The organism is Pseudoxanthomonas sp. 3HH-4, from assembly GCF_006716465.1.
Classification (GTDB): domain Bacteria; phylum Pseudomonadota; class Gammaproteobacteria; order Xanthomonadales; family Xanthomonadaceae; genus Pseudoxanthomonas_A.
Genome location: NZ_VFPB01000004.1, coordinates 55,645 through 112,891, shown reverse-complemented (window position 1 = coordinate 112,891; position 57,247 = coordinate 55,645). Strand labels below are relative to the sequence as shown.

General features: G+C 66.0%; 50 protein-coding genes and 1 tRNA gene (2 of these 51 running past the window's edge). 26 read left to right on the top strand and 25 right to left on the bottom strand.

Features of this window, described 5'->3' with window-relative positions:
- The 8 genes from FB548_RS12685 to FB548_RS12650 form a co-directional block, all read left to right on the top strand.
- Positions 1-825 carry the 3' portion of an STM4014 family protein gene (locus tag FB548_RS12685; protein WP_142125466.1) on the top strand. Its footprint begins 234 nt before the window's first position, so only the last 825 of its 1,059 coding nucleotides appear in the window; its start codon lies beyond the left edge, outside the window; its stop codon occupies positions 823-825.
- Complete coding sequence (locus FB548_RS12680; RefSeq protein WP_221625959.1) at positions 818-1,633, top strand: STM4013/SEN3800 family hydrolase; 816 nt, start codon at positions 818-820, stop codon at positions 1,631-1,633. Before FB548_RS12685 ends, FB548_RS12680 begins: the two co-directional genes overlap by 8 nt.
- Positions 1,630-2,982: an STM4012 family radical SAM protein gene (locus tag FB548_RS12675; protein ID WP_142125153.1), complete on the top strand. Its 1,353-nt coding sequence runs from the start codon at positions 1,630-1,632 to the stop codon at positions 2,980-2,982. Before FB548_RS12680 ends, FB548_RS12675 begins: the two co-directional genes overlap by 4 nt.
- On the top strand, positions 2,979-3,842 hold the full coding sequence (locus tag FB548_RS12670; RefSeq protein ID WP_142125152.1) for an STM4011 family radical SAM protein: 864 nt from the start codon (positions 2,979-2,981) through the stop codon (positions 3,840-3,842). Before FB548_RS12675 ends, FB548_RS12670 begins: the two co-directional genes overlap by 4 nt.
- A 1,604-nt stretch (positions 3,843-5,446) precedes the next feature.
- Positions 5,447-5,827, top strand: coding sequence for a helix-turn-helix transcriptional regulator (locus tag FB548_RS12665; RefSeq protein ID WP_142125151.1), 381 nt, complete (start codon positions 5,447-5,449; stop codon positions 5,825-5,827).
- A complete protein-coding gene (locus FB548_RS12660; protein ID WP_221625958.1) occupies positions 5,824-6,381 on the top strand; it encodes a hypothetical protein in 558 nt (185 codons plus the stop codon). The genes FB548_RS12665 and FB548_RS12660 overlap by 4 nt, the downstream gene beginning before the upstream one ends.
- 111 nt (positions 6,382-6,492) lie before the next feature.
- On the top strand, positions 6,493-7,659 hold the full coding sequence (locus FB548_RS12655; protein WP_142125149.1) for a metallophosphoesterase: 1,167 nt from the start codon (positions 6,493-6,495) through the stop codon (positions 7,657-7,659).
- 189 nt (positions 7,660-7,848) lie between these two features.
- On the top strand, positions 7,849-8,766 hold the full coding sequence (locus tag FB548_RS12650) for a S41 family peptidase (RefSeq protein WP_185742102.1): 918 nt from the start codon (positions 7,849-7,851) through the stop codon (positions 8,764-8,766).
- Positions 8,767-9,066: 300 nt separating this feature from the next.
- Here the strand turns inward: FB548_RS12650 and FB548_RS12645 are convergent, their stop codons facing one another.
- The 4 genes from FB548_RS12645 to FB548_RS12630 all read right to left on the bottom strand — a co-directional run bounded on the left by FB548_RS12645 (position 9,067) and on the right by FB548_RS12630 (position 12,311).
- Positions 9,067-9,426, bottom strand: coding sequence for a nuclear transport factor 2 family protein (locus tag FB548_RS12645; RefSeq protein ID WP_142125147.1), 360 nt, complete (start codon positions 9,424-9,426; stop codon positions 9,067-9,069).
- Positions 9,427-9,575: 149 nt separating this feature from the next.
- Positions 9,576-10,511, bottom strand: a complete 936-nt coding sequence (locus FB548_RS12640; protein WP_142125146.1) for a DUF2268 domain-containing putative Zn-dependent protease — start codon at positions 10,509-10,511, stop codon at positions 9,576-9,578.
- Between the two features lie 127 nt (positions 10,512-10,638).
- Entirely contained in the window at positions 10,639-11,703 is a 1,065-nt protein-coding gene (locus FB548_RS12635) for a pyridoxal-phosphate dependent enzyme (protein ID WP_142125145.1), read from the bottom strand.
- A gap of 131 nt (positions 11,704-11,834) precedes the next feature.
- A complete protein-coding gene (locus FB548_RS12630) occupies positions 11,835-12,311 on the bottom strand; it encodes an Lrp/AsnC family transcriptional regulator (RefSeq protein ID WP_142125144.1) in 477 nt (158 codons plus the stop codon).
- Between the two features lie 113 nt (positions 12,312-12,424).
- Between FB548_RS12630 and FB548_RS12625 the strand changes: the two genes are divergently transcribed.
- Both FB548_RS12625 and FB548_RS12620 read left to right on the top strand, forming a co-directional pair.
- Complete coding sequence (locus FB548_RS12625; protein ID WP_142125464.1) at positions 12,425-13,882, top strand: M20/M25/M40 family metallo-hydrolase; 1,458 nt, start codon at positions 12,425-12,427, stop codon at positions 13,880-13,882.
- 2 nt (positions 13,883-13,884) lie between these two features.
- Complete coding sequence (locus FB548_RS12620; RefSeq protein WP_142125143.1) at positions 13,885-14,502, top strand: glutathione S-transferase family protein; 618 nt, start codon at positions 13,885-13,887, stop codon at positions 14,500-14,502.
- A 54-nt stretch (positions 14,503-14,556) separates the two neighbouring features.
- On the opposite strand, the gene FB548_RS12615 is transcribed toward FB548_RS12620, so the two are convergent.
- A complete protein-coding gene (locus tag FB548_RS12615) occupies positions 14,557-15,450 on the bottom strand; it encodes a LysR substrate-binding domain-containing protein (protein WP_142125142.1) in 894 nt (297 codons plus the stop codon).
- A gap of 133 nt (positions 15,451-15,583) precedes the next feature.
- On the opposite strand from FB548_RS12615, the gene FB548_RS12610 reads away from it, so the two are divergent.
- Positions 15,584-16,312, top strand: a complete 729-nt coding sequence (locus FB548_RS12610; protein WP_142125141.1) for a glutathione S-transferase family protein — start codon at positions 15,584-15,586, stop codon at positions 16,310-16,312.
- A gap of 195 nt (positions 16,313-16,507) precedes the next feature.
- Here FB548_RS12610 and FB548_RS12605 read toward each other — a convergent pair whose 3' ends face one another.
- The 5 genes from FB548_RS12605 to FB548_RS12585 all read right to left on the bottom strand — a co-directional run bounded on the left by FB548_RS12605 (position 16,508) and on the right by FB548_RS12585 (position 23,771).
- Entirely contained in the window at positions 16,508-17,011 is a 504-nt protein-coding gene (locus tag FB548_RS12605; RefSeq protein ID WP_142125140.1) for a hypothetical protein, read from the bottom strand.
- Positions 17,012-17,146: 135 nt separating this feature from the next.
- The gene (locus FB548_RS12600) at positions 17,147-17,464 is read right to left on the bottom strand and encodes a hypothetical protein (RefSeq protein ID WP_142125139.1); all 318 of its coding nucleotides are present in this window, start codon (positions 17,462-17,464) and stop codon (positions 17,147-17,149) included.
- A gap of 659 nt (positions 17,465-18,123) precedes the next feature.
- Positions 18,124-20,892, bottom strand: coding sequence for a TonB-dependent receptor (locus FB548_RS12595; protein WP_142125138.1), 2,769 nt, complete (start codon positions 20,890-20,892; stop codon positions 18,124-18,126).
- Positions 20,893-21,210: 318 nt separating this feature from the next.
- Entirely contained in the window at positions 21,211-22,137 is a 927-nt protein-coding gene (locus tag FB548_RS12590; protein WP_221625957.1) for an alpha/beta hydrolase-fold protein, read from the bottom strand.
- Between the two features lie 17 nt (positions 22,138-22,154).
- Complete coding sequence (locus FB548_RS12585; RefSeq protein WP_142125137.1) at positions 22,155-23,771, bottom strand: alpha-glucosidase family protein; 1,617 nt, start codon at positions 23,769-23,771, stop codon at positions 22,155-22,157.
- A gap of 374 nt (positions 23,772-24,145) precedes the next feature.
- Here FB548_RS12585 and FB548_RS12580 point away from each other — a divergent pair, with 374 nt between their 5' ends.
- On the top strand, positions 24,146-25,531 hold the full coding sequence (locus FB548_RS12580) for an MFS transporter (RefSeq protein ID WP_142125136.1): 1,386 nt from the start codon (positions 24,146-24,148) through the stop codon (positions 25,529-25,531).
- A 50-nt stretch (positions 25,532-25,581) separates the two neighbouring features.
- Entirely contained in the window at positions 25,582-27,207 is a 1,626-nt protein-coding gene (locus FB548_RS12575) for an alpha-amylase family glycosyl hydrolase (RefSeq protein ID WP_221625969.1), read from the top strand.
- Positions 27,208-27,373: 166 nt separating this feature from the next.
- On the opposite strand, the gene FB548_RS12570 is transcribed toward FB548_RS12575, so the two are convergent.
- The 7 genes from FB548_RS12570 to FB548_RS12540 all read right to left on the bottom strand — a co-directional run bounded on the left by FB548_RS12570 (position 27,374) and on the right by FB548_RS12540 (position 35,605).
- Positions 27,374-28,411 (bottom strand): LacI family DNA-binding transcriptional regulator, encoded by a 1,038-nt coding sequence (locus FB548_RS12570; RefSeq protein ID WP_255470542.1) that lies wholly within the window; start codon positions 28,409-28,411, stop codon positions 27,374-27,376.
- A gap of 183 nt (positions 28,412-28,594) precedes the next feature.
- Entirely contained in the window at positions 28,595-29,077 is a 483-nt protein-coding gene (locus tag FB548_RS12565) for an OsmC family protein (RefSeq protein ID WP_142125134.1), read from the bottom strand.
- A complete protein-coding gene (locus FB548_RS12560) occupies positions 29,074-29,757 on the bottom strand; it encodes a DUF3365 domain-containing protein (RefSeq protein WP_142125133.1) in 684 nt (227 codons plus the stop codon). Before FB548_RS12560 ends, FB548_RS12565 begins: the two co-directional genes overlap by 4 nt.
- Positions 29,754-33,005, bottom strand: a complete 3,252-nt coding sequence (locus tag FB548_RS12555; protein WP_142125132.1) for an efflux RND transporter permease subunit — start codon at positions 33,003-33,005, stop codon at positions 29,754-29,756. The genes FB548_RS12560 and FB548_RS12555 overlap by 4 nt, the downstream gene beginning before the upstream one ends.
- Position 33,006: 1 nt before the next feature.
- Positions 33,007-34,080, bottom strand: coding sequence for an efflux RND transporter periplasmic adaptor subunit (locus FB548_RS12550; protein WP_255470541.1), 1,074 nt, complete (start codon positions 34,078-34,080; stop codon positions 33,007-33,009).
- A gap of 14 nt (positions 34,081-34,094) precedes the next feature.
- Entirely contained in the window at positions 34,095-34,298 is a 204-nt protein-coding gene (locus FB548_RS12545) for a DUF2892 domain-containing protein (protein WP_142125131.1), read from the bottom strand.
- A gap of 35 nt (positions 34,299-34,333) precedes the next feature.
- Positions 34,334-35,605, bottom strand: a complete 1,272-nt coding sequence (locus tag FB548_RS12540) for an FAD-dependent oxidoreductase (protein WP_142125130.1) — start codon at positions 35,603-35,605, stop codon at positions 34,334-34,336.
- Between the two features lie 107 nt (positions 35,606-35,712).
- On the opposite strand from FB548_RS12540, the gene FB548_RS12535 reads away from it, so the two are divergent.
- The 5 genes from FB548_RS12535 (at position 35,713) to FB548_RS12515 (ending at position 38,135) form a co-directional block, all read left to right on the top strand.
- Entirely contained in the window at positions 35,713-36,102 is a 390-nt protein-coding gene (locus FB548_RS12535) for a rhodanese-like domain-containing protein (protein WP_142125129.1), read from the top strand.
- A complete protein-coding gene (locus FB548_RS12530; protein WP_142125128.1) occupies positions 36,099-36,458 on the top strand; it encodes a metalloregulator ArsR/SmtB family transcription factor in 360 nt (119 codons plus the stop codon). The genes FB548_RS12535 and FB548_RS12530 overlap by 4 nt, the downstream gene beginning before the upstream one ends.
- A complete protein-coding gene (locus tag FB548_RS12525; RefSeq protein ID WP_221625956.1) occupies positions 36,455-36,820 on the top strand; it encodes a rhodanese-like domain-containing protein in 366 nt (121 codons plus the stop codon). The genes FB548_RS12530 and FB548_RS12525 overlap by 4 nt, the downstream gene beginning before the upstream one ends.
- A gap of 20 nt (positions 36,821-36,840) precedes the next feature.
- Positions 36,841-37,194 (top strand): carboxymuconolactone decarboxylase family protein, encoded by a 354-nt coding sequence (locus FB548_RS12520; protein WP_142125127.1) that lies wholly within the window; start codon positions 36,841-36,843, stop codon positions 37,192-37,194.
- Between the two features lie 80 nt (positions 37,195-37,274).
- Positions 37,275-38,135: an MBL fold metallo-hydrolase gene (locus FB548_RS12515; protein ID WP_142125126.1), complete on the top strand. Its 861-nt coding sequence runs from the start codon at positions 37,275-37,277 to the stop codon at positions 38,133-38,135.
- Positions 38,136-38,141: 6 nt separating this feature from the next.
- Here FB548_RS12515 and FB548_RS12510 read toward each other — a convergent pair whose 3' ends face one another.
- From FB548_RS12510 to FB548_RS12485, 6 genes are all read right to left on the bottom strand, one after another.
- Entirely contained in the window at positions 38,142-38,837 is a 696-nt protein-coding gene (locus FB548_RS12510) for a murein L,D-transpeptidase catalytic domain family protein (protein WP_255470568.1), read from the bottom strand.
- A 98-nt stretch (positions 38,838-38,935) separates the two neighbouring features.
- Positions 38,936-39,976, bottom strand: a complete 1,041-nt coding sequence (locus tag FB548_RS12505) for a L,D-transpeptidase (protein ID WP_142125124.1) — start codon at positions 39,974-39,976, stop codon at positions 38,936-38,938.
- A gap of 201 nt (positions 39,977-40,177) precedes the next feature.
- Positions 40,178-41,467, bottom strand: a complete 1,290-nt coding sequence (gene thrC / locus FB548_RS12500) for a threonine synthase (RefSeq protein ID WP_142125123.1) — start codon at positions 41,465-41,467, stop codon at positions 40,178-40,180.
- Positions 41,468-41,520: 53 nt separating this feature from the next.
- Positions 41,521-42,450: a homoserine kinase gene (locus FB548_RS12495; RefSeq protein ID WP_142125122.1), complete on the bottom strand. Its 930-nt coding sequence runs from the start codon at positions 42,448-42,450 to the stop codon at positions 41,521-41,523.
- Between the two features lie 31 nt (positions 42,451-42,481).
- Complete coding sequence (gene thrA / locus FB548_RS12490) at positions 42,482-44,974, bottom strand: bifunctional aspartate kinase/homoserine dehydrogenase I (protein WP_142125121.1); 2,493 nt, start codon at positions 44,972-44,974, stop codon at positions 42,482-42,484.
- Positions 44,975-45,297: 323 nt separating this feature from the next.
- Entirely contained in the window at positions 45,298-45,753 is a 456-nt protein-coding gene (locus FB548_RS12485; protein ID WP_142125120.1) for a GNAT family N-acetyltransferase, read from the bottom strand.
- A 117-nt stretch (positions 45,754-45,870) separates the two neighbouring features.
- Between FB548_RS12485 and FB548_RS12480 the strand changes: the two genes are divergently transcribed.
- From FB548_RS12480 to FB548_RS12455, 6 genes are all read left to right on the top strand, one after another.
- Positions 45,871-45,947, top strand: a tRNA-Arg gene (locus tag FB548_RS12480).
- A 258-nt stretch (positions 45,948-46,205) separates the two neighbouring features.
- Positions 46,206-47,738, top strand: coding sequence for an aldehyde dehydrogenase family protein (locus tag FB548_RS12475; protein WP_142125119.1), 1,533 nt, complete (start codon positions 46,206-46,208; stop codon positions 47,736-47,738).
- A 146-nt stretch (positions 47,739-47,884) separates the two neighbouring features.
- Entirely contained in the window at positions 47,885-48,163 is a 279-nt protein-coding gene (locus FB548_RS12470; protein ID WP_142125118.1) for a DUF4190 domain-containing protein, read from the top strand.
- A gap of 14 nt (positions 48,164-48,177) precedes the next feature.
- Entirely contained in the window at positions 48,178-49,233 is a 1,056-nt protein-coding gene (locus FB548_RS12465) for a quinone-dependent dihydroorotate dehydrogenase (protein WP_142125117.1), read from the top strand.
- Entirely contained in the window at positions 49,230-50,270 is a 1,041-nt protein-coding gene (gene murB, locus FB548_RS12460) for a UDP-N-acetylmuramate dehydrogenase (protein ID WP_142125116.1), read from the top strand. Before FB548_RS12465 ends, murB begins: the two co-directional genes overlap by 4 nt.
- A gap of 231 nt (positions 50,271-50,501) precedes the next feature.
- Entirely contained in the window at positions 50,502-51,410 is a 909-nt protein-coding gene (locus tag FB548_RS12455) for a DMT family transporter (RefSeq protein WP_142125115.1), read from the top strand.
- A gap of 12 nt (positions 51,411-51,422) precedes the next feature.
- Here the strand turns inward: FB548_RS12455 and FB548_RS12450 are convergent, their stop codons facing one another.
- Complete coding sequence (locus FB548_RS12450; protein ID WP_185742101.1) at positions 51,423-54,143, bottom strand: serine/threonine-protein kinase; 2,721 nt, start codon at positions 54,141-54,143, stop codon at positions 51,423-51,425.
- Between the two features lie 95 nt (positions 54,144-54,238).
- On the opposite strand from FB548_RS12450, the gene FB548_RS12445 reads away from it, so the two are divergent.
- Positions 54,239-55,135 carry a GGDEF domain-containing protein gene (locus FB548_RS12445; RefSeq protein WP_142125113.1) on the top strand — a complete coding sequence of 299 codons (897 nt, stop codon included), beginning with the start codon at positions 54,239-54,241 and terminating at the stop codon, positions 55,133-55,135.
- 15 nt (positions 55,136-55,150) lie between these two features.
- Here the strand turns inward: FB548_RS12445 and FB548_RS12440 are convergent, their stop codons facing one another.
- Entirely contained in the window at positions 55,151-56,092 is a 942-nt protein-coding gene (locus tag FB548_RS12440; protein ID WP_142125459.1) for a DedA family protein/thiosulfate sulfurtransferase GlpE, read from the bottom strand.
- A 378-nt stretch (positions 56,093-56,470) separates the two neighbouring features.
- Here FB548_RS12440 and FB548_RS12435 point away from each other — a divergent pair, with 378 nt between their 5' ends.
- On the top strand, positions 56,471-57,247 hold the 5' portion of the coding sequence (locus FB548_RS12435) for a pectin acetylesterase-family hydrolase (protein WP_142125112.1). 639 nt of this gene lie beyond the right edge of the window; only the first 777 of its 1,416 coding nucleotides appear in the window; it begins with the start codon at positions 56,471-56,473; the stop codon falls past the right edge of the window.

The following is a 57,247-nucleotide window of genomic DNA, read 5'->3' as shown; positions in this document are numbered from 1 at the left end:
CCGCCTGGCGTGGTCGTCCACGGCGAGCTGGCCTGGCAACACTACTGGTTCGCGGGTTTCGCGCGGCTGCTCGAAGCGGTGCCGTCGCGCCTGCCCTACCTCAATGCACCGCGGGATCTACTGGCGATGTCCGACAAGTTCGATTGCCAGCAGCGGCTCCTACGCGCCGGCGCGAACATTCCCGCCTTGTTCGGTACGGTGGAGAGCTACGACGCATTGCGCGGGCGCATACGCGAGTCCGGTTGCGAGCGCGTGTTCCTGAAATCGCGCTACGGCTCCTGCGGGGCCGGCGTACTCGCCTACGCTCGCCATGCGGACGGCCGGGAGGTCGCCTACGGCTCCGCGCAGCTCGAAGGTGGACGGGTGTTCAATTCACTGCGGCAGCGCCGGTATTCGCGCAACGACGAGATCGCCCGGCTGGTGGATGCGCTTGCCGCCCAAGGCGCCTACGCTGAACAATGGATCCCGAAACCGCGCACGCCGGGCTTGTCCGGAGAACGCTTCGATGCGCGCATCGTCGCGTTCGACGGGCGTGCGCGGCAACGCGTGGCGCGCTCGAGCGCCGGCGCTCTCAGCAACCTGCACCTCGGCAATCGCCGGGGCCCGCTGCACGACTGGCTTGGCGACGCCAGCATGGCCGCCGCAACGGACATCGTCGAGCGCGCGGCGCGCGCCTTCACGCGCAGCCGGATGATCGGCTTCGACCTAATCGTGCGCGGCACGCGTTGCTGGTTGCTGGAAGCGAACGGCTTCGGCGACCTGCTGCCCGGCCTGCTCCACGAGGGCCGCACCACCTACGAAGACCAGGCCGCCTCGCATGCCTGAGTCCCACCTGCCCGACATGCACGCGATGGTCGGCAGCCACGACGTCGTGCTGCTCAGCTTCGATACGCTGCGCTACGACGCCGCGCAGCGCTGCTTCGAGCGCGGCGAGCTGCCCAATCTCGCACCGCTGCTGCCGGCCACCGGCTGGGAGCGCCGGCACGCGCCAGGCACCTTTACCTTCGCCTCGCACGCAGCCTTCTTCGCCGGCTTCCTGCCCACGCCAGCCTCGCCGGGCCCGCATCCGCGCCTGTTCGCGCTCGAGTTCGAGGGCAGCGAGACGATCGCTCCGCAGACCTTCGTGTTCAGCGGCCGGTCCGACATCGTCGGCGGCTTCCGCGACCAGGGTTATCGCAGTATCTGTATCGGCGGCGTCGGCTTCTTCAACCTGCGCAACGCCCTCGGCTCGCAGTTGCCCTCGCTGTTCGAGGAGCGCTACTGGGATGCGGCTTACGGCGTCACGGCGCCGGACTCGACCGAGCGCCAATTCGCGCTCGCGGCCGAACGCCTTGGCGTCGCGGGCGATCGGCGCTGCTTCCTGTTCGTGAACCTGTCCGCGATCCACCAGCCCAACCGCCACTACCTGCCTGGCTGCGATCGCGACTCGCTCGACAGCCACTGCGCCGCGCTGCGCTACGTGGATTCGCAGCTGCCAACGCTCTTCGCGGCGCTGCGCGCGCGGGGTCCCGCCTTCGTCATCGCCTGTTCCGACCACGGCACCGCTTACGGCGAGGATGGCTTCCATGGCCATCGCATCGCGCACCCGACGGTCACGGACGTTCCCTACGCCCACTTCTTCCTGAAGCCATGAGTATCCCGCTGTCCGACCTGCTTCGCGTCGCGCCCTATCAGGCCTACTCGTACTCCTACCCGCACAAGAGCGCCTACCGGCCGCTGTCGCCGCCGCGCTCGCTTGCGGAGGCCTGGGCCGGCGAACGTCGCGATGCGTTGTTCTTGTACCTGCACGTGCCTTTCTGCAGCTATCGCTGCGGCTTCTGCAACCTGTTCGCGATGGCTCGGCCGGCGCCGCAACTGGTCGAGGACTATCTCGCGCAGATGGAGCGACAGCTGCGCGTCACCACGGATTCGCTGGGCGCGCATCGCTTCGTGCGCTTCGCCGTCGGCGGCGGCACGCCCAGCTACCTGGACGCCACGCAGCTCGAGCGCCTGTTCGGTTTCGTCCGCCGGAACGCGAACATCGACCTGCACGCCATTCCCGCCGGCATCGAGGTATCGCCGGAAACCGTGGACGCGGCCAAGATGCACGTGTGCCGCGAAGCGGGCATCGACCGGGTGAGCATGGGCATCCAGAGCTTCAGCGCGGCGGAAGTGCGCACGCTGGTGCGGCCGCAGCAGAGCGACGTCGTGGAAAACGCCATCGCGACGATCCGCGCGGCGGGTTTCCCCACCTTGAACCTGGACCTGATCTACGGCATCGCGGGCCAGACCGTTTCCAGCTTCCTCGCTTCGATCGATTGCGCGCTCGCCTTCCGTCCGGAGGAGCTGTACCTGTATCCGCTCTACGTGCGCGAGCACACAGGCCTGGGTCGCATCGAGGAAAAGGGACGGCGCAGGTTCGTGCTGCAACCCGAACCGGTGGACGAACGCCTGGACATGTACGAAGCCGGGCGCGCGCACCTGCTCGCCGCCGGCTACGAGCAGGTGTCCATGCGGATGTTCCGCGCACCGCACGCAACCGACGGCGGCGGCCCCCTGTACTGCTGCCAGACCGACGGCATGGTCGGCATCGGCTGCGGTGCGCGGTCGTACACGGCGGGCCTGCACTACTCCAGCGAGTTCGGAGTCAGCCGCCGTTCGGTGGTGGAGATCCTGGAGCACTACATGCAGCTCGACGAGGCCTCCTTCGCCAGCGCCGACTACGGCGTGCTGCTCGACGAGAGTGAGCGGCGCCGGCGCCACGTGATCCAGTCGTTGCTGCAACGTGAAGGCCTGGACCTGGCGCAGTACCGTGAACGGTTCGGTTCCGATTGCCTGGACGACCTGCCGCAGCTGGGCGAGTTACTGCTGCATGCGCTGGCCGAGCGCAACGGCCCGGCGCTGACGCTGACCCAGGCCGGCATGGCGCGCGCCGACACGATCGGACCGTGGCTGGTATCCGACGGTGTCGCCGAGCGCATGCGGGAATTCCACTGCGCATGACCGCCGCGCACCTGTCGCTGCTCTACCGTGGCCAGCTGAGCAGCTGCAATTACGACTGCCCGTATTGCCCCTTCGCCAAGACCTACGACAGCCGCGCCGCACTGCGCCGCGACGCGCAGGACCTGCAGCGTTTCGTCGACTGGGTGTCGGCGCAGTCGCGGCCGATCTCCATCCTGTTCACGCCCTGGGGAGAGGGCCTGGTACGCAGGCACTACCGCGAAGCGATGATCGCGCTGAGCAACATGCCGCAGATCCGCCGCGTGGCGATCCAGACCAACCTTTGCGTGGGCACGCGCTGGCTGGACGAAGCGAACCTGCAGTCGCTCGCGCTGTGGTGCACCTACCATCCAGGCCAGGTGAAGCGCGCCGCTTTCCTCGCACGCTGCCACGAACTGGCACGCCGCGGCGTGCGCTTCAGCGTGGGCATGGTGGCGATGCTCGAGCATGTGGACGAGATCGAGGCGATGCGCTCCGAGCTTCCTGAGGGCGTGCCGCTGTGGCTCAATGCCTACGATGAGCGGCCGGCGGACTACTACACGCCCGAGCAGGTTCGCAGCCTCGAGGACGTCGATCCGCACTTCGGGTTCAACCTTGATCCGCGACCCAGCCTCGGCGCGCCTTGCTTGACGGGCGAAAGTGTCCTGTCGGTGGATGGCAGTGGCCATGTCAGGCGCTGCCACTTCGTCGCCACCCCGCTGGGCAATCTCTACGACGGCAGCTTCGAGGCACAGCTTCGTCCGCGCACCTGCCCCAACACGCGCTGCGACTGCTACATCGGTTACAGCCACCGCCCGGATTTGCCCTTCCAACGCGACTACGCCGACGGCGTCCTGGAACGGATCCCACGGAAAGTAGGTTGATGTCCGCTTAGGGTCGGAAGCTGACGTCCATGGTCCAACTTTGCGTAGCGCCAACCTTCGTCCTCGACTGAGGACCGTCACGTGGTCGGAAAGTTTGAAAAAAGTCGACATCACGTTATCAAAACTGACCGCGAGCAAGGGCGTTCTCTTTTGCCAGGACTTCGTCAGTATCTCTATGGCGGATCACTTCCTTCTCGGGACGACTAGATGTTCCGCACGGCGGCGCCATTAGAGGGGTTGTGGACTTGATCGAGAGACCATCATGAAGCGTAGCTGCGATGGCTGCAGCGCTGGACCCGATGTTGGTCAGCGAGCGTGCTGTCGTCTGGTTGCAGGGAATTTCGCAAATTGACCTTGCCATCCATTCGCCAACCCTGACCTCCAGCGCTCGCGCCAACACCACAGGGTTTACCGCTCGTATGTACATACCTTTACTAAGATTGGTGGGCAGGTAACCACATCGAGCACGGTCCTATGCGACTGGATGATTAGCACACCCCGGTCGGAGTGCTGGGCTAGTCCTGCGTCGCGCAAGTCGGTTTTTAATCGCGCATATACCAGTCTTCCGACAGACGGTGTCCCCCTTCGCCGAGGCTCTCCGTCGACTTTGTTACAGGGGGTGAAAAAAAGGAGGAGGGTGTTATGAAATCCCTATTGATTGCCACAGTACTCTTGATGAGTGGGTTCTTCTGCGGTAGCGCAGTGGCGATAGATGGCAGGAACGCAGTGGGCGTGTGCATAGACGCCGGGCCAAAATGTGCGTGGTCTGTTAACGATAAGGGTGAAGTTGATGTCTGCACCGCGAACGGATGTTGGTACTGTCCATCCGCAACCAGTGAATGCGTGTCGGCGAGAACGACCCGACCCAAGCCATCGAATCCAGTGCGCGGTACGATTGTGAGTACGAAGATCGGATGGTATGAGGTCGGCAAAAATCCAGGAATCGATAAACTAACTCCCCCGGCCAAAAAGCCTTAACGCTTGAACTAAGCCGCGCCGCGAAGCGGCGTCGGCTTGAATGAATTGTTAGGCTTTGAGCGCGCCATACATCAGCCCTGAAAGCACGAGAACAAGGAAGATTGCCGCCGCTACGTAAAGTGGCCGAAAGCACTGATCACCGAGGACGATGAGGCGAGCATCGCCAATCTCTCTATAGGCCCGCTGGGTGACAAATCTAGTGACCGGCGCGGACAGGGACGGCTCCGCAAGGGAATCTGGCGCGCTCTTGGCCCAAATGCTTGGGTGGGCTGGGAGGCGCGGGAAGCATACTCCAGCCCTTTTGACCCTGATGTCAGCTATCGGCCAGAAGCGGACATCTACCACCGTCTGAACTAGCCGCGCCGCGAAGCGGCTTCGGCTTAAATGAATTGTTAGCCGCCACCCATGATGAATGGCTTCCAGCGTGGGTTGGCGCGTCGGATCTGACGTCCAGTCGTTGTTCAACTGAAGCCGCTGCCCGTGGGGTGGCGGCTTGTTTTATTGGTGTCGTGGACTGCGCGGCGGCACGCCATTTAACGGCCTTCGGGCAAAGGCTTGACAGGCTGGAAGGATGTAAAGCACGATACTATGCAATACATAGTAATTATGCTTTACAAGGAAAGTAGATGGAAAACGACGAACTGCAGGAGAAGTGGCAGATTCAGTTGCGCAAGGGCGCGCTGGAACTGGTGATCCTTGCGGCTCTACAGGGCGGGCCGGTCTATGGCCTGGCCCTGTTGCGCCATCTGCAGCGCTTCCCGACCATGGCCATCACCGAAGGCACGCTGTATCCGTTGCTGGATCGGCTCAAGCGCGATGAACTGTTGAGGGCCGACTGGGTGCAGGAGGGCGAAAGTCGGCCGCGCAAGTACTACCGACTGACCGCCAGGGGCGAGCAAAAGCTCGCCGCCCTCGTGCAGGCGTGGCGGCAGTCGGCCGCGGACATCGATGCCTTGCTGACCATTCCGGCCGGCGCAGAACTCCCCAAACCAAGGAAGCTGACATGACGTCTCGTCATCAGATTCATGCGTACATGCGCACGCTCCGCTCGCAGCTTGGCCGGTTGGACAAGGCTGAGGCCGATGAGGTCATCCGCGAAATCGAAAGCCATCTCCACGATGTCGTGGAGCAGGCCGAGGTGCGTGGCGAAGACCTGGAAATCGATGCGCTGCTGCAAGGCTTCGGGCCGCCGGAACTGCTGGCCGCGCAATACGTGGCCCACGTCCGTACCGGTACGCCGCCACCGGCCGGGTTCCGCGTCATCCAGCGCGTCAGGCAGACGGTGACGCATGGCTTGTACTACTCGATGGCGGCGTTCGGATACTCCATCGCGATCGCCTGCCTGCTGCTAGCGGTGGCGAAGGTGTTGCAACCGTCCCTGGTGGGCGCATGGTCAGCCAATGGTGGCAATTCGGTGGCGGTGACCTGGTCGGGATCGCCGTATCCGCAAGCAAAGGAAGTGCTGGGGTATTGGCTGGTGCCGATCGCGCTGCTGGCCTCGCTGTGGTGTGCAGTGTTGACGCGCCGGGTGCTGCGCGTGCTGCGGCGCGGATTGTCCTGACCCGATCCAATCCTTGAGGGCGGCGCGCCGCCCTTTCCCCTGATCGCGAGTGATGAATGGCGGCCTGCACGGCTGTCTGGGCCCCCTCGTCCCGAAAAAAGAGAACTGACCATGAAAACCGCGTGGACGTTCATTTGGCATTTCCTCGTCGTGCTGCTGGTGTTGGCGATCGTTGCCGCCGGCTTCGGCCTCACGCAGGGTGCCAATTTCTACTATGGAGAAACCGAAGCCGCTTACAAGGCGGGCGGCGAAGGCCCGCACGTATTCCGGCAGGGCGACCAGTGGGTGTCGCAAACGCTGCGCGGTACCGGCAAGCAGGGCTTCCGGGTGGAAGAACGACGCCACGCGCTGGCCGAACCTTTCCCGCTGATGGTGAACTTCCCGCTGGACCAGAGCCGGTTCAGCGTGCAGGCCACGCCGCAATTCGACACGCCGCCGTCCCGGTATCGGGATGCCCAGCCGATCCTGGCGATTTCCGACATCGAAGGCAATTACAAGGCGTTCCGCGATTTCCTGATCAAGTCCAAGGTGATCGATGCCGACCTGAACTGGACATTCGGGAAGCGGCACCTGGTGCTAGTCGGCGATTTCGTCGATCGCGGTTCCTCGGTGACCCAGGTGCTGTGGCTGATCTACAAGCTGGAGCAGAGCGCCGCGCAGGCAGGCGGGCAGGTGCATTACATCCTTGGCAATCACGAGATCAAGAGCCTGCAAGGTGACTTCCAGTCGGCGCACAAGAAATACTCCGGCGTCGCCGCGATCCTAGGCAGGCAGCAATCCGAACTGTTCGGCGAAGACGCGTTCCTGGGCCGCTGGCTGGCCAGCAAGAACACCGTTGAAGTCGTCAACGGCATCCTGTTCGTGCACGGCGGCTTGCATCCCGGCCTCGCGCAACGCCCCTGGTCGCTGGACGACCTCAACCGCATCGTCCGTTCGCAGTACCGCATGGTCTGGTATCCGAAACAAGCGCCCGGTAGCGAGGATTTCCTGATCGATCCCAAGACCGGACCATCGTGGTACCGCGGCTATTTCAAGGAAGATTTGAGTCAGGCGCAGGTGGAAAAAACGCTTGCGAAGTTCGATGCCAAGGCCGTCGTCGTCGGCCACACGTTGAATTGGTCGGTGAAGAAGCTGTTCGACGGCAAGGTGTTCGCCATCGACGTCAAGCATCCTTCTGACTATCGCTCCAGTATTCCGCCGCGCAGTTCCGAAGGGCTGTGGCTGGAAGGCGGCAAGGCATGGCGCGTGCTGGAAGACGGCAGCCGCGAGGCGTTGTAAGGGCCGGAGGCGGACATCTGTGCGAATCGTGAGAGTCCGGCAATTGAACTATCCGACGTGAACAAGGTCGGAGGTCGACTGGACCAACCATTCACAAGCGAGGCGGAGCGAATGCGAGGAACAGCGGTAGCGAAAATAGTTCTGGCTGCCTCGATGGCGACAGCGACAGCGACAGCGACGGCGGAGGACATGACAGCAGACCAGAAGCAGCGAGTAGTGGATCGACTCGCAGCGGAAGTGAGCCAACGCTATGTTGAAGTCGATAAGGTTCCAGACATCGAGCACGCCATTTCCGCCATCGCCAGGAGTCGGGAGCTGCGGGATGCTGCCTCCCCGGAGGCCGTTGCCGAGCTACTCACTCGCGAACTGCACCGTTTCGATCACCACTTCGGAGTCCAGTGGCGAGCTCCCGACGCGGAGACGCGCTCACCTGCGGGCGAGAGCTGGTTCGCGAAGCTGGATCGTCAGAACTCGGGGTTCAGGCGCGTAGAGATAATGGATGGGAATGTCGGCTATATCGAGTTTTGGGGATTCGACGAGGTGAACGAGCGCTCCACGGCCCGGGTGGCGCAGGCCATGGCGATGGTCGCGAGTACCGACGCATTGATCTTCGACCTACGCCAGAATGGAGGAGGAAGCGGAGATATGGTCAGGCTGATCAGCAGCTACTTGCTTCCCGGCAGAATCCATCTCAACAGCTTCTATTGGCGATCATCGGACTCGACGACGGAGTTCTGGACGCTGGATCGAATCGCCGGCGAGAAGCGGCCCAGCGTTCCTGTGTATGTGCTCACCAGCAAGGACACCTTCTCGGCAGCCGAAGAGTTCGCGTACAACCTCAAGCACCTCAATCGCGCGGAAATCGTCGGCGAAGCCACCAAGGGCGGAGCCAATCCATGGCAGTTCTACGAGCTCGGAGATGGCTTCCGGGCCGGCATACCGATTGCGAAGGCCATCAATCCGGCCACGCTCCACAACTGGGAGCACGTCGGTGTGCAGCCGGACCAGCCGGTCCCCGCAGAGGACGCGCTTGAGGTCGCGTATCGGTCGGCGCTGACTGTGCTTCAGAAGGACCAAGGACGAGCGGACCCCGCTCAGCAACGTTGATCAACCGCCATCGTTTGACGTTCCCGTCGCGCCCTACGGCCGGAGCCTGCATCAAGCGGGGCTCCGGCGACAGAATGACCGCGCAGTGACTCCGAATCTGACGACACGATTGGGCGTGAAGCCGGCAAAGACTGGTCGCAGGTGGCAGTGATGGAGGCAGTCGTGGGGAGTCGGGCCCAAGCTTGTCCGCTTCCGGCCACGAGCGGACATAAGCTTCCGATTCGCGTTATTGCGAAAGGGGATCGACACGCTACGGGCTCAAGACAGGCACTGACCGGCGGCTTCCAACCCAGCGGCCAATCACTGAGCCAAAACCGACCCTCCGACCACCCTCCAACCGGCATCAGTCTTCGCCCAGAAGCGGCAGTACCGAAAGTGGCCCGCGAACTCGGCGCCGTCGAACGTTCCAGCGAGGTCGGCAGTCACCAGCGCTACTGCTGATTGGCCGTGCGTGACCACTTCGACGGATCGCCACTCAGCCTTCGTCAACTTCTGTCGCCCAGACCTGTGAAGATCAAGATCATCGTCCTTGCCGAACACGTCACCGGAGGGACCTACAAAAATAAGCCCGTCCGCGAGCAGTGAATCCAGAGCAACCACATCGCTTGCAAGCATCGCGTCGCGCAACGCCTCCTCAAGCTTTCTAACCGTAGATTCCATGCCAACTCCTCAGGAGGCTGCTGCGCATATGGATGCGCAGGCGGAGACTACCGAATCAGTTGCAAAAGCCGCGCGATCCACATCTTAGTCAAGGAGTGCGACGAGGGCTTGCATCGCAGCATGTGCTACCGAGAATCCAAACGCCATGGTCAGCGGGTTTCCGGCAGGGTCATGCCCGGTGTCCATCCACTCGCCTCAAGGATCGCCTTCGGATCCTCCAGTTCGATGAGCTGCTTCAAAGCAGCCTTAGGATCATCCGATCCCAAATAGTATGCCTTTGCGATGCGATAGCCGACCCAGTAGCCTAGATCGTAGGGCTCAGCCGAACCAGGAAGGTAGTTGTAGACCCACTTCGACAGGTCGGTGCTGTCCATATCACGGACGAATGCCGATTCGATGTCCGTCTCCTTGCCGTTCGTCCAGCGTGTCAGACCCGGATTTCCCACGCTGCCTGACGTCAACTCCGCAATCAACTCAGCCACGCCTTCCAGCAATGACACTCTAAGTACTGTGGCATTCGGGCTCCCCTCTTCGAAGTCTGAGCCGGGTTGCTGGACATGTCCGTATTCGTGCGCGATGACGTGGACAAAACGATCCTCGAGATCGGGGTTCATGAAGTCCGCAGCGCAGAGGGCTTCCAACCCAATGTACAGGCCGTTGCGATTAGCGGTGCCAACGGGCTTCCCATGTCCTACTACGATGGCAACGGGCGGAAACCGCGCCTCCGGATAGAGATCAGCGAATGCCTTGAACGACGCAGCTAGTCGTGTCTTAACGTCAGGAAGCACTTGCATGCAGGCTCTTGCCTTTTCATAGATTGCGGGATCCTTCGCAATGCGGCCGGCAATGCTCCGCGCAGTGACGCGGCGCAGCTTGGCGAACTCGACCAAGCTGGGCGTGGCTTTGGCCATATAGTCACGCTCGAGTTGCTCGGCCGTCGGTTTTCCGGCAGTGGTGGCGTAAAGCTCATAGAAGCGAGTGACATCGTCGATGAGGATTTCCGGTCCCCTCGGTGGCTGGGCATGGGCACCGGCACTGATGAAGGCGACTGCCAAGACGGAAAGAAAACGAATCTGTCGACTCATGGAGTGGTGTTCCTCAGAATTCGGCCACGATAGTGCCAACGCATACGGCGAGGCGGTAGCACCAAAAGTCATGCGCACGAGATGCACCGCCACCCCATGCCCGCGCCGGCAGCAGCACCAATGCCCTCTAGTCCAATGTGGGATTCTGATCCTCGACTTCACCTTCGGTGTTGCAAAGCAACACAACGCTGTCCGGGTTGAGACCATACTCTCGGCGCTTTTCTGGATTTGCAGATGCCGCCAGAAATCCGGCCAGACCTGCGGCGCCCGACGGGGTCGATGCCAGTCCGGCGGTGGCGAGCGATGCGCTCGGACCCGCTTCGAGCTGCACTTCGTCGACGAGCAGCGATTGCGCGCGATGTTCCAGCAGCACGTCCAAGGCCGGTGCAGAGGCAAGTCCGCAGGACAGCATCTCGGCCGTCGTTGCAAGCGAGCCCGCTATGCGTACTGGCCGTCCTTGCTGCAATGCCTGTGCAACGCAGGCCGCATTGCGTGGCTCGACGACGACGATGCGGATGGGCGTCGGCCCGTTGATGCGAAAACCTGAGGCGACGGCCGCCGCCAGCCCCCCCACGCCCGCCTGAATGAACGCATGGGTCGGACGGATATCGCCCCGCAACGCGAACTGCGCGGTGAGTTCGTCCGTCATCCGTCCGTAACCCGTCATCACGTCCTGCACCACGGGATCTAGCGGGTCCGAAGTGGTGTCCGGAATCAGCAAGCCATCTTCATGGCTTGCCGCCGTTCGGGCGGCGAGTACCGCTTCGTCGTACGTACCTTCGACCAGGACGACACGCCCACCGACAGCCCGGATTCGCTCGACACGTACCGGACTCGCGCATGCCGGTAGATAGACCGTGGCCGACACGCCCATACGCTGCGCGGCCGAGGCAACGGCCAAGCCATGATTGCCGTCACTCGCACACACAAGGTGCGGCAAGGGCACGGAACCATCGTTTGAAGCGAGGTAGGCGTCTGCGCGCCGCTTCATTGCCTTGAACGCTGCGACCATGCCGCCGAGCACCTTGAAGTTGCCCAGCGGACGCTCCGCTTCGTTTTTGATGAAGACCTTGGAGACGCCAGTGGCTTGTGCCAACTCAGGAACTTCAAGTAGCGAAGTGGCTTGGTAGCCCTCCCAGAGATCGCCGGGATTCCAGTCGCGCTGCAGTACTGAAGAGGATGTCGTTGTCATGCCGCCAGTATGTCGACGCCTCCCGATCGGTTCCGGGCGAAAACACAGCGCGCAGCGCGGTTTCTCGGCAATTGCGTGAGCAGGGTCGGGAAAATTCCGCGAAAGACCTACGCGCGCTCCGGCAGCGCCCGCTAGTCTTCTGGTTCGGCAGGAACCGGAATGGCCAGGCCACGCTTGACCAAGCTCAGGGCGACATTGGTGGTGAAGCGCTTGACGTTGGCATTCTCACCGACCATGCGCGCCATCAGCGCGTCGTAGGTTTCAGTGTCGGGCGCGGTGATCACCAGGATGAAGTCGGCCTCGCCCGTCACGTAGAACGCTTGCTGGACGTGCGCTTGCCCGGCCAGCCAGGTCCTGAACTGCGCCAACAGTTCGGGGCGCTCGCGCTCGACCTGGACGGCGACGATGAATGACGTCGGCCGTCCCACATGCTTCGGATCGACGATCGAAATGTCGCGGATGATGGCGCCGGACTCGCGCAGCCGGCGAACGCGGCGCTGGACGGCCGACGGCGACAGGGCCACTTGCTCGGCAAGACGCTCGGCCGTCTGTGCCGCGTCCTCCTGGAGCAGATTGAGAATCTGGCGATCGAAGCGATCCAGCGTCATCGCATGATGATACGCCTTGCACTGCGCCGAAAAAAAGCGCACGAGTGCCCGCAATCGCTGCGTAACGACGCACGTCGGCACCTAGCATTCTCGCCTCCGATCAAGAGGTGATGATGGATCTCTCCGCCCTGCAAGATTTTATCGAGGACCTATGGTCCTCGCACGTCATGCCCACGCTCATGTCCTACATCGCGATTCCCTGCGAATCGCCGGCTTTCGACCCCGCCTGGGAGGCAAACGGCTACATGGAGCGGGCTGTCGAACTCATGGCGGCCTGGTCGCGAGACCAATTGACGGCGATACCCGGCGCGAGCATCGAAGTCGTGCGACTGGATTCGCGCACGCCCGTAATCTTCATCGAGATCCCTGGCGATGAGTGCGTACCGGTGCTCCTCTATGGCCACCTGGACAAGCAGCCGCCGATGGAGGGCTGGACCCATGGCCGTTCGGCATGGGTGCCGTCACTGGAAGGCGATCGACTGTATGGACGCGGCGGCGCCGATGATGGCTATGCCCTATTCAGCGCCATCACTGCCTTGCGCGCACTGCATGCGCAGGGGATCGCACTGCCACGCTGCACGATCCTGATCGAAGCATGCGAGGAGTCCGGCAGTGGGGATCTCCCTTTCCATGTCGCGCATCTGGCCGATCGCATCGGTACGCCCGCGTTGGTCGTTGCGCTCGACGCCGGCTGCGGCAATTACGACCAACTCTGGCTCACGACGTCCTTGCGTGGGCAGGTGGGCGGCACCTTGACGGTCCTCGTCTTGGACGAAGGCATCCACTCGGGCGACGGGTCCGGCGTGGTGCCGTCGAGCTTCCGCGTCGCCCGCCGGTTGCTGTCCCGGCTCGAATGCGAGGACAGCGGAGAGGTGACCGAGCAATTCCACGCACCCATCCCGGCCCCAAGCCGTCTGCAGGCCGAGAGCGCCGCCCAGGCGCTCGGGACCGGCTTCTACGAGCAACTGCCCTTGGCGCACGGCGTCAGTCCGGTCTCGCAGGACGTTGCCGAGCTGATCCTCAATCGTGCTTGGCGTCCCCAACTGGCCGTCCTTGGGATCGACGGCCTGCCAGCAGTTGCGCAGGCCCCTGCTGTCACCCAGCCCAGCACGAGCCTGAAGATCGCCTTGCGCCTGCCGCCCACCGTGGATCCGCTGGCCGCAACCGCCGTACTCAAGACGCTGCTTGAAACGGATCCCCCGTACGGCGCACATGTGGTTTTCCAGCCTCAACTGCAGTCCAAAGGCTGGCTGGCGCCCACCCTGTCGGTTTGGCTGGAACGCAGCGTGCAAGAAGCATCGATGGCGGCTTTCGGGGCACCGTCGGCGTCGATAGGGGGAGGAGGCGGCATTCCGTTTCTCTCCATGCTGGGCGAGCGCTTTCCGGACGCGCAGTTCGTCGTGACCGGCGTGCTGGGTCCCCAGTCCAATGCCCACGGGCCGAATGAATTCCTGCATGTCCCGACCGCGATCCGGCTGACCGTCGCGATGGCGCTCATATTGCGCGATACGCAGCGGCACGCTGCATCGTCAGCCAACACGATTCCTCACCAACCAGACCATCAGCCATGACAATGAAACTGCTCTACCAGACTCACTCACCGTATGCCCGCAAGACGCTCGTGTTCGCTCACGAGGCCGGCATTGCCGCCGCGCTCGAGGTCATTCACCAGGAAACCAGCCCGACGGTGAAGAACCCGGAGGTCTTTGCACGCAATCCCTTGGGCAAGGTGCCGGTGTTGTTGCGAACCGGTGCCGACGCGATCTTCGATTCGGACGTGATCTGCGCCTACTTCGACACGCTGCATGCGGGACCGCGTCTGTTCCCACAGGAGGGAGAGCCCCGCTGGCGCGCACTCCGCCTCCAGGCTGCCGCCCAAGGGTTGTGCGACGCCGGCATCGCGCTGCGCTGGGAGACGGTGCGACGCCCCGCGGAGTTGCGATACCCACCGCTACGCGACGGCTACACGGAGAAGCTCAGGGCCACCTACGACTGGCTTGAGCAGGAAATCGACGGGAACGAATCCATCCATGTGGGACATATCGCGTTGGCGACCGCCTTGAGCTGGATCGCGTTTCGCGACCTTCCGGATTTCCGCGAAGGGCATCCCCGGCTGGCCGCCTGGTTCGACGCTTTCGAGACACGCGAGTCTATGCGGAAAACGCTGCTGTCCGGCGAGACCCATGACTAGCTTCACCATCTTCCGCACGCGCAGACCTTCTAGCCGCGTTGGACGAGGCCTCGGCTAGGCCACATCCCTGAAGCACTCGACGAGAAACTCCACCGTCGCACGCACGGCGGGCAGCTGGCCCCGCCGATGCGGCATCAGCAACGTGGTCGTCACGGTGCCGGCGTTCCACTCCGGCAGCACGTGCACCAATCGCGAGGCCGCTAGCGCGTCACGACACATCCGCTCGGGCAGGCAGACGATGCCGAGCCCCGCGAGCGCGGCGGCGATGAGGACCACGGACTCGTTCGCCACCATCGCCGGTTGCGGGGAGACCTCCGCGCGTTGGCCAGGGGCGCTGGACAGCTGCCATGCACTCGCCAAAGGCGCCGTGAGCAGGCCCAGATGGTCCTGCAGCCCGGTCGGCGTCTCCGGCATCCCATGCAGTTCGATGTACCCGGGTGCTGCGACCAGGATGATCGGTTCGACCAACAACTGCCGCTGTACCAACCCCGAATCCGGAAGCGGCGCAAAATGGCTGCGCACGGCGATGTCCACGCCCTCCTGCAGGACGTCGACGAAGCGGTCGGTGACGTCGAGCTCCACCCGCACCTTCGGATACGCGCGCGCCAGGTGGGGCAAGTGCGCAGCGAGATCCAGCTGTGCGACCGGCACCGATGCGCTGATGCGCACGGTGCCGCTGGGTTCGGCCTGGCGCCGGCGAACGATGGCCTCGGCGGCCTCGGCTTCGATCAGCGCGGCGCGCGCATGCTCGTAGAAGTCCCGCCCCAGCTCGGTAAGAGTGAAGCTGCGCGAGGTACGGTGGATCAGACGCGTCGACAGCGCGTCTTCGAGCTCGGCCACGCGCTTGCTGATCGTCGACCTGGGAAGGCCAAGACGGCGCGAAGCGGCGGCAAAGCCGCCGTGTTCGACCGCCGCGGCGAAGAGCACTAGGTCGTTGAGGTTGATCATGCCCGTCGATCAAAGGCCACAGATGTGGACGATAAGTCCATTATTCGACCACTACACAGCCAAAGTCCATGAAATTACCTTGTTCGGGATGGCCACGGTTGCCGATCAATCTCCCTCTACAAGGATCCATGCGATGAAGATTCCCCGTGATAACGACCTTCCCCTGCTCTTCTACGGCGTGCCCTCGGGTTGCTCGTTCGGTTCCATTGTTGCTCTCGAATGGCTCGGCCGGCCCTACCGGCTCTGCCGCATCGAGCTGCCCGAGGTCGTCAGCAGCGACGCCTACAAGCGCATCAATCCCGTCGGCGAGACGCCGGCGATGCGGACCGCGGCAGGCGACTTCATTAGGGAGAGCCTCGCCATCCTTCACTACATCGGAGCCCAGGATCTGGATCGCGGGCTCACCTTCGCGCAGGGAACGCCGGCGTTCGATCGGCTCAACCAGGTCCTGGCGTACCTCAACACCAGTCTCTTCGATGCATACTCGCCCTTCTGGTACGCCGTCGAGCACGATCTTGAGGTCACGGAGAAGAAGGTGCTGACAGACTACGGTCGTGCCAAGGTGCGCAAGGCGCATGCCGACCTTGAAGCCATGATGGGCGATCAGCCTTGGCTGCTGGGTGAACACCGCACGCTAGCCGATGCCTACTTCATCGGGATTGCGCGCTGGAACGAGTATCAGCAGGTCGTCGATCGCCGCGACTATCCGAACCTTCAGCGCCTGTACGACCAACTGGAAGCCGACGCGGCTGTCGTCTTCGCTCACGCGATCGAACGATGTGAACCCGCGACAAGTGCGGGCGGTTTCATGGGAGAAATCGCACTCGAGAAGGTACTGGAGGAGCTTTCATGCATGGCGTGATGCACGATAGGCACTAGCTTCGCGGACTCGTCAACGTGCGTGATTGTCCTGACGACTTGATCGTGTCCGGGACCTAGCAACAGATTCTCGCGCATGATCGACTGGCGAGTGCTCTCGGCTTACCGCTTTGAAGCCGAGAGCTTAGAGAGATGATGTCCGCTTCGGGTCGGAAGCGGACGGGCCGGCGGGATACCGTCAGGGCGTGGAGCCCGTCTGCCTCGGTGTGGATGAGCGGAACGTCGGCCGCGGCGGATCGGGATGGAAGTACTGGATCGATTTTCCGTCGTAGCGGAACTGGACGCCGCTGAAGTCCACCAGGCCCATCAGCAGCTCCTCGACGACGATCCTCAGCTCCGCTTCCAGGTCTTCAAGTTGGCCTCCGGCGTACCTGGGGACATATCCGCGGCTCAGATCCACGATCACTCGCTTGCTGGAGTGGTCGAATCTGACGTGCGCGGATACGTCCTTGCTCTGTCCTTCGATCCGCTTCTGCCGGTTGACCCGCGCCTGCACCTCTTCGGTCAGCTGCCGCTCGATCTCGAGGCGATCGGCCGCCGGAATCATGGCGGCGATAGGCGCTGGCGCTGCTGTCGGCGTCGGTGTCGCAGCGACTGCGACTGCGAATGCGGTGCAGAGCAGAAGGCCCAACGCACTCTGGCAGACCGCTTTTGCCGATGACGTTTTGGAGATGCTTTCCACGCCGCTCACCTTCGATGGTCCGCATGCGGAGCAAGCAGCCTGTAGAGGTAAACGTGCTTAGTCAAACCATAAGACTGGCGTGTCGGCTGTCGGCCAGAAGCGGACATCTCGGAGTCCGCTTTAGAGAAATCCAACCTAGGCCTCCTCTTCGATAGCACCGGTCGTAGGGCCCCCAACTACCGAGCTCTTCTGAGAATCCAGTACGGCTTGCGCTATCAACTGCACGCGACCGGGAAGCCGGGAAAGAAGCTCGTGATTAACACTACCTCTCTTCAACCAAATACTTGCCAAAGCCTCGCCACAGTCTTCGACCAGATCCTCGTCCTCTGCTGAATCACATGCGACATGGAACAGCGCGCGCTCAGCATCATCATCGAAGTACTCACCCAGATACTTGGCGCAGTCAAGACGGTCGCCATACGGTGCCGAGCCATCCAGCAAAATGCCGATCATGGCGACCCTGTCCCCAACTACTTTTCCAAATACACCCATAGGAATTCGTCCTGATGCCAGCCCGTAGCACGATGGGCTAGCCCCTTGATATGACTTGATCTTAGGGCGATCGGTGCGGGCAAACAAGCCGCCTCGGCGACGTGAAGCGAGCGTACGATGTCCTCGCTCGATCTCCTCTTGGGCAAACCTCATGGGGCGAACTGACTGCAACCAGTTCTACTGCAGGATGCCCGCTATGGGTCGGTAACAGACATCAGACACCCTCTCTACCAACGAACCCGAAAAGGGACGACGGACGTCAGCCATCAACTGGATACGGGCCTCACGACCACCTTCATGCCAAATCCCCATCACGCTCGCATGCGTCCGCCAAGTTCTACCTTAGCTTCCCTGCCGCTCAGATCGGTACCCCAAACCGACTAAGAGCAGTCATCGCTGATGATTTGAAAGGACTTAGCCTTACACGGCTCAATGGTTGGGCGTCGTTTGCAATGCCAAGGTCGCGAGTTCGATCCTCCCAGGCTCCACCAAGCATCCTAAAGGCCAAGCGTATGCCTGGCCTTTATTTGTCGGTCCTGCAGCGCCGGTCTTGCCCCCGCCCAAATAAAAAGCCCGCCGGCACGGGGCCGACGGGCTGGGAGAGCAAAGTATCGCGTGAATCAGAACTTGTAGCTGACGCCCAGCAGGTAGCTGCGGCCCCACTCGACGTATTCCAGCGGACGGTCCTTGGTGCCGGCGTAGGTCTGGTAGGCCTCGTCGGTCAGGTTGCTGGCCTGGAACAGCACGCTCAGGCCGCCGAGCGCATGCCCGTCCGGGAACGAGTAGCTGACCTGCGCGTCGGTGATGTTCTCGCCGACCACGTAGCGCAGCGTGCGGTTACCGTTGAAGTTGCCGATCTCACCGATGAAGTCCGAACGCCGACGCTGGTTGATGCGCGCCTCGAAGCCGTTCTTCTCGAAGTACACCGTCAGGTTGTAGACCCGCTTGGACAGGCCCGGCAGATCGATGTCGCCCGCGCCCACGCTGGACGCACTCTCCGGGTCGCGGATCTGGATGTTGCTGTCGTTGAACGTGGCGCTGGCCACCGCACCGAAGCCCTCCAGCGCATCACTGAACATGTCGAACGGCAGCGACGCCGACAGCTCCAGCCCCTGCAGCGTGCCACCATCGCCGTTCACCGGCCGCGAGTAACTGCCTGTCGGGTTGACGCCGACGCCCGGGAAGTTCGGGTGCGGCGGGATGTCGGACGTGTAAGCGGACAGATCGTAGAACGGATCGGTCTGGGTATAGATGTAGGTCTGCAGGTCCTTGTAGAAATAGGCCGCCGCGACATACGCCTTGGTGCCGAAGTACTTCTCGTAGGACACGTCGAACGCATACGCCCGCCACGGATCCAGCAGCGGATTGCCGCCGCTGGCGAAGCTGTTGCGCAGGCCGGTGCCGTTGTTCTGGTCCGGACCGTCGGACGCCGTGACTTCCAGCGAGGCGCGCAGCTGGTCCACGCGCGGGCGCGCCACCTGCTTGGCCAACGCGACACGCAGGGTCTGGTCGTTGTCGAAACCGAACGCCAGGTTCATGCTCGGCAGCACGTCGGTGAAGGTCTTGCCCATGTGGATGGGCTGCGGATTGCTGCCACCACTGAGCCTGATCGCGTCGGAAGCCTGGTCGACGTGCTGGACCTGCACACCGGCGTTGCCGCGCACGCTGACGCCGCCCCACTCGGTGTCGATGTTGCCGCGCACGTAGGCTGTGGTGGTCTTCTCACGCACATCCCAGGCCTTGGCGACGAGATACGGGAACGCGCTGTCGCTCGGCTCGAAGGTCATATAGCGCGCCACGGCTGCGGGCACGTTCCAGGACGGGATGTAGCCGATGCCCGCGAAGCTGAGGTCGACCGGGCGGTACTGCAGGTCTGACCCGATCGTCGTGATGCCCTGCGCGCCGAGGTTGATGTTGGCCTCGGGCTGACGCTTGTTCTTCTCGCGGTCGGCGTAGTTCAGGCCGACATCGATGTCGGTCATCCAGGACAGGAACCCGGGTGCCGGCAGGGACGCGGCCAGCTTGCCCGTGCGGAGTTCATCGACCACGCTCGGCACCTTGCCGTAGCCCGAGCCGTAGATCGTGCCGGTCAGGTACAGCGACTCCGGATTCGAATAGTCGCGCCCGGGATTGATCTGCGAGAACCCGTTGTTCCTGAGCTGCAACTGCAGCGTGTCCAGCTGCGGCGCCGGCAGCATCTGCGTGTTGTTCTCGAGGTTGAGCTCGTCACGCTTGGCTCGGGACCAGCCCACGTCGGCGATGATGCGCACCTGGCCGGTCGTGAACTCGTTGTTCCAACCGAAGGCGTTGATCTCGTCTTCGCGACGGTTGTACATGCCGCGCACCAGCGGGTACACGTTGCCGACGGTGCCGCCCGTGAAGGTGTTGTCGCCGTTGATGACGGGATTGGTGACGTCCAGACGACCATAGCCACCGTTGTAGTCGCCGATATGCACTTCGAACTGGTTGGCCGTATCGACCTGCTCGGCTTCAGAATGGAACAGGTCCAGCGTGCTGGTCCACGCATTCGACGGACGGAACTGCACCGTGGCCATCACGCCATCACGCTTGGTTTCGCCGGTACGGCGCAACGCCTTGATGCCGTCGGAATAGAACGTGCCGGCCGGCACGCCCGGGCGCCAGTTGTCGCCGATGGCCTGCCAGGGCTCGTACAGGCCCACCTGGTTTTCCTGGATCGGCGTGGTGGTGTGCGAATACCCGATCGAGAAGCCGAAGGTGCGCGCTTCATTCTGGGTGATGTAGCTGGCGTTGATGCGCTCGCCGTAGGCGGACGCATCGGCCGCCGCGCCGAGTGAATTGCGCTGGCCGCGGACGCCGACGGCGCCCACCGGCGCATCGAAGCTCAACGGGCGCACGGTCTGCATGTCGATGGTGCCCGACAGGCCCTGGCCGATGAGGCCGGCATCGGGCGTCTTGTATACCGTCACGCCGCCAACCAGCTCGGACGGATACTGGTCGAACTCGACGCTGCGGTTGTCACCGGTGCTGACCATCTCGCGACCGTTGAGCAGCGTGGTGGAGAAATCGGGCGACAGGCCGCGGACGCTGATCACCTGCGCACGACCCGCGACGCGCTGTGCGGCCAGACCAGGCAGGCGGCCGATGGATTCGCCGATGCTGACATCCGGCAGCTTGCCGATGTCTTCGGCGGATACCGCCTCGACGATGGAGGTGGAATCGCGCTTGACCGAAATCGCGCTCTCGATGCCGCGGCGGATGCCCGTCACCACCACCGTTTCCAGCTCGGTGGCATCGGTCGATTGCGTCTGTTCGTCGACGGTTTCGGCGGTCTGGGCCTGTACGCCCGTCGCGGTGAGCGCGATGGCGGACGCCAACGCCGCGCTCAGCAGGTTGCGCTTGAGTTGCATGTTCCCCTCTCCAAGGACGTTGTATGCGATGAACCGGGTGCGTCGCACGATGCGATCGCCCGGGTCTGCCACGCCAGGGGCAAGTGCCCCGAAACGTGCGGCAATGGTAGTGGCGCACGCAGCTGCACAATCCGCGCTGCATACGTATTCATGCATATTCCACGCATTGGCGTAACACGGGTTCCGTGGGCGCGGACGACCACGCGCTCGCATGATGCAAGGCATCGTCACGGTCGTTCAGGCAACAGGTCGCCGCGCGCGGAGCGCGATCATGCGCACGCGCGTGGGCGATCGGACGCGCGCGGGAGTACGCTGCTTTCAGGGTCGCAGCAGGAAGCCCAGCGGCACTTCGATGCGATCCCGCCAGGCCGCTTCGTTGTGGGTCGCGCCCAGGTAACGGTGGCTCAGGAAATCCTTGCCGGGACGATATCCACGCGTCCGCATCACGCTGTCGACACGCTGCTGGTAGGGCTCGTAGATCGCGTCGATGGCTTCGGTGCCGTAGTCGAAGTAGAAGCGGTTGCCGCCGGGCGCAGGCAGGTGCTTCGCCAGGTAGCCTTCGACGATACCGCCGGCGATCGGCCAGTGCGTGGACACGCACCCTGCCCCGCCGAACACCTGCGGGTACTCCAGCACCGCATACGCGGAAATCAGGCCGCCCATGCTGGACCCCATCACGAACGTGTCCGCCGGGCCGGTGAGCGTGCGGTACTGCGCATCGATGAACGGCTTCAGCTCGGTGACGAGGAAGGCCAGGTAATCGTCCGCGACGATCTCGGCCGTCGGAAACGGCGGATCACCTGGCGTGGGGATGAACGTTTCGCCATCGATGGTCTTGCGCGGCATGTATTCCTGCAGGCGCTTGGGCGTGTTCCACACCGCGACGACGATGGCGGCGCGCGCATGCCCGTTTGCGATCAGGCGCGTCATCGCCTCGTCCACGCCCCAGTCCACGTGGGTGTAGGACGTCGACGGGTCGAACACGTTCTGGCCGTCGTGCATGTAGAGCACGGGATAACGCGTGCCTTCCGCTTCCGTGTAGCCGGGCGGCAGCCAGACGTCCACGTTCCTCGCCGCGACATGGCGGGAAGGGAGCTGCGCGTGGCGCAGCAGCGTGCCGGTGACGCCCTCGCCGGTCACCGCCTGCGCCGCCACGACCGAGTCTGCGTGCTCCCGTGCCTGCGTGATGAACGATGCGGCCACCAGCAACAGCGTGATCCCGATCCTGCCCAGGCACATGTCCATCTTTGCGTCCCGTTGTTTCAGTCGATGAGGGCGTAGTACACGCCGCGGGGCGGAAGCACGAGCCCGCCATCCTGCAGGATGCCGGACGGCAGGCCGTGGCTTTCCACCGCGCGCGGCACGATGCTTCCCGGCAATGCCCACGAGACCTCCTGCGACGACAGGTTGAACACCACCAGCATCGCGGCGCCTCCGGTCTCGCGCACGAAGGCAAGCACCGGCTCGGGGGCATCCAGGAAGCGGATGCTGCCCACGCGTAATGCGGGCTGGCTGCGTCGCCACGCGAGGAAGCGCCGCACCTGGTTGAGGATGGAGCCGGCATCGGCTTCCTGCGCGGCGACATTGATCGCGCGATGTTCCGCGGGGATCGGCAACCACGGATTACCGTGGCTGAAGCCGGCCTGCTCGCCATCGTTCCATGGCATCGGCGTACGGCACCCATCGCGGCCCTTGAAGTTCGGCCAGAACGTCTTGCCGTAGGGATCCTGCAGCGCTTCGTAGGGCACATCGGCTTCGGGGAGCCCCAGTTCTTCACCCTGGTACAGGCAGACCGAGCCACGCAGCGAACACACCAGGGCGACCAGCTGCGCTGCCAGGGCCGGCGACGCATCGCCGTTGCCCCAGCGCGTGACCGCACGCTGCACGTCGTGGTTGGAGACCGCCCAGCACGGCCAGCCTTCGACCATCGCGGCTTCCAGCCGCTCGACCGTGTCGCGGATGTAACCGGCGCTGCCGTCATCGGTCAGCAGTTCGAAGCTGTAACCCATGTGCAGGCGCTGGTCGCTGACGTACTCGGCGGTGGTGGCCAGCGAGTCCTCCGACGAGATTTCGCCCAGCGCGGCCGCGTCGGGATACTTGTCCAGCAACCCACGCAGGCGCTCCAGGAACGGGATGTTCTCCGGCTGCGTGTTGTTGAAATAGTGGTACTGGTACGCGTACGGATTGTCGGGGCTGAAGCCGCGCCCGACCCGCTTCTCTTTCGGCTTGGGCGGGTTGTCGCGTAACTGCGCGTCGTGGAAGCAGAAGTTGATCGCATCCAGCCGCAGGCCGTCCACGCCCTTGTCGAGCCAGAACTGCACATTGTCCAACGTGGCCTGCTGCACGGCCGGGTTGTGGAAATTCAGGTCCGGCTGGCTGGCCAGGAAGTTGTGCAGGTAGTACTGCTCGCGGCGCGGCTCCCAGCGCCAGGCCACGCCACCGAACAGCGACATCCAGTTGTTCGGCGGGGTGCCGTCTTCCTTCGGATCGGCCCACACGTACCAGTCGGCCTTGGGATTGTCGCGGCTCTCGCGGCTCTCCTTGAACCAGGCATGGTCGACCGAGCAGTGGCTAAGCACCTGGTCGATCATCACCTTGACGCCCAGCGAGTGCGCCTTGGCGAGCAGGCGATCGAAATCGGCCAACGTGCCGAACAGCGGGTCCACGTCGCGGTAGTCGGCGATGTCGTAGCCGAAGTCCGCCATCGGCGACTTGAAGAACGGCGAGATCCAGATGGCGTCCACGCCCAGGCCGGCGATGTAGTCGAGCTTCTCGACGATGCCCGGCAGGTCGCCCACGCCATCCCCGTTGGTGTCCAGGAAGCTGCGGGGGTAGATCTGGTAGATCACCGCGCCACGCCACCAGTTGTTCTTCGTCATCGATGCACCCGTCCGCAATGCGCGGCGCCCCCATCCGGGGCGCTCGGCGGGCGCCACTATTCCACGAGCCACTGGCATGTGTGAGCGGAGGTCGTCATGGGTGTGCATGAATACGTATGCAGATGATCGGCCCGAGCCACGCGGCTCCGATCACTCCGGTGATGGTTGATCGTGCATTCGATCGCGCGAAACGCAGGTGTGCCAACGCTTTCCTTCGCTGCAACGCGCCGTGGCGGCGCTCCGGCGCAGGCGTCTTCGCGCATCGGCATTGTTTGCGGTGCAGCATGGAATCGGACGCACATGTCGGCAAGATGCCGCGACGCTCGCCATCGGGTGCGCGCACTCCGACCGCACCGCACCGCCAGGGATACCGAATGACCGCCAAGCCCCGCCTGTCCTTCTGGCAGATCTGGAACATGTCGTTCGGCTTCCTCGGCATCCAGTTCGGTTTCGCGCTGCAGGGCGGCTTCATGTCCCGCATATTCCAGACATTGGGCGCGGAGAAGGACGCGTTGCCACTGCTATGGATCGCCGCACCGCTGACCGGCCTGCTGGTGCAGCCGGTGATCGGCTATCTGAGCGACCGCACCTGGCATCCGCGCCTGGGGCGCCGCCGCCCGTTCTTCCTCATCGGTGCCATCCTCAGCTCCATCGCGCTGGTGTTCATGCCGCACTCGCCCACGCTGTGGATCGCGGCAGGCCTGCTGTGGGTACTGGATGCCAGCATCAACATCAGCATGGAACCGTTCCGTGCGCTGGTGGCCGACAAGCTGCCGGAAGAGCAGCGCTCTTACGGATTCGTGCTGCAGACGCTGATCATCGGCGTGGGCACCTGGGTGGCCAGCAACCTGCCGTGGTTCATCACCCAGCTCGGCGTGCCGAACGAAGCCGGCCCCGGCGTGGTGCCGCCTTCGGTGAAGGTGGCGTTCGCGATCGGCGCATTCGTGTTCATGGCCAGCATCCTGGTGACCATCTTCACCACGCCCGAATACCCGCCTGAAGACCTGCAGCGCTTCCGCGAGGAACAAAAACGGCGCGGCAACTTCGCCGGCGAGATCGTCCACCACGTCGTCCACATGCCCGCGCAGATGCTGAGGCTCGGCCTGGTGCAGTTCTTCAGCTGGCTGGCGTTCTTCGCCATGTGGAGCATGGCCACACCCGGCCTGACCGAGCACGTGTTCAAGGCGCCCGCACCCGATCCCGCCGCCTTCGACATGGCGGTGCCAGCGCAAGCTGCGGCCTTCCAGTCGACCAATGCCGCGTTCCAGAATGCGGCGGACCTGGTGGGTTCGTACATGGGCTACTACGGGCTGTCGTCGATGCTGGTCGCCTTGCTGCTGAGCTTCTATGCGGCGCGCTTCCCGCTCAACCGCAAGGCGGTGCATGCCGGCTCGCTGGTGCTGGGCGGCATTGGCTTCCTGTCGATGTGGTTCGTGCCGCATCCGGCCTGGCTGATCGGCTCGTTCGCGCTGGTCGGCGTGGCGTGGGCCAGCATCCTGTCGATGCCGTACGCCCTGCTGTCCAGCCATGTGCCGGCGGAAAAGATGGGCATCTACATGGGCATCTTCAACATGTTCATCGTGGTGCCGCAGATCGTGGCCGCCACGCTGCTCGGGCCTTCGTTGCGCACCTTCTTCGCGAACGAGTCCGTGTTCGCGCTGGTCATCAGCGGCACCAGCCTGCTGCTGGCCGCTGCCGCCCTTGTCTTCGTGCGCGAGCCCGCGCACAGCCCCGCTCCCCTTTCCTCGCAGGCCCATTGATGAAGCACGCCCGCCGCTCCCTCGCCATCGCGCTGGCCTCCATGGTCGGCATGCCCGGCGTCGCGCTCGCAGCCGACGCCTTCTACGGCACCACCGAACCCTTCGCGAAGGAAGCCGTGTACTTCGTGCTGACGGACCGCTTCGTCAATGGTGATCCGTCGAACGATCATCGCGACCAGGGCGGGAAGAACCCGACGTTCGATCGTCCTACGCCGGGCGCGCCGGCAGGCCAGACCGACAACGTCGGCTACCTCGGCGGCGACTTCAGGGGCGTGCTGGACAACGCCGGCTACATCCGCGACCTCGGCTTCACCTCGGTGTGGATCACGCCGATCATCGACAACCCGGACGAAGCCTTCACCGGCGGCGAGGAAGTGAAGTGGGCTGGCATGTTCACCGACCGCGGCAAGACCGGCTACCACGGCTACTGGGGCATCAATTTCTACAGGCTGGACGAACACCTGCCGAGCGAAGGGCTGGATTTCGCCGGTTTCACCCGCGCCATGAAGGAGCAGAAGCTCGACGTGGTGCTGGACATCGTCGGCAACCACGGCTCGCCAGCCTATTCGATGCCGAAGATGCAGCCGCAGTACGGCAAGATCTGGGACCAGAACGGTAAACTGATCGCCGACCATCAGAACCTCGACCCCGACAGGCTGGACCCGCGCCGCAAGCCGATGCACGCGTTCTACAACACCGGCGGTGGTTTGGCGCAGCTGTCCGACTTCAACGAAAACAACCCGGTCGTCATGGAATACCTGGTCGGCGCCTACGAGCAGTGGATCGACCAGGGCGCGGCCGCGTTCCGCGTGGACACCATCGCCTGGATGCCGCATGCGTTCTGGAAGGAATTCGCCGACCGCATGCGTGCGAAGAAGCCGGGCTTCTTCATGTTCGGCGAGAACTTCAACTACGACGCCGCCAGCATCGCCGGCCACACCTGGGCACGCAACGGCAGCTACAGCGTGCTGGACTTCCCGCTGAAGGGGAAGCTGACGGAGGTATTCGAGAAACCCGGCACCAGCTATGAGGAGATCGGCAAAGCGCTGTATCTGGAAGATGGTCCGTACGCGAACCCGTACGACCTGATGACGTTCTACGACAACCACGACATGGCACGCATGAATGCCACGGACGAAGGCTTCATCGATGCGCACAACTGGCTGTTCACCGCACGCGGCATCCCGGTGATCTACTACGGCTCGGAAGCCGGCTTCGAACGCGGCCATGCGGAACATGCCGGCAACCGCAACTACTTCGGCCAGGAACGCATCGATGCCGCGCCGCAGAGCCCGATTTTCGCGCCCTTGAAGCGCATCGCCCAGCTGCGCCGCGACACGCCGGCCCTGCAGCGCGGCCTCCAGCTCAACGTGCGCATGAAGGGCGACCAGGCGATCTTCTACCGCGTACTGCAGCACGAAGGCACCACCCAGACCGCACTGGTGCTGCTGAACAAGGCGGATACGCCGGCGAAGCTGTCGGTATCCGATCACCTGCAGGCCGGCACCTGGCGCGATGCGTTCACCGGCAAAACCCAACGGGTGCGCAACCGCCTGCAAGCCGAGGTGCCGGCGCACGGCGTGCGTGTGTTCCTGCTGGACGCGCCGATCACCCGCGCCGATACGCGCGCGCGGCTGGCGGAACTGATGGCACGCAAAGCGCCCAAGGCGGATTGAAGTCAGCGCCTTCTGTAGGAGCGACGTCAGTCGCGACCGCAGACCTTGGGTCCGCATCGGCGCAGGGTCGCGCGATAACCTGTAGGTGCAGAAAGCTGGCGTTATCTGGATTTCCTGACGCGTGTGGGCCGCGGTCGCGACTCACGTCGCTCCTACAACAGCGTGGTTACTTCGTCGCCGTCGACCCGCGCAGCGCCAGCCTGACCGGGATGGTCTGGCTTTCCGCCGGTTCACCATTGATCAGTGCCAGCAATGTTTCGACCAGCAGGGCGCCTGCGCGCTTGGTGTCCTGCTGCACCGTCGAGAGGCCGGGGTTGACGAAGCTGGCCAGCGGAATGTCATCGAAACCGGCCACGGCGATATCTTCCGGCACCCGCAGGCCGCGCTCGAGCAAGGCCTTCATTGCGCCCGCCGCGATCAGGTCGCTGGCAGCGAAAATCGCATCGAACGGCACGTCACGCGCGAGCAGTTCGCAGGCGGCTTCATGGCCGGACTGCTCGGTGGTGATGGCATCCACCTGCAGGGCGGTGTCCGCCTCGACGCCTGCGACGTCCAATGCCTGCCGGTGTCCGAGGTAGCGCTCGAAGAACTCGGGATAGTGGTTGGACGCGTGCCCGAGGAAGGCGATGCGGCGACGCCCCTGTTCGATAAGGTGCGCGGTGATGTCGTGGCCGCCCTGGGTGTTGTCGCACCCGATCGACACGCCCGGCGTACCCGGCTGCACGGCGCCCCAGCGCACGAAATGCGTGCCCTGCTCCACCAGCCGCTCCAGGCGGCCGCGCGATTCGAGGTAATCGCCATACCCCAGCAGGATGATGCCGTCGGCCTTCTTGCTGTCCTCGTAGTCGGCCTGCCAGTCGGTCGACAACTGCTGGAACGAGATCAGCAGATCGTAGCCACGCAGCGCACAGGCGCGCGTGATGCTGCCCAGCATGGACAGGAAGAACGGGTTGATGGACGACTCGTCCGGGGTGGGGTCTTCGAAAAACAGCAGCGCCAGCGTGCCGGAATGTTGGCGCCGCAGGTTGGAGGCGTTCTTGTCGACCTTGTAGTTCAGCTGCTCGGCGATGGCCAGGATGCGCTTGCGCGTCTCCTCGTTGACCATCGGGCTGCCGCGCAGCGCGCGCGAGACGGTGGGCTGCGACACGCCCGCGAGATGGGCGATGTCCAGCGAAGTGGCCTTCCCCTTGATGGGCGCGATCACGGACGGCTTCGGATGCGGACTGCGGAAGTCCTGATCATGCCACGCCCGAGGGCCGGCGGCGATCCGGGAGCGCGGGGCTTGCCCGGCCTTTCCGCACCCGGGTGGGAGCGATGTGAGTCGCGAGAGGCCTGCGGTAACGCCTCATCGCGACTTGCGTCGCTCCCACAAGAGCAGCCCCCCAGCTCAGGAATCGGCCTGATCCGTCCGCACCGTACCGTGCAGCTGGACGCCGTCGGCATCGGTGATGCTCACGGACACATCGATGCCGTGGCGGACGCTCTCCGTCACCACGCAGAAATTCTCGAACTGGGCCAGGATGCGTTCCAGCGAGGCATGCGCCGTGCCGGTTTCTGCAAGCCGGATGTCGGCATGGATGTGACCCACGCGCAGCCGCCCCTGTTCGTTGCGGACCAGTTCGGCCGTCGCATGCGTCACCAGCTTGCCTGGTGAATTCTTGAACTTGCGCAGTGCGAACAGCAGGCTGGCCGACAGGCAGTTGGCCACGGCAGACACCAGCAGCCGCGTCGGGTTCGGCCCCTCACCCCTGCCCAGTGGCTCCGGCTCGTCGGTCATCAGCTCGGCGATGGTGGTGTCGTCGAAGCGGATGCGGAAGCTGTAGTCCTCTTCCTGTTCCAGGGTTATGCGGATCGGCGCGTCGGTGCTCATGGCGTGGCCTCCTGAGGGGTGTGGGCAGCGGCGGGCACTTCGACCCACAGCCCGCCGCGCAGGTCGCCCACCGCGAAACCGGTGGCCGCATCGTCAGGATAATGCGCCGCGATGGCAGTGCGGACGGCCGGGGCGACCTGCGTGCCATGGCAGGCCAGGCAGCCGGGTTCGGTGGCGATGCCCCGCATCAGGCGCAACGCGACGCCCTCGGGCAGGCCTTCGCGAACCACCGACACCTGCTCCGCGGCGGACGCACCCTCCAGGACGGCTTGCTGGAAGGCCTCCAGCGTGGCGAGCTGCCAACCGTCAGCAACATGTCCGGCGTTGCGGTGGCGTCCGGGCAGCGCGACGCGGCCCAGGCGCACGCCGTGCTCGGCCATCACCGCGTCTGCGATGGCCGGCGCCTCGGCATGGCAGACCTCGACGGCAGCGGTGGGGCCACCGGCCTGCATCGCCGCCTGCAGGCGGCCACGCAGACGACCGCTGAAGGCCTGTGCGGCCGCCTTCGCGCGGTCGAGATCGGGATCGATCGGTGCCGTCCGTGGCGTTTCGGCGCCCTGCCCCGGGTCGGCTTCCGCCACGTGGCGGTCAGCGTCACCGACGTCCCCGGGGGCACATGCCGCGACGGCCCATGCCAAGCAAGCCAACCACAGCAGCCGAGAGGGGTTCGATAGATTCATGCCTTGGATTCCTTGTGTGCGCGCTGCTTCAGCCCGTAGTACAGCAACGGAATCACCACCAGCGTCAGCACCGTGGACACCAGGATGCCGAAGATCAGCGAGATCGCCAGGCCATTGAAGATGGGGTCGTCCAGGATGAAGAACGCACCCGCCATCGCCGCCAGCGCAGTCAGCGCGATCGGCTGCGCGCGCACCGCGCAGGCGTCGACGACCGCCGACTCCAGCGTCTGCCCGCGCTCGACCAGGTGGTTGATGAAGTCCACCAGCAGGATCGAGTTGCGCACGATGATGCCCGCCAGCGCGATCATGCCGATCATGCTGGTGGCCGTGAACTGCGCGCCCAGCAGGGCGTGGCCCGGCATCACGCCGATCACGGTCAACGGGATGGGCGCCATGATCACCAGCGGCACCACGTAGTTGCGGAAGTAGGCCACCACCAGCAGGTAGATCAGCACCATGCCGGCCGCATAGGCGATGCCCATGTCGCGGAAGGTCTCGTAGGTGATCTGCCACTCGCCATCCCACTTGATGCCGAAGGCGGTGGTGTCCGGGGGCTGGCGGATGAAGAACTGCGCCACCTGCTGTCCGTCGATGGCGTTGTCGGCGATCTGGCCGACCAGGTCGAACATCCCGTACAGCGGGCTGTCGACGGTGCCGCTCTCGTCGCCCATCACGTACACCACCGGCAGCAGGTCCTTGTGGTGGATGGCGCCATCCCACCACGTGGAGCGCACCTGCACCAGTTCCGACAACGGCACCAGTTGGCCGTTGCCGCCGCGTACCCGCAGCGCGAGCAGGCCGTCGAGCGAGGCCTGGTCGGCCACCGGCAGGCGCAGGCGGATGGGGCGTGGATACTTCGAGCCGCCATCGATCACGTGGGTCGCGTCCAGCCCCGACAGGCCGGCGGCGATCGTCTCGGTGATCGCAGCCTGCGGCACGCCCAGGCGTGCAGCGCGCAGACGGTCGATCACCAGAATGTCGCGGCGCGCATCGGCTTCCACGCTGGTGTCCACATCGACGATGCCGTCGGTAGCCAGGAAACGCTGTTCGAGCGCCCGCGCCACCTGCCGCTGACGGGCGTAGTCGGGCCCGTACACTTCGGCGACGATCGGCGACAGCACGGGCGGCCCGGGCGGCACTTCCACCACCTTGACCGACGCACCGTGGCGACGGCCTATCGCGTCCACCTGCGGGCGCAGGGCGACGGCGATCTCGTGGCTCTTGCGGTCGCGGTCGTGGCGATCCACCAGGTTCACCTGCAGGTCGCCGACGTTCGCCCCCTCGCGCAGGTAGTACTGCCGCACCAGCCCGTTGAAGTTGATCGGTGCGGCCGTGCCGGCATAGCCCTGGTAGTGCAGGACTTCCGGCGTACGGTCCAGCACGCCGGCCAGTTCGGCCAGCAGCGCGTTGGTGTCCTCCAGCGCGCGTCCTTCGGGCAGGTCGACCACGATCTGCAGTTCGGACTTGTTGTCGAACGGCAGCATCTTCAGCACCACCAGCTTGAACACGGCCAGGCTGGCGGCCAGCGCCACCAGCACGGCCATGGCGACGAACAGCAGGCGTCGGCGCCGCGCACCCGCGCCGGCATCAAGGAACGGCGACATCACGCGCTCGAACAGGCGATGCAGGCGCGCGGCCATCGTGCCTTCCGCATGCCCGTGGGCAGCGCCCTCACCCGCATGCACGACCGCATGCCGCTTGAGCAGCTTCAATGACAGCCAAGGCGTGACCACCAACGCGATCATCAGCGACAGCAGCATGCCGACCGACGCGTTGATCGGAATGGGCCGCATGTAAGGCCCCATCAGGCCGCTGACGAAGGCCATGGGCATCAGCGCCGCGAGCACGGTGAAGGTGGCCAGGATGGTCGGACCGCCCACTTCATCCACCGCCGGCGGGATGGCCTCGGCCAGTGATTTGCCGCCCTGCGCCATGTGGCGGTGGATGTTCTCCACCACCACGATGGCATCGTCCACCAGGATGCCGATGGAGAAGATCAGCGCGAACAGCGATACGCGGTTGAGCGTGAATCCCATCGCCCACGACGCGAACAGCGTGACCGCCAGCGTCAGGACCACCGCGCTGCCGATGACGATGGCCTCGCGACGGCCCAGCGCGAACAGCACCAGCAGCACCACCGAGCCGGTGGCGAAGACCAGCTTCTTGATCAGCGTCTGCGCCTTGTCGCTGGCCGTCAGGCCGTAGTCGCGCGTGGTCTCCACCTGGATGCCGTCGGGAATGACGGTGCCGCGCAAGGCCTCCACCCGCGCCAGGGCGGCGGACGTGATGTCGGCCGCATTGCTGCCCGGCTTCTTGGCGATGGCCAGCGTCACCGCCGGCGCCACGCCACTTGCAGGTCCCGCGCGCGTGGCGGGCGCCCCGTGCCACACATAGCTCGACGGCGCATCGGCCGCATCGCTTACCGTCGCCACGTCTTCCAGGCGCACCGGCTGTCCGCCCGCCACGCCCAGCACCAGGCCGGCCACGTCCGCGCGGTCGGCCAGGAACTGGCCGGAAGTCACCTGCACCACCCCATCCGTACCGACGCGCTCACCCGCCTGGCGCGCCAGGTTGGCGGCCTGCAGCGCTGTAGAGAGATCGTTCACCGCAAGGCCATGGCTGGCCAGCCGCGCCGCATCGAGCTGCACCATCACCGCCCGTTCGGGCGCGCCGAGGGTGAACACGTCGCGCGTGCCGGGGATGCGCTTGAGCTCGGTTTCCAGCGTGTGGGCCACCTCGGCCAGGTCGCGTGCGCCGCGCTGCGGATCGTCCGTCCACAGGGTCAGCGCCATCACCGGCACGTCGTCGATGCCCTTGGGCTTGATGATGGGCTGGCCTACGCCGAGGTTCGCCGGCATCCAGTCCTGGTTCGAGAACACTTTGTCGTACAGGCGCACCAGCGCGGGCTGACGCTTGACGCCCACGTCGAACTCCACCGTCAGCACCGCCATGCCGGGCCGGCTGATCGAATACGTGTGCTTGATCTCCTCGATCTCGGACAGTTTCTGTTCCAGCGGATAGGTCACCATCTGCTCGACCTGGCGCGCATCCGCGCCCGGGAACGGCACGATGACGTTGGCCATGGTGACGTCGATCTGCGGCTCTTCCTCGCGCGGCGTGATCATCACCGCCACCAGCCCCAGCAGCAGGCCGAGCAGCGCGAGGATCGGCGTCAGCGGATTGGCCTGGAAGCTGCGCGCGATGCGACCGGAGATGCCCAGTCGCGGCGGTGACGTCAGCGGAGCCATGTCAGCGCTCCTTGCGCGCGGCGACCAGCGCCTGCTGCGCGGCCACCGGATCGACGGCGACGGCGTCGCCTGGCTTGAGTCCCGAGATCACGTCGACATGCTCGGCAGCGACATCACCCAACCTGACCTGGCGCAGCGAAAGCCGGCCGTCGACGAGCACGTAGACGGCCGTCACCTCGCCGCGGCGCACCAGTGCGCTCGCGGGCACGCGGGGGAACGCGGCGCCTTTCACCGCCGGAAACGCCACCTTGGCAGTAACCCCCGGTTGCGGCGGCGCATCGAGCGCAGGAAGTTGCACGCGTACGCGCACGGCATGGGTAGACGCGTCGGCCGCGGGAAAGACGGTGACGTCATCGGCCTCGATCTGTCGTCCGCTGTCCAGCGTGACCGTGGCCACCGGGGCGGCGCGTATCGCCTCGGCTTCGGACTGGGGCACGGCGACGTCGATGCGCAACGCATCCGGGGCGAACACGGTCATCAGGGTCTGGCCGACTCCCACGCTCTCGCCCGGTTCGACATCGCGGGTGGCGACGATACCCGCATAGGGCGCGCGGATGGTGGTGTAGTCGGTCTGCTGGCCGGCATTCGCCAACTGGGCACGTGCGGCATCGCGCGCGGCGAGGGCCGAGTCGCGCGCCATCCGGGCCTGGTCCAGCTGCGCCCGGGAAACGAACTGGCCCTTGGCCAGGTTGGCGAAGCGCTGATAGTTGGCGTCCGCTTCGGTCGCGGACGCTTCCGCCGCGCGCACCTGGGCTCGTGCGGCGTCGACACCGGATTGCTGCTCGACCGCACTGAGCCGCACAAGCACATCGCCAGCGGCCACGCGATCGTTGACATCGCGCGACACGGCGATGACGCGCCCGTTCGTCTGCGCCGACAGCGTGGCCTGGCGGACAGCCTCCACCACGCCTTCCCAGGCGCGACCGTCCGCCACGTCGGCAGCATGCACCTGGAAGGTCTGCAGTCCGTCGATGCGCGCGGGAGGCGCGGCGGGCTCTTCGTGCCCGCATGCGGCAAGCGTGACCATCAGCAACAGCGGCAACAACGGGCGCGAAGGCATCACGGTGCGACTCACGGCAGGCCTCGCTCTCACTTGAATGCGCAGCCGGCGCGCACGCCCAGCTTGCGGAAGACGATGGCCGCCGGACAGAAGCCGGTGACGCTGGCCTGCAGCATGTTCACGCCGATGAAGACGGTGAACCACAGCCACAACGGTGAAACGAAGTGGGCAAGCGCCAGGCTGGCGAGGGTCATCACGCCAGCGAAGGCGAGGACGGCACGGTCGAGGTTCATGGTGGCGTTCTCCGGAAAGGTTCGGGGGGCGGGCATCAGCGGGTGCGCATGATGCCGAGCAGCTTGAGGACGTATTTCTCGTAGATCGGTTCCGTGTTGCCGGACTTCATCTTCATCAGGAAGTACTTCTCGAACGCGATCTTGGCCACGTGCACCCACTTGCCGACCTTGGCCCAGGTGACGTTGCGTGGCGGCATCTGCGGCAGTGCCACGAAGGCGGCGCCGGTGTCGCCCATGTCGGCCAGGCAGATCGCATTCCAGGTGGCTTCAGCCGTGGCGGGCGTGCCGGCCAGTTCGGCCTGGATGTTGTGCGCCACGGCGGTCACCATGGACTCGATCATGAAGCCGGTCTTCGGCGCGCCCGTCGGCACCGGCGTGGCCTCCACCGACGGGATGGCCACGCACACACCGAGCGAGAAGATGTTGGGATAGGCAGGGTTGCGCTGGTGCTTGTCGATCAGGATGAAACCGCGCGGATTGCACAGCCCCTCGCCCTGGCGAACCGCGGACACGCCGGTGAACGCAGGCAGCACCATCGAATACGTGAACGGCAACGTGTGCGCCTTCTTCGGCTGGCCGGCGTCGTCCATTTCGGACACGTCCATCTCGCCCTCGCGCACCGCCGTGATCTTCGCGTTGGTGATCCACCGGATGTGGCGCTGGCGGAACTCGGACTCCATCAAGCCCTTGGAGTCGCCGACACCTCCAAGACCCATGTGTCCGACGTACGGTTCCGGGCTCACGTAGGTGATCGGCACCTTGTCGCGCACCTTGCGCTTGCGCAGGTCGCTGTCTAGGATCATCGCGAATTCATACGCCGGACCGAAGCAGCTGGCCATCGGCGCGGCGCCCACGACGACCGGGCCCGGATTTTCGAGGAACGCCTGGTACGCCTGCCACGCGGTGGTCGCATGCGGCGTGGTGCAGATCGACTGGGTGAAGCCACCTTCAGGCCCCAGACCCGGCACCTCGTCGAACGCCAGTCGCGGCCCCGTCGCGATCACCAGATAGTCGTAATCGACGTAGCGCCCGTCGCGCAGCAGCACGCGGTTGGCGCCCGGCTCGACCCGCTCGGCGCCGGCGCCTTCGAAGGCGATCTTCTTCTTCGCCAGGTAGCGGGCGACCGGCATCTCGACATCGGACGGCTTGCGCCAGCCCACGGCGACCCAGGGATTGGACGGCGTGAACGAGAAACGGTCGCCCTCGCCGATCACGGTGATCTCCGGACCCTGGCCAAGGGTGCCGCGAAGCTCGTAGGCGGCGCTCATGCCGCCGATGCCTGCGCCCAGTACGACGATGCGTGCCATGTCTTCCCCTCCAGGTCCGATGGCGCCCCCGGCGGGAATGCCGGTCGGCTTGCAATGCAAATTAGCATTTACTAATATTAGCGTCAACTAATGTATTGGAGGCATCCATGGCACGCACCGTCCAGGATCTGGTCGCCGAGGCTCGTGGCCGCATCGAAGAGATCGCGCCCGACCAGCTCGCCGTTGACGAACACAGCACCGTGATAGATGTACGCGAGCCCGAGGAGTACGCGCAGGGCCATTTGCCAGGCGCCATCAACCTGCCGCGTGGCGTGCTGGAGTTCCAGATCCATGCGCATCCGGCGATGGCCTGCACAACCAGCGAGGCGCTGGCCGCCCCCGATCGCGACGTGGTGCTCTATTGCCTGACCGGAGGCCGCTCCGCGCTTGCGGCCGACAGCCTGCAGGCGCTCGGCTTTTCGCATGTCCGCTCGCTTGCCGGCGGCCTCACCGCATGGCGCAATGGAGGCCTGCCCCTGACCACGGAGCCCGCATGACCGGCAACCCTCCCACACCCGCGTTCGACGTGGCCGCCATGCAGGCGCATGCGGGCGACGCTGCGCAACTGCTCAAGGCGCTCGCCAACGAGAAGCGCCTGCAGATCCTGTGCTTGCTGGCCTCGGGCGAGCGCTCCGTGGGCGAGATCAACGCCCTGCTCGACCTGAGCCAGTCGGCGTTGTCGCAGCATCTGGCCGTGCTGCGCGAAGAAGGTCTGGTACAGACACGGCGCGAGGCGCAGAACGTGATCTATACGTTGACGCCGGGACCGGCGGCAGAGGTCATGCAGACGCTCCATGGCATTTATTGCGCCCCCGCCGCCGCCCCACGAAAGTACCCGAGGACATCCCGATGATCGCGATGCTGAAGACCCTGTTCGGCGTCGGAGCCGCGCAGGTTTCGCCGCGCGATGCCGTGCAACGGATGAACCAGGGCGCGGCGCTCGTTGACGTGCGGGAAGCAGGCGAGTTCGCCGGTGGGCATGTGCTGGGTGCATATCACATCCCGCTGGCCGAACTGCGCGCCGGCGGCCCCGCGCTGCTGGACACCCGCCTCCCGGCCGCCGCTACCGAGATCCTGTTGATCTGCCAGAGCGGCATGCGTTCCCGCCTGGCGCAGTCGAGCCTGGCCGGCAAGGACGCACGCACCTATCTGAACGTCGCCGGCGGCATGTCCGCGTGGCGCGCCGAAAGCTTGCCGGTATCCCGGCAAGACTGACCCTACCTATCGAGAATCCCATGTCCAGTGCAGACCGCTACCAGGAACTGACCACTCGCATCAACCGACATCTCGCTCCCTTCAGGACAGCCGCACCCGCGGTGATGCAGGGCTTCGGCGCCATGGCGCGTGGCGCGATGGCCGCCGGCGCGCTGGACGAAAAGACCAAGGAACTGATCGCCATGGCCATCGGCGTGGCGTCGCGCTGCGATGGCTGCCTCGGCTTCCACGCCAAGGCGCTCGTACGCCTGGGCGCCACGCCGGAGGAGTTCCACGAAATGTTGGGTATCGCCGTCTACATGGGCGGTGGTCCCTCGCTGATGTACGCCGCGCACGCGCTGGAAGCCTTCGAGGAGTTCTCGCAGGCGGCCTGAACCCGCTTGGCCTTGCCTGCTTCGACTGCGATCATCCGCATTCCGCCGCCTGCCGGCCTCGCGACACCGGGAGCAGCGTCATGCCGACACCCTCCGTCCACGCCCAGTTCGATGAAAGCACCAACACCATCAGCTACGTGGTGTGGGACCCCGCCACCGCGCAGGCGGCCATCATCGACCCGGTGCTGGACTACGACCACCGTTCGGGCCGCGCTTCGCACCGTTCCGCCGACGCCCTGCTCGCCTTTGCCGCGGAACAAGGGTTGGCGGTTGCGTGGATCCTGGAGACGCATGCGCACGCCGACCATCTCAGTGCAGCGCCGTGGCTGAAAGAAAAGACAGGTGCGCCGATCTGCATCGGAGAACACATCCGCGACGTGCAGCGCACATTCGCGCCCGTGTTCGGACTGGAAGACGTCAGCGGCGACGGCCGTGAATTCGACCGGTTGTTCCGCGATGGCGAGACGTTCCCGCTCGGCGGGCTGCAGGTCCGCGTCATGCATACTCCAGGCCATACGCCGGCCTGCGTGTCCTACCGCATCGGCGACGCGGTATTCGTCGGCGATACGCTTTTCATGCCCGACTACGGCACCGCGCGCGCGGACTTCCCCGGCGGCGATGCGCGCACGCTGTACCGCTCGATCCACGCACTGCTGTCGCTGCCGGACGACACGCGCCTGTTCCTTTGCCACGACTACAAGGCGCCGGGCCGCGACCACTACGCATGGGAAACCACCGTTGCCGACGAAAAGGCGCGCAACGTGCACATCGGCGGCAGCGTGACCGAAGAGGATTACGTGAAGATGCGCGAAGCGCGCGATGCCACGCTGGCTGCGCCCGTGCTGTTGCTGCCATCGCTGCAGGTCAACATCCGGGCCGGACGACTGCCCGGGCCTGAAGCAAACGGGCGGCGTTACCTGAAAATCCCGCTCGATATCTGAGCTGCGTCAGCCACCCGCGCCCGACGGCGCAGGATGCGCGGCCACGCCCTGGCCGCAGTCCGCGCCCAGCAGGCGCGACTGCTTCAGCCAGGCGGGATCGGGGTAGTACGCGAACACGAACGAGCCGCCGCGGATGCTGTCGATCAGCGGCTGCGCCACGGCCGCGCGGACGGCCGGACAACCGAGGCTGCGCCCCAATCGCCCCTGCGCGCGCACCAGCGCGTCACTGACATAAGGTGCCCCATGGATGACGATGGCACGTTCGCGCGCGTTGTCGTTGAAGCCCGGTTCCAGTCCCTGCAGGCGCAGCGAGTAGCCGTTGGCACCGCGATAGGATTCCTGGGTGACGAACGCGCCCAGGCTGGACATGTAGCTGCCGGTCGCATTGGAGAACCGCGTCGCCAGGTTCTCGCCGGTATTGCGACCGTGCGCGACGCGCTCCTCGAATAGCAGGCGGGCCTTTTCCAGGTCGAACACCCACAAGCGCGGTTGGGTGGAGGGCCGCGAATAATCGATCACGCTGAGCCGACGCATCGGCACGGGTTCGCCACGCCGGATCGAGCACGTCATCGCCCTCGTCGCCATGGAAAGCACGTTGCGGTCGAGCGACGGCGCCGCACGATGCAGGACGTCGACCATGCGCTCCGACGACACTGGTGGCGGGGAGGCTGCGAGTACGGAGCCCGCCGACGGAATGACCATGGCGGCAAGACACAGCGACAGCAGGCGGCGGGATGGGGTCATGACGGCATCCGGGTATCGGTGAAGGAGCGCCAGCGTCCCGATTCCATCCGCAAGGCTCAGCGTACGGCCGTTGTGGGGCTGGCCTCGTCCGATTCCAAGACCGGCACGGACGGCTGGTCATCGGGCGTTGCGCGTACGCCGGGCAGGTCCGACAGCAGCACCGTGGTGCCCGGCTTCAGCACCGCGTACAGACGACGCGCGAAATCCTGCGGAATCCAGAACGCATCCCCGAGCGAACGCAGCGGCGGCATCGGCGCACCCTCTTCGCCCAGCACGCGATGCGCGACCCAGCGATGTTCCTTCTGCTGCGGATCCAGCAGGCTGGGGATGTCCTCCATTTCCGTCGTCATCACCAGCAACACCGTGCCGTTGAGCGCGAAGTCGCGGACCATCTGCAGCGGCGCGGCGCCGATCAGCACACCATTGCGCAGCACCGACACGCGCTGGTCGTACAGGCTGACCAGGATGCTGACCGGCCCGTCGGGGGACGCCGCCTCGTTCCAGTACACCTCGTAGGCCGACAGGTCCGGATGCGCCGCCTGCCCACCCGCGGTGACCGGCGCCAACACGGCGGGATGCACCAGGCTGGCCGGCGACGCCTTCGCGTTCGCCACCACCACCGAGTCGCCGAAGCGGGTGATGCCGAACAGTTTCTCGGCGAACGCCTGCGGCAGGCGGACGCAGCCGTGCGACGCCGGATAGCCCGGCAGGTGGCCGCCATGCAGCGCGATGCCATCCCACGTCAGTCGCTGCATGTACGGCATGGGCGCATTGTTGTACAGGTTGGACCGGTGGTCCTTGTTCTTCTGCAGGATGGTGAACACGCCGGTCGGCGTGTCCTTGCCCGCCTTGCCCGAACTGATCGTCGACACGCCGATGGCGATGCCGTTGCGGTACACGTAGGCACGCTGTTCGTCGAGGCTGACCACCAGTACCACGGGGCCCTCGGGGGCGATCTGCGGATACCACAGGAATTCGCCCGGCTGCAGCGCGCGGACGTCGGCCTGCGGGACGGCGGATTGCGCGTGGGCGGCGAATGGGGCGGCGCCGGCGAGCAGGCTGGCCAGCAGGAGGGTCGGCAACAAGGTGCGCTTCATGGGCGAGAGCTTATCGCAGGTGGGTCGTGCATCAAGGACGGCGACGCCATCATGTAGGAGCGACGTCAGTCGCGACCGTGCACCGGCGACCGCTCTGAAGCCCTCTCCCCCTCATCCCTGGCGCGCATGAGGACGCCGACCACTGCATCAGGCCGTGCGGTCGCGACTGACGTCGCTCCTACAGGGGTGATCTGCAGCCAACTACGCCAGCAGGCGCTCGCGCAAGGCGTCGTAGTCGGCGGGAATCGGGGCTGCCTGCGCAGGACGCGCCAGCAGGTCCGCCAGCGCGGGCGGCACCTCGACCTCGCGGCCGATCAGCGGCTCCACCACGCTCTCGAACTTGGCCGGATGCGCCGTGGCCGCGACCGCCCAGTCGCCACGCTCGCCCTGGGCGCGCAGGTCTTCCAGCACCTTCACCGCTGTCGCCGTGTGCGGGCAATGCACTTCGGCATGGTCGCGGAAACGACGGGCGATCACCTCGCGGATGGTTGCGTCATCGACCGTGGACGCGCTGAACGCCGCACGCAACGCCGCATCGTCGCCCGCATAGAGCCAACGCAAACGCTCGAAGTTGCTGGGCGCACCGACATCCATCGCGTTGGCCAGCGTCGCCACGCTGGCGGCTGGAACATAGTCGCTACCTGCGAAAAAGTCGGGCAGCACGCGGTTCGCATTGGTCGCCAGCACGATCCTGCCGAGCGGCACACCCAGCGCACGCGCCAGGATTGCCGCCATCGCGTTGCCGAGGTTGCCGGTGGGAATGACGGCGCTCAACCTCCGCCCCGTCTCCGCATGATGGGTCAATGCCGCATGTGCGTAGTAGCTCATCTGTGGCAGCAGGCGCCCGAGGCTGATGCTGTTGGCCGAACTCAACGGCGCCTGCGCCTGCAGGTCGGCATCGTTGAGCGCGCGCTTCACCAGCGCCTGACAGTCGTCGAACGAACCCGCCACGCGCAATGCGGTGATGTTGTCGCCGAAACACCCCAACTGGTGCGCCTGGCGCGGCGACACGCGCCCGTCCGGATACAGCACGACGACGCGCAGGCCCGGTTGGCGATGGAACGCTGCGGCCACCGCCGCTCCCGTATCGCCGGAGGTGGCGACGAGGATCGTCAAGGGCGTGGCTTCATCGCGACGCAGCCGCGCCATGCTGGCGGCAAGGAAACGCGCGCCGAAATCCTTGAACGCCGCCGTCGGTCCGTGGAACAGCTCCAGCACATGGTCGCCCGGCGTGCCCAGCGACCGCAGCGGCGCCGGGAAGTCGAAGGACTCGCGGCAGATCGACGCCAGTTCGCCCTCCAGCGCATCGCCGGCGAAGAACGGGGCCAGCAGGGCCGTCGCCGTCTCGGCAATGTCGCGTCCGGGCATCAGGTCGCGGGCGGGCGGAAGTGCCTCGGGGACGTACAGGCCTCCGTCGGGGGCCAGCCCGGCGGCGATCGCCTGACTGAGCGTGACGGTGGGCGCGACATTGCGGGTCGAGATGAAGTTCATGGTCTGTCGTCAGGAAAGCGCCACGCACGAAGCACGGCCGCCGAAAGGGAATTTCAGTTGGGGGGTAGCAGTTCCGCGCCCGTCGCATTGATCGGCGACACCCAGGCCTGGCTGTCGAAGCCCGCGGATGCGAAGGCTGCCTGCACGGCAGGCGCTGCGGCTTCCGCTTCGCCGCGCGACTCGAACCAGGCGAACACACTGGGGCCGGCACCGGAGATGCTGGCCCCCATCGCGCCGGCCTCCAGCGCGGCCTGTTTCGCCGCATCGAAGCCGACGATCAACGGCGCGCGGCGAGGTTCGATCAGCACGTCGCGCAGGCCTTCGCGCACCAACCCGGCATCGCCGGCATGGCAACCGGCAAGCACCAGTGCGAGGTTCGCGCTCTGTGCCACGAAGTCCTTCAGTTCGTACGCGCCCTGCAACGCGGCGCGCGCGCGGCGCGTCTCCAGGATCGCATCCGGATGCACCAGCACGCTGTGCCAATGCTCAGGCACGGGAACGCGTACCAGCCGCTCCGCCGTGGACAGCACCAGACCGCCCAGCAGCATCGGGCCCAGGTTGTCGCCATGCCTGCCTCCACTGGCGACGGCCTCGCCGACCAGCGCGTGCGGGTACAACTGCTCTCGCGTCAGCGGCTCGTCGAGCAGGGCATTGGCTGCGACAAGCGCGGCGACGCAGGATGCGGCGGAACCGCCCATGCCGGAGCCCAGCGGAATGCCCTTCTCGATCTCCACCTCGAACCCGAACGGCAGCGCCAAGGCATCGCGCAGCGAGATCAACGCTGCGCCAGCCGTATTGCCCGGCGCGTCCAGCGGCAGGTCCACGGTGGCGCCGCGGATGGCGGCGATGCGCACGTCCAGCGATTCCGTCCGGCGCACGGTCACCGTGTCGCCGACGCCTTCGATCACATGACCCAGGATGTCGAACCCCACGCCGACGTTGCCCACCGATGCCGGCGAAAACGCACTTGCCTGCTGCCTCATGCCCACTCCATGTCGTTTATGCCCGGATGCGTCACAGCTTCGCGCCCTGCCCCGCCGCCACGCGCAGCACGTCGGCGAACACGCCGGCCGCGGTGACTTCCGGGCCTGCGCCCGGCCCCTGCACGATCAGCGGATTGTCGCAGTAACGGCGCGTGGTGAACTGCACGATGTTGTCGGTCAGGCGCAGGTTGCCGAATGCATGCGCCGCCGGCAGTTCGACCAGCCCCACGCTCGCGCGGCCTTCCGCATCCAGTCGTGCGACGTAACGCAACACGTTGCCGTCCGCGCGAGCGCTCGCCAGGCGGGCATCGAAGCCGGCATCCACCTCGGCCAACCGCGCCATGAAGTCGTCCACGCTGGCCTGTCGCAGCGCTTCCGGCACCAGGCTTTCGACGTGCACGCCCTCCAGCGCCAGTTCGCGGCCCGCCTCGCGGGCCAGGATCACCAGCTTGCGCGCCACGTCGGTGCCCGACAGGTCGTCGCGTGGATCCGGTTCGGTATAGCCAAGGCCGCGCGCTTCGGTGACCAGCCGCGAGAACGGCACGCTGCCATCGAACTTGTTGAACAGCCACGCCAGCGTGCCGGAGAAGATGCCCTCCACCGATACCACCGTGTCCCCGGTATCCAGCAGGTCGCGCAGCGTCGAGATCACCGGCAGGCCAGCGCCGACGGTCGCCTCGTAGCGGAAGCGCGCGCCACTGGCCGCGGCGGCATCCCGGATGGCGTGGTAGCGCGCCAAGGGACCGGCGCCGGCCTGCTTGTTCGGTGTCACCACATGGATGCCGGCGGCCAGCCATTCGGCGTAGCGGTCGGCGACGACGGGGCTTGCGCTGCAGTCCACGATGACCGCATGCGGCATGTGCGCCGACAGCAGGTGCTGGGTGAAGCGGTCGAGGTCGGCGGCCTGTGCACTGGTGTCGAAGCGCGCGCGCCAGTCGTGGTCCAGGCTGCGATCGTCCAGCAGCATCCGCGTGCTTGAGGCGATGGCGCGCAGGCGCAGGTCGAGGTTGGCCTTGGCCAGCAATTGCGGCTGCGCCGCACGCAACTGGTCTATCAATGCCGCTCCCACGTTGCCGGGACCGATCACGCCCACCGCGAAGGTCTGCGGCGACAGCCAGAAGCCGGCGTGCGCGGCACGCAGGGCCTTGGTCGCGTCGGCACTGTCGATGGCCACGGAAATATTCCGCTCGGACGAACCCTGCGCGATCGCCAGGATGTTGACCTGCGCGCGCCCCAGTGCGCCGAACAGACGCGCCGACACGCCTGGCGTGCCGGCCATGCCATCGCCGACCGCGGCCAGCACGCTGACGCCATCGCGGCGCTGCACGCGCTGGATCTGGCGGGTGTCCAACTCGTGTGCGAACGCATCGAGCAGCGCCGCCTGTCCCTTGCCTGCCTCGTTGGCCCTGACCACGCAGCAGATCGAATGCTCCGACGACCCCTGCGAGATCATCACCACCGACACATGCGCGTTGCGCAGCGCCGCGAACACGCGCTCCGCCGTGCCGGGCACGCCGATCAGGCCGGTGCCTTCCAGGTTGAGCAGGGCCAGGTCGGCACTCAGCGTCAGGCCCTTCACCGGGCCCACGGCGTCGCGCTCGGCGGTGATGCGCGTACCGGGATGTTCCGGATGGAAGGTGTTGCGGATGATGATCGGCAACCCGCGTTCCATGGCCGGCGACATGGTCTGCGGATGCACGACCTTGGCGCCGAAGTACGCGAGTTCACAGGCCTCGTCGTAGCTCAGGGCACCCAGCTGCACGGCTTCGGGCACCACGCGCGGATCGGCCGACAGCACGCCATCGACATCGGTCCAGATGTGCAGTTCGGCCGCGTCGTACAGCGCCGCGAAGATCGCACCGGAATAGTCGCTGCCGTTGCGGCCCAGGGTGGTGAAGCGGCCTTCGCGATCGCGGGCGACGAAGCCGGTGACCACCACGCGGCGCTGCGGGTGCGAGGCCTGCCAGGCCGCCAGGCGTTGCGCGCTGGTGTCCCAGTCGACCACCACGCCGAGTTCGCCGTGATCGACCCGCAGCACGTCGCGCGCATCCAGCACGGCGCAGTCTTCGCCCTGCAGCGTCAGGTATTCGCCCAGCAATCGCGCGGAACATACTTCGCCCAGACCCTGTACGCGCTGCAGTACCAGCTCCGGCAGGCCGCCGATGACGATCAGCGCGTTGAGGATCTCTTCCAGTTTCCCGAAGCGTTCGTCCACCCATTCGATCACCGGTCCCGCCGCCTCGCCCAGCAACGCCACGGCGGCGCCGCGGTGGCGTGCTCGCAGCGCATGCCAGCTTTCGTGCCATTCCGGGCGGTTGGCAGCCGCCAGCTCGCACAGTTCGATCAGCGCGTCGGTGACACCCTTCATCGCGGAGACGACGGTGACCTGCACGTCCTCGTCGCGCGCGAGCAGCAACTGCGCCACATGGCGGTAACGGTCGGCATCGGCAACGGAGGTGCCGCCGAACTTGTGGACGACGGTACGGGGTTTGGATTGTTCGACTTCGGCGCTGCGGGACGGCATGGGTCTGGAACCTCGGTAAGGAGGCCCGGCACGAATCAGGAAGTCGGGTGGCCCTGCATCCTGATCCGGGTGCGGGGCCGTGGTTTGCGAGTTACGCGAACACGACCAACCGCACCCGACGAGTCAGGGTGGTAATGGTCGTAATCAGGGTCGTGCGTCCACCGCACGCAAGCGTCGACGCCGCCATCAAGGCCGGGGGCATGTTCGCGGGAGCGTGGGCAAGGGAGCGCATGGATGAAGAAAACCACGACACCCCCGGGGGCTGTCAAGCGTTGCGATGCAACAAAGCCAATGATTTCAGATAGATGCAACTGAAACCAATACTAGAGCGTGCGCGTCATGAAAACGCTGTTCATGTCTTCCGCATAGTTACCGAAGGGCGCACAGGCGGTGAAACCAGCGCGCGCATACAGCGCGCGTGCGGGTGCGAAGTAAGCCATCGACCCGGTCTCCAGGCTGAGACGTCCGTAGCCCCGTCCGCGCGCCTCGGTCAGGATATGGTCGAGCATCCGCGTCGCCGTGCCACGACGCAGATGGGTCCGCGCCGTGCGCATCGACTTCACTTCGCCATGTCGCGCGTCCAACTGGCGCAGTGCACCGCAGCCTGCGAGAGCATCGCCATCCCAGAGCGCCCAGAAGGTGATGTCAGGCCCGCGCAATGCGTCCAGGTCGAGCGCGTGAACGCTTTCCGGTGGCGAGATACGGTGCATCCAGTCCAGGTGCTCCTGCAACAGCGCGATCACGGCGGGATGGGAGAGGTCGTCGATGCGGATATCCATGCGATCCGGGCGTACGGGGGTACCCGCCACCCTGCCATGCGGACCCTTGCCCCGCCATCCCCGCCCTGCGTGGGAGCGTCGTGCGCGAGAGCGCTTCGTGCGAGAATCGCCGCCGATGGCCCCGTAGCTCAGCTGGATAGAGCGGTCCCCTCCTAAGGGACAGGTCGTGCGTTCGAATCGCGCCGGGGTCACCATCTTCCGTCTCATGCCGACACCATGGCGCCACACCGGCCGCTCGGCGAATCGCCGAACGCCGCCATCGCCAGTCGGCGAACCGAACAAACCCCGGCAGCGGATCAACGGCTGCGCCCGCAAGCGCCTGTTTGCGCAAGAACCATTGGAAAAACACGGGCTTACGCGCGGTCCGCCCGGCCCGCTCTGGTAGAATTCCGCTCCTCTTTCGGTGCCGCGCGCCCTTCGGCGGCATCCCGCGCAATGACCCTGGAGCTTCCATGCCTGCTGACCTCCTCAAGGCCCTTGGCCTCGCCACCACCAACTCCGGCACCTACCTCGGCAGTGGCGAGTGGTCCACGACCACCGATGCCGGCCTGCTGCAGTCGATCAACCCGACCACCAACGAGGTGATCGCCGAGGTTCACGCCAGCAGCCAGGCCGACTACGAGAAGATCGTCGAACGCGCCCAAGCCGCCTTCAAGGTGTGGCGCACCACCCCCGCGCCGCGCCGCGGCGAAGCCGTGCGCCTGTGTGGCGAGGCGCTGCGCAGGCACAAGGACGCGCTGGGTTCGCTGGTCGCGCTGGAAATGGGCAAGAGCAAGCCCGAGGGCGATGGCGAAGTGCAGGAGATGATCGACATCGCCGACTTCGCCGTGGGCCAGAGCCGCATGCTGTACGGCTACACCATGCACTCCGAGCGCCCCGGCCACCGCATGTACGAGCAGTACCAGCCGCTGGGCCTGGTGGGCATCATCAGCGCGTTCAACTTCCCGGTCGCGGTGTGGGCGTGGAACTCGTTCCTGGCCGCGATCTGCGGCGACATCTGCATCTGGAAGCCGTCCAACAAGACGCCGCTCACCGCGATCGCCAGCATGAAGATCTGCAACGAGGCGCTGAAGGCCGGCGGCTTCCCGGACATCTTCTTCCTGATCAACGACGCCGGCGTCGAACTGGCGCAGCAGTTCGTCGACGACAAGCGCATCCCGCTGATCAGCTTCACCGGTTCTACCCAGGTCGGCCGCACCGTCGGCGAGCGCGTCGCCCGCCGCATGGGCCGCAGCCTGCTGGAACTGGGCGGCAACAACGCCATCATCCTGGACGAAACCGCCGACCTGAAGCTGGCGGTTCCCGGCATCGTGTTCGGCGCCGTCGGTACCGCCGGCCAGCGCTGCACCACCACGCGCCGGCTGATCGTGCACGAATCCATCTACGACAACGTGCTGGCCACGCTGGTCAAGGCGTACAAGCAGGTGGAAGGCAAGATCGGCGATCCGCTGGACCCGGCCAACCTGATGGGGCCGTTGAACAGCCAGGCCGCCGTACAGCAATTCCTGGCCTCCATCGAGAAAGCCAAGGCCAGCGGCGGCACCGTCGAAACCGGTGGCACCGCCATCGAGCGCCCGGGCAACTTCGTGTTGCCGGCCATCGTCACCGGCCTGAAGAATTCCGATGAAGTCGTGCAGCACGAGACCTTCGCCCCCATCCTGTACGTGATGAAGTACAAGACGCTGGACGAAGCCATCGACATGCAGAACGCCGTGCCGCAGGGCCTGTCGTCGTCGATCTTCACGCAGAACCTGAAGGCGGCCGAGCAGTTCCTGTCGGCGGCCGGCAGCGACTGCGGCATCGCCAACGTCAACATCGGCACCAGCGGTGCCGAGATCGGTGGCGCGTTCGGCGGCGAGAAGGAAACCGGCGGCGGGCGCGAATCCGGCTCGGACGCATGGAAGGTCTACATGCGCCGCCAGACCAATACGATCAACTACTCCGACTCGCTGCCGCTCGCTCAGGGCATCAAGTTCGACCTTTGATCCGCAAGGCAGCCGGCGTGCCCGCATGCCGGCTGCCCTGAACGGGCCAGCATCTGGGATAATCGCGCCACCTTTTACGGGCGGCGCGTTTTTTTGCCTGCCCGATCCAGCGCCATCGCCTCCCTGACCCCTGCACGGAGCCCCTGATGAACCAAGCCCGCACCACCAGCAGCCTCGCCATTGCCAGCCTCGTGTCCGGCATCCTGGGCTGGACCCTGCTGCCCTTCATCGGCACGCTCGTGGCCATCGTCACCGGCCACATGGCACGCGCCGAGATCCGCCGCAGCGCCGGTACGCTGGAAGGCGACGGCATGGCCATCGGCGGACTGATCCTTGGTTGGGTGTCGGCGCTGGTGTGGGTGGTCGGCATCGCGGTGATCTTCCTGTTCCTGGGCGGGATGGCCTGGCTGGCGACGCTGAACTGAGCCCGCCCGCCTCCATGTATTCCCTCGCCCGACCTTTCCTCTTCGGCCTCGATGCCGAGACCGCCCATGGCATGGGCCTGAAGGCGCTGGACCTTGCCTACCGCACCGGCACCACGCCGCTGGTGGCACGCCCGATCACGCCGATGCCCACCAAGCTCATGGGGCTGACGTTCCCCAATCCGGTCGGTCTGGCCGCCGGCATGGACAAGAACGGCGCGCACATCGATGCGCTGTTCGCCCTGGGTTTCGGCTTCGTCGAAATCGGCACGGTCACGCCCAAGCCGCAGCCCGGCAATCCGAAGCCGCGCATGTTCCGCCTGCCGCAGCACCAGGCCGTCATCAACCGGCTCGGCTTCAACAACGACGGCGTCGACGCGCTGATCCGCAATGTCGAAGCCGCGCGCCGCGACCGTGGCCTGCTGGGCATCAACATCGGCAAGAACAAGGACACCTCCAACGAGCGCGCCGCGTCGGACTACCTGTACTGCCTGGAGCGCGTCTATCCGCTGGCGGACTACATCACCGTCAACATCTCCTCGCCCAATACCGCCGGCCTGCGCGAACTGCAGGAGGAACAGGCGCTGCGCCAGCTGATCGGCACCCTGCGCGAGGCGCAGGAAGACCTGGCCGCGCAGCATGGCAAGCGCGTGCCGATGCTGGTCAAGATCGCGCCGGACCTGTCGGACAGCGACATCGATGCCGTGGCGCGCGTGCTGGGCGACATGCAGGTCGATGGCGTCATCGCCACCAACACCACGGTCTCCCGCCTGAGCGTGCAGGACCATCCCCATGCGCGCGAGACCGGTGGCCTGTCCGGCGCGCCGCTGATGGGCCAGGCCACGCTCGTGCTTCGTCGCCTGCGCACGCGCCTGCCGCACAGCATTCCGCTGATCGGCGTGGGTGGCATCCTGTCCGGTGCCGACGCGGTGGCGAAGATGTCCGCCGGCGCTTCGCTGGTGCAGTGCTACACGGGGCTGGTCTACCGCGGACCGGAACTGGTCCGCGAATGCGTGGAAGCCATCCGCCGCCGCCGCGAAGCGCCCAGCGGTGGTCCGGTAGCCCCGGAATGACTACCGGGTACCGCGTCACCGCGAACGCGTCATTGCGTGACCGCAACACGTTCGGCGTGCCTGCGGCGGCGCCGTGGCTGGTTGAAGTGGACGATGTCGCCGCGCTGGAAGAGGTGCTTGCGCTGCCGCAGGTCTCCGATGCGGAAACGCTGGTGATCGGTGGCGGCAGCAACCTGCTGTTCGCGGGCGATGCGCCGGGCGCGGTGATCAGCCTCGCCACCCGTTCGACCGGCATCGTGTCCGACGATGGCGAGCGCGCACGCGTGCGCGCAGATGCCGGGGTGCCGTGGCATCCGCTGGTGATGTGGACGCTGGAACAGGGCCTGTGCGGGTTGGAGAACCTGGCACTGATCCCGGGCACCGCAGGCGCGTCGCCCATCCAGAACATCGGCGCCTACGGCACCGAAGTCGGCGAGTTCATCGATATCGTCGAGGCCTTCGATCGCCACCATGGCGTGCGCGTGCGGCTGGACCGCGAAGCCTGCGCCTTTGCCTACCGCGACAGCGTGTTCAAGCACGCGCCTGATCGCTACCTGGTGACGGCGGTCGAATTCCTGCTGCCGCGCACGCCGTCCCTGCGCCTGGACTACGCCGGCATCCGTGAGGAACTCGGCGCGATGGGCATTCCCGCGCCGACCGCACGCGACGTGGGCGATGCCGTAGTCCGCATCCGGCGCCGCAAGCTGCCCGATCCGGCCGTGGTCGGCAACGCAGGCAGCTTCTTCAAGAACCCCATCGTGTCGCAGGCGCAGGCAGAAGCACTGCTTGTCGATTACCCCACCCTGCCCGTGTTCCGTGGCGATGCCGGACACAACCGCAAGCTGTCGGCGGCCTGGATGATCGAAGCCTGTGGCTGGAAGGGACATCGCGATGGCGATGCCGGCGTGTCCGCCGCGCACGCACTGGTGCTGGTCAACCATGGCGCGGCGACCGGTGCGCAGTTGCTGGCGCTGGCAAGGAAAATCGCCGCGTCGGTACAGGCGCGCTTCGGCGTGGCCATCGAGCCGGAACCTAAGCTCATCGGGGCGACCTGGTAGTCCCGGGATGATGCGCTTCAACGGCCCGGGTACTGCCCCCTCCCCCGTTCACGCGGGAGGGCCGGGGTGCGGGCCGACCGGAGCCCGTCTCCTCCTGCTCGCGCGACGGTTTCGGTCGCCGCGCCTTGTCATATCGCCACGGATCAGCGGTGGGCTCGACGTCCGTGACTTCGTTCGCCCCCATCCCATCCTTCCCCCGCACGCGGGGGAAGGGGCCGGTCCCGGCTGCTGATGCCCACCCTGCCCTCCCACTACCGCGCCGCCGTGCTGATGCTGGGCAGCACGGTGTTCTTCGCGCTGATGGTGGTGGCGATCCGCCTGGCCTCGGCCACGCTGCACACGTTCGAGATCGCGTTCTTCCGCAACTTTTTCGGGCTGCTCGCGGCGGCCCCGCTGATCCTGCGCCATGGCCCCGGATTCCTGAAGACCACCCAGTTCCCGCGCTACCTGTTCCGCTGCATGATCGGCATCTGCTCGATGCTGGCCGGCTTCTGGGCCATCGGTCACCTGCCGTTGGCACAGGCAGTCTCGCTGTCCTATTCCACACCGCTGTTCGTCACCATCGCCGCCGCCGCGATGCTCAACGAGCAGGTGCGCGCGCGTCGCTGGACGGCGGTGGTGCTCGGCTTCATCGGCGTGCTGGTGATCGTGCGGCCGGGCACCTCGGCATTCACGGCGGATGCGCTGATCGCCGTGCTGGCGGCCGTGATGAGCGCGCTGGTGGCGATCCAGATCAAGCAGCTCTCGCACACCGAACCGGCCGACCGCATCGTCATCTACACCACGCTGCTGTGGGTGCCGATGTCGCTGCTGCCTGCGCTGGCGGTGTGGGAATGGCCGCAGGGCATCACCTGGGTATGGGTGGTCGCGGCCGGCGTACTCGGCACCGGCGGCCACATGCTGTGGACGCGCGCGTTGAAACTGGGCGAAGTCTCCGCGCTGACGCCGATCAGCTTCATGCAGCTGCCGGTCGTTGCGGTGTTCGGCTGGCTGCTGTTCGACGAGACACTGGACACGTGGACGCTGCTCGGCGCCGGCATCATCTTCGGCGCCAACGCCTACATCGCCCATCGCGAAGCCGTGCTGTCGCGCCGCGCGGCGTCCGAAGCCTCCAGCTCGGCGGCCAAGCCCGGCGAGTGAGGCCGGGCGTTCTCAGGTCTGCTTGCCGGGCCGCTTTCCTTCGCGATAACGGCTGACGAATTCGGCGTCGGCGTCGCCCAGCGTGCCCGGGTCCGCCGCCAGCAACGGCGCGATGTACTGGCTGTGCAGCGCGTCGGCCTCGCCGCCCCGCCCCAGTTCACGGTAGGTGTCGATCAGGTTCCAGGCCGCCGTGCGCGTCTCGACGTGCGTCTCGCCCAGTACCGCCCGGCGCAGGTCGAACAACGTCTGGTACTCCGCCAGCGCCTCGCGCGTACGCCCGGTGATACGCAACGCTTCCGCGCGGATGACCATCGTCAGCTGTGCTTGCGGGTGCTTGTCGCCCAGCACCTTCACCGCCAGCGGCTGGATGTCGCCGAGCAGGCGCAACGCGGCTTCGGGTTGCTTCGCGTTGAGCAGCGTGCCGGCATGATTGACCAGGATCGACAGCGTGTCCGGGTGCGATGGTCCCAGCACGCGACTGCGCACAGTGATCACCTGCTCCTCGAGCGGCAACGCGGCGGCGTAGTCCTTCAGGCGCGCATGCGCGGTCGCCAGGTTGAGGCGCGTGCGAACGGTCTGCGGATGATCACGGCCCAGCACGCGTTCGCGTGCGGCCAGCGCGTCCTTCAGCAGGGGCAGCGCTTCATCGGCCTGGCCTGCGTCGACCATCATCGTGGCCAGCGTGCTGCGCGCCTGCAGGGTGACCGGGTGTTCGCTGCCCAGCTTGCGCGTGTAGCGTCCGGTCAGGTCCCGCTGCATCGCGATGGCGGCATCCTTTTCGCGATTCATGATGCGCAGGACCGCGAGGTTGCCCATCGCCGAAAGCGTTTCCTCGTGGTCAGCACCCAACGTGGCCGTGCGCAACCGGACCACCTTCTCCATGTTGGCGCGCGCCTCGGGCAGTTCGCCCAGGTTGCGCTGCACGGCGGCAAGGTCGTTGGTGGCTTCCAGCGTCGCCGGGTCGCCCTCGCCCACGCTGGCGAGCAGGCGCTCCTGCACGGCCTTCACCACGCCCTTCGCGCGCGGCCGGTCGCCACGCGCGGAGATCACCTGCGCCTGCGCGAGTTCCAGCTTCACCCGCACGCGGTCGTTGACCGGCAATGCGAACGCGCGCGGCAGCGCCTTCTGCAACACCGTCTCCGCCTGGTCGACATGGGCGCCTTCCAGCAGCGCCTGCACCTGGTCACGCCGAGCGCGCAGGGTTTCCTGTGCACCTTCGCCCAGCACCTTGCTGCGGTAGTCCGCCACATGCGCGAAGTGCGTCGCCGCCTTGTCATGGCGGCCGATGGCGGCGTACACGTGCCCCACCGACTCGCGCAGGCTGGCCGCCACGTCGGGCTGGTCGGCGAAATCACGGGCGATCGCATCCTCGGCGTTCGACAGCAACTGCCGGTCCACGAGGTCGCGCGCCAGATCGCCGGTACTGGTCTTCGCCAGCGTGGCACCGAAGGCCTCGGCCGCCGACGGATCGAGGCTGCCAACCTGCCGGACCAGGCCCTCCGACAGGCCCACGCCCATGGTCTCGATATCGATCCCTTCCAGCATCGACTGCTGGAATGCCGCCACCTTCTCCAGTTCCGCGCTGCGGGCCTCCGCGGCGCTGCGCTGCGTTTGCGCTTGCTGCAGGCCATACAGCGACAGCCCAAGACCGCCCAGCAGCGCCACCAGCGCTACACCGGTCGCGACGGCAGCGGCGCGGTGGCGGCGCAGGAACTTGCGCCACACGTAGCCACGGCTGGCGGGCACCGCGGAGACCACCCGGTCATCCAGGTAACGCTGCAGATCGTCGGCCAGGGCCGCAGCCGAATCGTAGCGGGCGTCGCGCTCGTGCTGCATGGCCTTCAGCACGATCCAGTCCAGGTCGCCGCGCAGGCGATCGCGCATCCGCGCGAGCGAAAGACCCCGCTCCTGTGCCATCTCGCGTGCCTGTTCGGCCGGCAATCCCGCCAAGCGGGACGACGGCGCGATGGCCGTGGCCGTCTCCGCGGACCAGGTCTCGCCCACGGCTTCCGGCCGCACGCCGGTCACCAGTTCGCACAGCACCACGCCGAGCGAATACACATCGCTGCGCGTATCCACTTCGCGTGGATCGCCCTGCGCTTGCTCGGGGCTCATGTACTCCGGGGTGCCCGCGCGCTCCAGCACGGCATCGCCCGCCAGCGACGCGGTGGTCGCGATGCCGAAATCGATGATCTTCGGCACCGGCCTGCCATCCAGCGTATCCACCAGCAGGTTGCCGGGCTTGAGGTCGCGATGCACCACGCCCTTGTGGTGCGCGTGCTGCACGCCCTCGCATACGCGGATCAGCAGCGCGACGCGGGCGTCCAGCGACAGGCGCTGGTCGCGGCAGTAGCGCGTGATGGGGGTGCCTTCGATCAGCTCCATCGCGAAGAACGGGAAGCCTTCTTCGGTCGCGCCGGCGTCGTAGATCTGCGCGATCGCCGGGTGGCGCATCTGCGCGAGCACCTGCCGCTCCACTTCGAAGTACGCCAGATGGCGCGCCTGAAGGCGTTGCGCGCGCATCAGCTTCAACGCCACCTCGCGGCGGACCGGTTCCAGTTGCGCCGCGCGGTAGACCTCGCCCATGCCACCCCGGCCCAGCAGGCCTTCGATGCGGTAGCGTCCCAGCCGGGCGCCCGGCGCGAGCGTCCCGTCGGGTGCGATGGCTGCGTCCTGCAGGCGCGTGGCCAGGCTCTCGGTGGGTGCGAGGTCGTCGTAAGGTTGCGATGTCATGCCACTGTCCCCGGTGCGCCCGGCCATGGTAGCGGAAGCGTGAGTTGACCGACCGATCCGTTACACTCGGACCCGCACCTGCCAGCAGCACACGCATGTCCCGGGATTTCCACGATCCGCCCACCACGCAACGGACCATCCTGAGCGATGGCCCGCGTCCGCACGCGCCGCGTTCGGCGTGCGTCGTGGTAATCCACGGCGAGGGCCTGGGGCGGCGCGCGGACATCGATGTCCAACCGGTACGCGTGGGGCGTTCGCAGGAAACCGACCTGCATATCCCGCACAACAGCGTCTCGCGCGTGCATTGCGAGATCTGGCGCGACGGCGACACCTACTGGGTCCGCGATCTCGGCGCCACCAACACCACCCGGCTCAACGACTTGCCGGTGACCGAGGCTGCGCTGGTGGACGGCGACCACATCACGCTGGGCGAAAGCATCCTCAAGTTCATCAGCCACAGCAGCGTGGAAGCGCGCTACCACGAGGAGATCTACCAGCTCGCCACCCACGATGCCCTGACGGAGATGTACAACCGCCGTCACTTCATCGAAACGGTGGAGAAGGAAATCGCGCGCGCCATGCGGCACCAGCGCGCGTTGACGATGTGCATCATCGACGTGGACCTGTTCAAGCCGATCAACGACCGCTACGGCCACATCTCCGGCGACCTCGTGCTGAAGCAGATCGCCACCCTCGTGCGCCGGCACGTGCGCAACGACGACGCCGCGGCGCGGATCGGCGGCGAGGAGTTCGCCGTGCTGCTGCCCGAGTGCGGGCCCGAGGCCGCCTACGGCTTCGCCGAGCGTCTGCGCGAGGCGGTGGAGGCGGTTGTGTTCCGGCCCGGTGGTGAAGCCCAGCGGATCACCGTCAGCATCGGCATCGCCGCGCTGACGCCTGATCGCGACACCGTGAGCCGCATGATGGCCGCCGCCGACGCGGCGCTGTACCGCGCCAAGAGCGAAGGCCGCAACCGGGTGTGCATCGAGCACTGATCCCGGCGTGCAGGCTCAGCCGCCGATGCGCTCCACCCGGTAGCCCGCGCTCCTCCAGGCATCGATACCGCCCCGCAGCGGCACCACATCGCGGAAGCCTGCTTTGCGCAGCTTGGCCGCCATCCACGCGGCCGACACCTCGTCGGGACAAGCGCAGTAGATGACGATCTTCCCCTCGCGCGGATACGTGGCCAGGATGACGTCGAGCTGGCGTTCGTCCGCGAACACCGCGCCCGGAATGACGTAGGGGTCCACGTCACGGAAACCGGGTGCACGGATGTCGAACACCACCGGCGGCGGGCCCGCCTGGACCAGTGCCTCCAGTTCCGGCGGATCGATCCGCGCCGCTTCCAGCGACCTCAACAGCGAACGCCGACGCCACCAGCGCCAGCCCACATAGGCCGCGAGCAGCGCGCCGATGACCACGCCTGCACCGGTACCCAGCTGCGACAACGTGTCGATGACCGTTTCCACCTGGGGAGCGAACACCACGCCCAACCCCAGACCCAGTGCGGCCCACAGCGTCGCACCCAGTCCGTCATAGCGCAGGAACGGCGGCAACCGCACCTGCATGGCGCCCGCCAGCGGCACGGACACCATCGACAACCCCGGGATGAACTTCGCCACCGACAGGATGCGGATGCCGAAACGGCCGTAGAAGCGCTCGGTGCGCTTCATGCAGGTGTCGCGCGACAGCGACAGCCGGCACAGCGACTGCAGGGTTCGGTTGCCGTAGCGGCGGCCCGCGTAGAACCAGACGCCATCGCCGATCAGGCTGGCCAGCACGGAGACGGCCAGCACGCCCAGCAGCGGCAGCCACATCGTCTCCGGCTGCAACGCCAGGCCGGCGCCGACGAGGATCAAGGTCGGCATGGCAGGCACAGGCAGCCCGAGCGACAGCGCTAGCACATTGGCGAACACCAGCAGCACGCCGTATCGGTCGACCAGTTCCTGCATTGCCATCCCCGGAGTCCACGCCGCGTTCCGCGGCGGGTGTCGGCATGTTCGATCCACGGGCGCCGGGCGACAAGGCGCCTGCCCGCAACGATCCGTTGCCGGCCGCGATAGCGCACGCCGGTACAACGCCGCATGTACGTGCTGCGACGCGGGATCCCTCCGTTTACCTGGCCGGCCGCGCGGCATACGAAGGGGGGTATCGCGGCCAATGTCGGGGGCCGCGGCAGCCAAAGCCGGCGCCATCACATGGACTTAATCCCGTCGCGGGACGGGCGTCCCACCATCCGCCCCTGTACGGTCGTCGCCCCCACGCGTGCCGCACGCCAAGGCAGTCCATCCCGTTGAACGTCCACCTGACTCTCGCCGGAGGATCCGATCATGGTTGCACCCGTACGACCCGCACGCCTGCCCCTCGTCCTGGCGGCCGCCAGCTTCACCCTGCTGGTGGCAGCGCCATTGAAAGCCGAGGAAGGCGACTACAGCTTCTGGCAGACCCTGGTGAACCTGGTCTCGCCACCCAAGGCAGACAACAAGGTCACCGCCGCACAGCGCACCGGCACCTATCCGTTGCTGGCCAATCCGTCCGGATTCAATGACGGCTTCCAGCCCGGCCGCTACGACGCATGGCAGACCGTCCAGCTGGCACCGCAGACCGGCGCGGTGTGCGGCGACGGCTCGCCGTTCAAGTTCTTCGTGAATCGCGTGGCAGACACGCGCAACACCATCATCTACATGGAAGGGGGAGGCGCCTGCTGGGACTACGCCAGCTGTAGCGGTCAGAGCGGTATCCGCGGCGCGCGCAATCCGAATGGCATCCCCGACGACTACATGAGCCTGCTCAATCCCGGTGCCAGCCTGGTCAGCCCGTTCGTCACCCGCGTAAGCCCGTTCGATGCGGTGAAGACGCAGGACTGGAACATGGTCTACGTGCCCTACTGCACCGGCGACATCTACAGCGGCGACCGCGTCGCGGTCTACAACGACCCGAGCGGCCAGAACACGCCGCTGGTCTGGCACCACAACGGGGTACGCAACGTGCGCGCAGTGGTCGGCTGGTTGAAGGACAACCTCCCGCGGCCCACGCAGATGCTGTCCACCGGCTGCAGCGCAGGCGGTGCGGGCAGCCTGACCAGCTACCATCCGCTGCGTCGCGAC

What these genes read in the sequence shown, in the direction of transcription:
- thrC (WP_142125123.1), bottom strand. Translation starts at nt 41,467, where the DNA reads ATGAACTTCATCTCGACCCGCAATGTCGCGCCCACCGTCACGCTCAGT.
- FB548_RS12455 (WP_142125115.1), top strand. Translation starts at nt 50,502, where the DNA reads ATGCCCACCCTGCCCTCCCACTACCGCGCCGCCGTGCTGATGCTGGGC.
- FB548_RS12530 (WP_142125128.1), top strand. Translation starts at nt 36,099, where the DNA reads ATGACCGGCAACCCTCCCACACCCGCGTTCGACGTGGCCGCCATGCAG.
- FB548_RS12555 (WP_142125132.1), bottom strand. Translation starts at nt 33,005, where the DNA reads ATGGCTCCGCTGACGTCACCGCCGCGACTGGGCATCTCCGGTCGCATC.
- FB548_RS12665 (WP_142125151.1), top strand. Translation starts at nt 5,447, where the DNA reads ATGGAAAACGACGAACTGCAGGAGAAGTGGCAGATTCAGTTGCGCAAG.
- FB548_RS12565 (WP_142125134.1), bottom strand. Translation starts at nt 29,077, where the DNA reads ATGAGCACCGACGCGCCGATCCGCATAACCCTGGAACAGGAAGAGGAC.
- FB548_RS12560 (WP_142125133.1), bottom strand. Translation starts at nt 29,757, where the DNA reads ATGAATCTATCGAACCCCTCTCGGCTGCTGTGGTTGGCTTGCTTGGCA.
- FB548_RS12600 (WP_142125139.1), bottom strand. Translation starts at nt 17,464, where the DNA reads ATGATCGGCATTTTGCTGGATGGCTCGGCACCGTATGGCGACCGTCTT.
- FB548_RS12525 (WP_221625956.1), top strand. Translation starts at nt 36,455, where the DNA reads ATGATCGCGATGCTGAAGACCCTGTTCGGCGTCGGAGCCGCGCAGGTT.
- FB548_RS12675 (WP_142125153.1), top strand. Translation starts at nt 1,630, where the DNA reads ATGAGTATCCCGCTGTCCGACCTGCTTCGCGTCGCGCCCTATCAGGCC.
- FB548_RS12540 (WP_142125130.1), bottom strand. Translation starts at nt 35,605, where the DNA reads ATGGCACGCATCGTCGTACTGGGCGCAGGCATCGGCGGCATGAGCGCC.
- FB548_RS12635 (WP_142125145.1), bottom strand. Translation starts at nt 11,703, where the DNA reads ATGACAACGACATCCTCTTCAGTACTGCAGCGCGACTGGAATCCCGGC.
- FB548_RS12660 (WP_221625958.1), top strand. Translation starts at nt 5,824, where the DNA reads ATGACGTCTCGTCATCAGATTCATGCGTACATGCGCACGCTCCGCTCG.
- FB548_RS12625 (WP_142125464.1), top strand. Translation starts at nt 12,425, where the DNA reads ATGGATCTCTCCGCCCTGCAAGATTTTATCGAGGACCTATGGTCCTCG.
- FB548_RS12440 (WP_142125459.1), bottom strand. Translation starts at nt 56,092, where the DNA reads ATGCAGGAACTGGTCGACCGATACGGCGTGCTGCTGGTGTTCGCCAAT.
- FB548_RS12445 (WP_142125113.1), top strand. Translation starts at nt 54,239, where the DNA reads ATGTCCCGGGATTTCCACGATCCGCCCACCACGCAACGGACCATCCTG.
- FB548_RS12495 (WP_142125122.1), bottom strand. Translation starts at nt 42,450, where the DNA reads ATGAGGCAGCAGGCAAGTGCGTTTTCGCCGGCATCGGTGGGCAACGTC.
- FB548_RS12515 (WP_142125126.1), top strand. Translation starts at nt 37,275, where the DNA reads ATGCCGACACCCTCCGTCCACGCCCAGTTCGATGAAAGCACCAACACC.
- FB548_RS12520 (WP_142125127.1), top strand. Translation starts at nt 36,841, where the DNA reads ATGTCCAGTGCAGACCGCTACCAGGAACTGACCACTCGCATCAACCGA.
- FB548_RS12575 (WP_221625969.1), top strand. Translation starts at nt 25,582, where the DNA reads ATGCCCGGCGTCGCGCTCGCAGCCGACGCCTTCTACGGCACCACCGAA.
- FB548_RS12655 (WP_142125149.1), top strand. Translation starts at nt 6,493, where the DNA reads ATGAAAACCGCGTGGACGTTCATTTGGCATTTCCTCGTCGTGCTGCTG.
- thrA (WP_142125121.1), bottom strand. Translation starts at nt 44,974, where the DNA reads ATGCCGTCCCGCAGCGCCGAAGTCGAACAATCCAAACCCCGTACCGTC.
- FB548_RS12615 (WP_142125142.1), bottom strand. Translation starts at nt 15,450, where the DNA reads ATGATCAACCTCAACGACCTAGTGCTCTTCGCCGCGGCGGTCGAACAC.
- FB548_RS12485 (WP_142125120.1), bottom strand. Translation starts at nt 45,753, where the DNA reads ATGGATATCCGCATCGACGACCTCTCCCATCCCGCCGTGATCGCGCTG.
- FB548_RS12470 (WP_142125118.1), top strand. Translation starts at nt 47,885, where the DNA reads ATGAACCAAGCCCGCACCACCAGCAGCCTCGCCATTGCCAGCCTCGTG.
- FB548_RS12650 (WP_185742102.1), top strand. Translation starts at nt 7,849, where the DNA reads ATGACAGCAGACCAGAAGCAGCGAGTAGTGGATCGACTCGCAGCGGAA.
- murB (WP_142125116.1), top strand. Translation starts at nt 49,230, where the DNA reads ATGACTACCGGGTACCGCGTCACCGCGAACGCGTCATTGCGTGACCGC.
- FB548_RS12510 (WP_255470568.1), bottom strand. Translation starts at nt 38,837, where the DNA reads ATGGTCATTCCGTCGGCGGGCTCCGTACTCGCAGCCTCCCCGCCACCA.
- FB548_RS12630 (WP_142125144.1), bottom strand. Translation starts at nt 12,311, where the DNA reads ATGACGCTGGATCGCTTCGATCGCCAGATTCTCAATCTGCTCCAGGAG.
- FB548_RS12450 (WP_185742101.1), bottom strand. Translation starts at nt 54,143, where the DNA reads ATGACATCGCAACCTTACGACGACCTCGCACCCACCGAGAGCCTGGCC.
- FB548_RS12620 (WP_142125143.1), top strand. Translation starts at nt 13,885, where the DNA reads ATGAAACTGCTCTACCAGACTCACTCACCGTATGCCCGCAAGACGCTC.
- FB548_RS12535 (WP_142125129.1), top strand. Translation starts at nt 35,713, where the DNA reads ATGGCACGCACCGTCCAGGATCTGGTCGCCGAGGCTCGTGGCCGCATC.
- FB548_RS12595 (WP_142125138.1), bottom strand. Translation starts at nt 20,892, where the DNA reads ATGCAACTCAAGCGCAACCTGCTGAGCGCGGCGTTGGCGTCCGCCATC.
- FB548_RS12475 (WP_142125119.1), top strand. Translation starts at nt 46,206, where the DNA reads ATGCCTGCTGACCTCCTCAAGGCCCTTGGCCTCGCCACCACCAACTCC.
- FB548_RS12590 (WP_221625957.1), bottom strand. Translation starts at nt 22,137, where the DNA reads ATGGACATGTGCCTGGGCAGGATCGGGATCACGCTGTTGCTGGTGGCC.
- FB548_RS12680 (WP_221625959.1), top strand. Translation starts at nt 818, where the DNA reads ATGCCTGAGTCCCACCTGCCCGACATGCACGCGATGGTCGGCAGCCAC.
- FB548_RS12670 (WP_142125152.1), top strand. Translation starts at nt 2,979, where the DNA reads ATGACCGCCGCGCACCTGTCGCTGCTCTACCGTGGCCAGCTGAGCAGC.
- FB548_RS12545 (WP_142125131.1), bottom strand. Translation starts at nt 34,298, where the DNA reads ATGAACCTCGACCGTGCCGTCCTCGCCTTCGCTGGCGTGATGACCCTC.
- FB548_RS12640 (WP_142125146.1), bottom strand. Translation starts at nt 10,511, where the DNA reads ATGAGTCGACAGATTCGTTTTCTTTCCGTCTTGGCAGTCGCCTTCATC.
- FB548_RS12505 (WP_142125124.1), bottom strand. Translation starts at nt 39,976, where the DNA reads ATGAAGCGCACCTTGTTGCCGACCCTCCTGCTGGCCAGCCTGCTCGCC.
- FB548_RS12585 (WP_142125137.1), bottom strand. Translation starts at nt 23,771, where the DNA reads ATGACGAAGAACAACTGGTGGCGTGGCGCGGTGATCTACCAGATCTAC.
- FB548_RS12580 (WP_142125136.1), top strand. Translation starts at nt 24,146, where the DNA reads ATGACCGCCAAGCCCCGCCTGTCCTTCTGGCAGATCTGGAACATGTCG.
- FB548_RS12645 (WP_142125147.1), bottom strand. Translation starts at nt 9,426, where the DNA reads ATGGAATCTACGGTTAGAAAGCTTGAGGAGGCGTTGCGCGACGCGATG.
- FB548_RS12610 (WP_142125141.1), top strand. Translation starts at nt 15,584, where the DNA reads ATGAAGATTCCCCGTGATAACGACCTTCCCCTGCTCTTCTACGGCGTG.
- FB548_RS12465 (WP_142125117.1), top strand. Translation starts at nt 48,178, where the DNA reads ATGTATTCCCTCGCCCGACCTTTCCTCTTCGGCCTCGATGCCGAGACC.